47 protein-coding genes and 2 tRNA genes (2 of these 49 only partly in view) are annotated in these 57,671 nt (G+C 62.2%); 27 read left to right on the top strand and 22 right to left on the bottom strand.

Annotated features, from left to right (window positions below; all coding sequences use genetic code 11):
• Positions 1 to 426, top strand: a protein-coding gene (gene prfB, locus C7435_RS05015; protein WP_121210273.1) for a peptide chain release factor 2 (it extends 703 nt beyond the left edge of the window). Within the gene, positions 1 to 426 belong to an annotated coding region that runs on past the window's edge; the region does not span the whole gene.
• Here prfB and C7435_RS05010 read toward each other — a convergent pair.
• The 7 genes from C7435_RS05010 to C7435_RS04980 form a co-directional block, all read right to left on the bottom strand.
• On the bottom strand, positions 423 to 746 hold the full coding sequence (locus C7435_RS05010; RefSeq protein WP_075190754.1) for a winged helix-turn-helix domain-containing protein: 324 nt from the start codon (positions 744 to 746) through the stop codon (positions 423 to 425). The genes prfB and C7435_RS05010 overlap by 4 nt on opposite strands.
• A gap of 10 nt (positions 747 to 756) precedes the next feature.
• Complete coding sequence (locus C7435_RS05005) at positions 757 to 1,377, bottom strand: hypothetical protein (RefSeq protein ID WP_121210272.1); 621 nt, start codon at positions 1,375 to 1,377, stop codon at positions 757 to 759.
• Between the two features lie 60 nt (positions 1,378 to 1,437).
• A complete protein-coding gene (locus tag C7435_RS05000; RefSeq protein ID WP_121210271.1) occupies positions 1,438 to 2,655 on the bottom strand; it encodes an acyltransferase family protein in 1,218 nt (405 codons plus the stop codon).
• Positions 2,656 to 2,878: 223 nt separating this feature from the next.
• A complete protein-coding gene (locus C7435_RS04995; protein ID WP_233128319.1) occupies positions 2,879 to 3,355 on the bottom strand; it encodes a bactofilin family protein in 477 nt (158 codons plus the stop codon).
• Between the two features lie 58 nt (positions 3,356 to 3,413).
• On the bottom strand, positions 3,414 to 4,655 hold the full coding sequence (locus tag C7435_RS04990; protein WP_121210270.1) for a peptidoglycan DD-metalloendopeptidase family protein: 1,242 nt from the start codon (positions 4,653 to 4,655) through the stop codon (positions 3,414 to 3,416).
• A 101-nt stretch (positions 4,656 to 4,756) separates the two neighbouring features.
• Entirely contained in the window at positions 4,757 to 5,572 is an 816-nt protein-coding gene (locus C7435_RS04985; RefSeq protein WP_233350687.1) for a ferritin-like domain-containing protein, read from the bottom strand.
• Positions 5,565 to 6,035, bottom strand: a complete 471-nt coding sequence (locus tag C7435_RS04980; RefSeq protein WP_121210268.1) for a peroxiredoxin — start codon at positions 6,033 to 6,035, stop codon at positions 5,565 to 5,567. Before C7435_RS04980 ends, C7435_RS04985 begins: the two co-directional genes overlap by 8 nt.
• Positions 6,036 to 6,138: 103 nt before the next feature.
• On the opposite strand from C7435_RS04980, the gene C7435_RS04975 reads away from it, so the two are divergent.
• Positions 6,139 to 9,600 carry a DUF3971 domain-containing protein gene (locus C7435_RS04975; RefSeq protein WP_121210267.1) on the top strand — a complete coding sequence of 1,154 codons (3,462 nt, stop codon included), beginning with the start codon at positions 6,139 to 6,141 and terminating at the stop codon, positions 9,598 to 9,600.
• A gap of 5 nt (positions 9,601 to 9,605) precedes the next feature.
• Here the strand turns inward: C7435_RS04975 and tyrS are convergent, their stop codons facing one another.
• On the bottom strand, positions 9,606 to 10,853 hold the full coding sequence (gene tyrS / locus C7435_RS04970; protein WP_121210266.1) for a tyrosine--tRNA ligase: 1,248 nt from the start codon (positions 10,851 to 10,853) through the stop codon (positions 9,606 to 9,608).
• A gap of 63 nt (positions 10,854 to 10,916) precedes the next feature.
• Between tyrS and C7435_RS04965 the strand changes: the two genes are divergently transcribed.
• Positions 10,917 to 12,020, top strand: coding sequence for an anhydro-N-acetylmuramic acid kinase (locus C7435_RS04965; RefSeq protein WP_075190745.1), 1,104 nt, complete (start codon positions 10,917 to 10,919; stop codon positions 12,018 to 12,020).
• 62 nt (positions 12,021 to 12,082) lie between these two features.
• Here the strand turns inward: C7435_RS04965 and C7435_RS04960 are convergent, their stop codons facing one another.
• Entirely contained in the window at positions 12,083 to 12,766 is a 684-nt protein-coding gene (locus C7435_RS04960; protein WP_075190744.1) for an alpha/beta hydrolase, read from the bottom strand.
• Positions 12,767 to 12,976: 210 nt separating this feature from the next.
• Between C7435_RS04960 and C7435_RS04955 the strand changes: the two genes are divergently transcribed.
• The 12 genes from C7435_RS04955 to C7435_RS04900 are packed head-to-tail and all read left to right on the top strand — an operon-like array spanning position 12,977 to position 22,184.
• Positions 12,977 to 13,465 (top strand): Rrf2 family transcriptional regulator, encoded by a 489-nt coding sequence (locus C7435_RS04955; RefSeq protein WP_075190743.1) that lies wholly within the window; start codon positions 12,977 to 12,979, stop codon positions 13,463 to 13,465.
• 5 nt (positions 13,466 to 13,470) lie between these two features.
• Complete coding sequence (locus C7435_RS04950; RefSeq protein ID WP_121210265.1) at positions 13,471 to 14,619, top strand: cysteine desulfurase family protein; 1,149 nt, start codon at positions 13,471 to 13,473, stop codon at positions 14,617 to 14,619.
• Positions 14,620 to 14,636: 17 nt separating this feature from the next.
• Complete coding sequence (gene sufB / locus C7435_RS04945; protein ID WP_121210264.1) at positions 14,637 to 16,112, top strand: Fe-S cluster assembly protein SufB; 1,476 nt, start codon at positions 14,637 to 14,639, stop codon at positions 16,110 to 16,112.
• Positions 16,112 to 16,474 (top strand): hypothetical protein, encoded by a 363-nt coding sequence (locus tag C7435_RS04940; RefSeq protein ID WP_121210263.1) that lies wholly within the window; start codon positions 16,112 to 16,114, stop codon positions 16,472 to 16,474. Before sufB ends, C7435_RS04940 begins: the two co-directional genes overlap by 1 nt.
• Positions 16,471 to 16,965 (top strand): cupin domain-containing protein, encoded by a 495-nt coding sequence (locus C7435_RS04935; protein ID WP_121210262.1) that lies wholly within the window; start codon positions 16,471 to 16,473, stop codon positions 16,963 to 16,965. The genes C7435_RS04940 and C7435_RS04935 overlap by 4 nt, the downstream gene beginning before the upstream one ends.
• Before the next feature lie 36 nt (positions 16,966 to 17,001).
• Positions 17,002 to 17,706, top strand: a complete 705-nt coding sequence (locus C7435_RS04930) for a hypothetical protein (protein WP_121210261.1) — start codon at positions 17,002 to 17,004, stop codon at positions 17,704 to 17,706.
• A gap of 41 nt (positions 17,707 to 17,747) precedes the next feature.
• Positions 17,748 to 18,512: a Fe-S cluster assembly ATPase SufC gene (gene sufC, locus C7435_RS04925; RefSeq protein WP_121210260.1), complete on the top strand. Its 765-nt coding sequence runs from the start codon at positions 17,748 to 17,750 to the stop codon at positions 18,510 to 18,512.
• Between the two features lie 3 nt (positions 18,513 to 18,515).
• The gene (locus tag C7435_RS04920; RefSeq protein WP_121210259.1) at positions 18,516 to 19,544 is read left to right on the top strand and encodes a SufB/SufD family protein; all 1,029 of its coding nucleotides are present in this window, start codon (positions 18,516 to 18,518) and stop codon (positions 19,542 to 19,544) included.
• Complete coding sequence (locus C7435_RS04915; RefSeq protein WP_121210258.1) at positions 19,541 to 20,782, top strand: cysteine desulfurase; 1,242 nt, start codon at positions 19,541 to 19,543, stop codon at positions 20,780 to 20,782. The genes C7435_RS04920 and C7435_RS04915 overlap by 4 nt, the downstream gene beginning before the upstream one ends.
• Positions 20,783 to 20,790: 8 nt before the next feature.
• Entirely contained in the window at positions 20,791 to 21,219 is a 429-nt protein-coding gene (locus tag C7435_RS04910) for an SUF system Fe-S cluster assembly protein (protein ID WP_075190735.1), read from the top strand.
• 9 nt (positions 21,220 to 21,228) lie between these two features.
• Positions 21,229 to 21,588, top strand: a complete 360-nt coding sequence (locus C7435_RS04905) for a HesB/IscA family protein (protein ID WP_121210257.1) — start codon at positions 21,229 to 21,231, stop codon at positions 21,586 to 21,588.
• A gap of 5 nt (positions 21,589 to 21,593) precedes the next feature.
• Positions 21,594 to 22,184: a glutathione S-transferase N-terminal domain-containing protein gene (locus tag C7435_RS04900; protein ID WP_075190733.1), complete on the top strand. Its 591-nt coding sequence runs from the start codon at positions 21,594 to 21,596 to the stop codon at positions 22,182 to 22,184.
• A gap of 59 nt (positions 22,185 to 22,243) precedes the next feature.
• On the opposite strand, the gene C7435_RS04895 is transcribed toward C7435_RS04900, so the two are convergent.
• From C7435_RS04895 to C7435_RS04855, 9 genes are all read right to left on the bottom strand, one after another.
• Entirely contained in the window at positions 22,244 to 23,296 is a 1,053-nt protein-coding gene (locus C7435_RS04895; protein WP_121210256.1) for a GGDEF domain-containing protein, read from the bottom strand.
• 145 nt (positions 23,297 to 23,441) lie between these two features.
• Positions 23,442 to 24,965, bottom strand: a complete 1,524-nt coding sequence (locus C7435_RS04890) for a DEAD/DEAH box helicase (protein WP_121210255.1) — start codon at positions 24,963 to 24,965, stop codon at positions 23,442 to 23,444.
• Between the two features lie 112 nt (positions 24,966 to 25,077).
• Entirely contained in the window at positions 25,078 to 26,349 is a 1,272-nt protein-coding gene (locus C7435_RS04885; RefSeq protein ID WP_075190730.1) for an amidohydrolase family protein, read from the bottom strand.
• The gene (locus tag C7435_RS04880) at positions 26,349 to 27,776 is read right to left on the bottom strand and encodes an amidohydrolase (RefSeq protein ID WP_121210254.1); all 1,428 of its coding nucleotides are present in this window, start codon (positions 27,774 to 27,776) and stop codon (positions 26,349 to 26,351) included. The genes C7435_RS04885 and C7435_RS04880 overlap by 1 nt, the downstream gene beginning before the upstream one ends.
• 234 nt (positions 27,777 to 28,010) lie before the next feature.
• Positions 28,011 to 30,623, bottom strand: a complete 2,613-nt coding sequence (locus C7435_RS04875; RefSeq protein ID WP_121210253.1) for a M14 family zinc carboxypeptidase — start codon at positions 30,621 to 30,623, stop codon at positions 28,011 to 28,013.
• Between the two features lie 107 nt (positions 30,624 to 30,730).
• Complete coding sequence (parE, locus tag C7435_RS04870) at positions 30,731 to 32,749, bottom strand: DNA topoisomerase IV subunit B (protein WP_121210252.1); 2,019 nt, start codon at positions 32,747 to 32,749, stop codon at positions 30,731 to 30,733.
• Positions 32,750 to 32,912: 163 nt separating this feature from the next.
• Positions 32,913 to 36,092, bottom strand: coding sequence for an autotransporter family protein (locus C7435_RS04865; RefSeq protein ID WP_121210251.1), 3,180 nt, complete (start codon positions 36,090 to 36,092; stop codon positions 32,913 to 32,915).
• A 168-nt stretch (positions 36,093 to 36,260) separates the two neighbouring features.
• Entirely contained in the window at positions 36,261 to 37,664 is a 1,404-nt protein-coding gene (gene glnA, locus C7435_RS04860; protein ID WP_075190725.1) for a type I glutamate--ammonia ligase, read from the bottom strand.
• A gap of 32 nt (positions 37,665 to 37,696) precedes the next feature.
• Positions 37,697 to 38,035, bottom strand: coding sequence for a P-II family nitrogen regulator (locus C7435_RS04855; protein ID WP_075190887.1), 339 nt, complete (start codon positions 38,033 to 38,035; stop codon positions 37,697 to 37,699).
• A 130-nt stretch (positions 38,036 to 38,165) separates the two neighbouring features.
• On the opposite strand from C7435_RS04855, the gene C7435_RS04850 reads away from it, so the two are divergent.
• From C7435_RS04850 to C7435_RS04840, 3 genes are all read left to right on the top strand, one after another.
• A complete protein-coding gene (locus C7435_RS04850) occupies positions 38,166 to 39,698 on the top strand; it encodes an NAD(P)H-hydrate dehydratase (RefSeq protein WP_121210250.1) in 1,533 nt (510 codons plus the stop codon).
• Between the two features lie 71 nt (positions 39,699 to 39,769).
• Positions 39,770 to 42,046 (top strand): NADP-dependent malic enzyme, encoded by a 2,277-nt coding sequence (locus C7435_RS04845; RefSeq protein WP_075190723.1) that lies wholly within the window; start codon positions 39,770 to 39,772, stop codon positions 42,044 to 42,046.
• 164 nt (positions 42,047 to 42,210) lie between these two features.
• On the top strand, positions 42,211 to 43,659 hold the full coding sequence (locus C7435_RS04840) for an MATE family efflux transporter (protein WP_121210249.1): 1,449 nt from the start codon (positions 42,211 to 42,213) through the stop codon (positions 43,657 to 43,659).
• On the opposite strand, the gene C7435_RS04835 is transcribed toward C7435_RS04840, so the two are convergent.
• Positions 43,656 to 44,264, bottom strand: a complete 609-nt coding sequence (locus C7435_RS04835; protein WP_121210248.1) for a methyltransferase domain-containing protein — start codon at positions 44,262 to 44,264, stop codon at positions 43,656 to 43,658. The genes C7435_RS04840 and C7435_RS04835 overlap by 4 nt on opposite strands.
• Positions 44,265 to 44,296: 32 nt before the next feature.
• Positions 44,297 to 45,538 (bottom strand): hypothetical protein, encoded by a 1,242-nt coding sequence (locus tag C7435_RS04830; protein ID WP_121210247.1) that lies wholly within the window; start codon positions 45,536 to 45,538, stop codon positions 44,297 to 44,299.
• A gap of 154 nt (positions 45,539 to 45,692) precedes the next feature.
• Between C7435_RS04830 and C7435_RS04825 the strand changes: the two genes are divergently transcribed.
• From C7435_RS04825 to C7435_RS04790, 8 genes are all read left to right on the top strand, one after another.
• Positions 45,693 to 45,777: transfer RNA gene (locus C7435_RS04825), tRNA-Leu, on the top strand.
• Between the two features lie 183 nt (positions 45,778 to 45,960).
• Positions 45,961 to 47,520 carry a trigger factor gene (gene tig / locus C7435_RS04820; protein WP_121210246.1) on the top strand — a complete coding sequence of 520 codons (1,560 nt, stop codon included), beginning with the start codon at positions 45,961 to 45,963 and terminating at the stop codon, positions 47,518 to 47,520.
• Between the two features lie 189 nt (positions 47,521 to 47,709).
• Positions 47,710 to 48,345, top strand: coding sequence for an ATP-dependent Clp protease proteolytic subunit (locus C7435_RS04815; RefSeq protein ID WP_075190718.1), 636 nt, complete (start codon positions 47,710 to 47,712; stop codon positions 48,343 to 48,345).
• A gap of 162 nt (positions 48,346 to 48,507) precedes the next feature.
• On the top strand, positions 48,508 to 49,779 hold the full coding sequence (gene clpX, locus C7435_RS04810) for an ATP-dependent Clp protease ATP-binding subunit ClpX (RefSeq protein ID WP_075190717.1): 1,272 nt from the start codon (positions 48,508 to 48,510) through the stop codon (positions 49,777 to 49,779).
• 146 nt (positions 49,780 to 49,925) lie between these two features.
• On the top strand, positions 49,926 to 52,331 hold the full coding sequence (gene lon / locus C7435_RS04805) for an endopeptidase La (protein ID WP_121210245.1): 2,406 nt from the start codon (positions 49,926 to 49,928) through the stop codon (positions 52,329 to 52,331).
• Between the two features lie 280 nt (positions 52,332 to 52,611).
• Positions 52,612 to 53,766, top strand: coding sequence for a prephenate dehydratase (pheA, locus tag C7435_RS04800; protein WP_170150336.1), 1,155 nt, complete (start codon positions 52,612 to 52,614; stop codon positions 53,764 to 53,766).
• Between the two features lie 125 nt (positions 53,767 to 53,891).
• A complete protein-coding gene (locus C7435_RS04795) occupies positions 53,892 to 54,533 on the top strand; it encodes a TetR/AcrR family transcriptional regulator (protein WP_158025621.1) in 642 nt (213 codons plus the stop codon).
• A 70-nt stretch (positions 54,534 to 54,603) separates the two neighbouring features.
• Positions 54,604 to 54,679 (top strand) — tRNA-Val (locus C7435_RS04790).
• 55 nt (positions 54,680 to 54,734) lie between these two features.
• Here the strand turns inward: C7435_RS04790 and bioD are convergent.
• Both bioD and bioF read right to left on the bottom strand, forming a co-directional pair.
• The gene (gene bioD, locus C7435_RS04785) at positions 54,735 to 55,400 is read right to left on the bottom strand and encodes a dethiobiotin synthase (RefSeq protein ID WP_075190713.1); all 666 of its coding nucleotides are present in this window, start codon (positions 55,398 to 55,400) and stop codon (positions 54,735 to 54,737) included.
• Positions 55,400 to 56,578: an 8-amino-7-oxononanoate synthase gene (gene bioF, locus C7435_RS04780; protein ID WP_121210242.1), complete on the bottom strand. Its 1,179-nt coding sequence runs from the start codon at positions 56,576 to 56,578 to the stop codon at positions 55,400 to 55,402. The genes bioD and bioF overlap by 1 nt, the downstream gene beginning before the upstream one ends.
• Positions 56,579 to 56,621: 43 nt before the next feature.
• Here bioF and C7435_RS04775 point away from each other — a divergent pair, with 43 nt between their 5' ends.
• Positions 56,622 to 57,671: the 5' portion of an adenosylmethionine--8-amino-7-oxononanoate transaminase gene (locus tag C7435_RS04775; RefSeq protein ID WP_121210241.1), read on the top strand. 240 nt of this gene lie beyond the right edge of the window; 1,050 of the gene's 1,290 nt are visible here — the first part of the coding sequence; the start codon lies at positions 56,622 to 56,624; its stop codon lies off the right edge, out of view.

The raw sequence follows: 57,671 nt of genomic DNA, 5'->3' as shown, positions 1-57,671 counted from the left end.
TCGAAAGTGCGCACCGACACCTATCGTGCCTCTGGCGCCGGTGGTCAGCACATCAACAAGACCGACAGTGCCGTCCGCCTGACCTATGACATGCCAGGCGAGGAAAAAGCGGTCGTCGTGCAGTGTCAAAATGACCGCTCGCAGCACAAGAACCGGACGCAGGCCTGGGACATGTTGCGGGCGCGTGTCTACGAGATCGAGCTGCAGCGCCGCGAAGCCGCGGCCCAGGCCGAAGCCGACAGCAAGAGTGAGATTGGCTGGGGTCACCAGATCCGCTCCTACGTCCTGCAGCCCTATCAGATGGTCAAGGACCTGCGGACCAATGTGGAGACGTCGAACACCGGCGGTGTGCTCGACGGCGATCTCGACGCGTTCATGGCCGCAGCCCTGGCAGCTCGTGTTGGCGGGGACGAGGAGGAGGCCTAGCCTCCCGCCTTGTCGGTCCCGTCCAGGCGTCCGAGCAGGTTCGCCATGGCGTCGACATAGCGGCCGAATGCGGCCCGGCCGGACTTCGAAATTCGCACGCGCGTCAAGGGTTTGCGATCGAGAAAACTTTTCTCGATGGTGACATATCCGGCTTCTTCGAGCTTGCGAAGATGGACCGAGAGATTGCCCTGGGTCGCGCCCAGTGCAGTTTTCAATTCGTTGAAGTCGGCGGCTTCGGCTTGGGCGAGATAGGTCATCACGCCGAGCCTTAGCCGTCCGTGGATGATCTCGTCGATCTGGCCGATCGGGGGCGTGCTCATCGCAGACCTGTCAGTCTGCGGCGCGGGACAACCGCCACATCACGAACCCCGGTACGGCCATCAGCCCGAACAGGGCCACCGATGTGACCAGATTGAACAGGCCGGGCGAGCCCATCGTCAGGCCGAGCGCTGCGGCGGCCAGGTACCAACCGATCGCCACAACGCCATACCAAAGACGTTTCTGGACACGGGCGGCGACAAACCAGGCCGCGCCCTGCAGGGCGAAAACGACGGGTATATAGTAGAGCCAGAGCGCGAAGTTCTCGGTCTTGAATGCGTTGAATCCGAATACGAAGACCATGGCGAGATTGGCCAGCCCGGCCGCCTGGAACGCGGTCTCATAGGCCTTGCGCATTGCTGTTCCGGTCGGCTGCTTGCGATCCATCCAGAGTATGATGACAAGCGCGAGCATGAAGCCGCCGGTCGCGCCAACCGCGGCCGTCAGATGGACCCAGCCCGGCAAGGTAACAAGGTCGCTGATACCGACCCAATGGATGAGTGTTTCAAGCCCGTAAAGGAGTCCGGCCGACATCAGCAACAGGCCGGCACCTGCCGAAGGGCGCGGGTCGCCCTCGGCAAGTGTTCGCAGGAAAGCGAGATCGGCGCGGGCTGTTGCGAGTTCATCGGTCATGGGCTTCCTCGGACGAATTCCGGCGCGCCCAAAGCGGGCGCGCCGGCACTATGTCTTGATTCACGCGGATGCATCAGCGGGTATGCGCGCGTCTTCCGAGCGGACCTTGCTGGCCCGCCGCCCATTCAGCCAACCACCGATCCAGGTATGCCGGACGATCAACTGATAGGTCCCGAGCAGGATGGCAAAGCTGATCGCCAGGATCAGGGGCAGTTTGACCAGCCCCGGAAGTGCGACATCGGACAGGGCGACCTGCAGCGCCATCACCAGCGGCAAGTGCATCAGATAGACCCAGTAGGACGCGTCCGCCAGATAACGCCAGACCCTGTTCTCGCGCGAGAAGATCACCAGGGCTGCGCCGGTCAGGCCGAATGTCCATGTCCAGATCGCCAGTGTATAGGCTGCCGCGACGGGCAGCCGGTCCATGCCCGGACCGACCGGGGTGAAATTCGGCGTCATGCCAAGTTCCATGACCAGCCAGGTCGTCAGCGCGATGGCGATGCCAAGATTGATGTGCCAGGCACGCTTCCAGGCCGTCAGCACGAGATCGCTGCAGCGATGGGCGGCCCAGCCGGCGGCGAACGCCGTGCCATAGGCGATCAGCGCGCCGGTATTGGGGAGAAGACCGGTATCCGGTGTCGGAATGCCGAACCAGCTCATCCACATCGGGGTTGTGATGAACCAAATCGCCAGCGGAGCTGCGAGCAGAAGGGTGCCGAGCGGGGTTCGGGCCAGAAGACCGGTTATGGCATCAATCAGTTTGCCACTCAGGTCCGAACGGTCGATCAGGCGCACCAGCGCTGTCAGCGGCAGGGAGACGGCGTTGAAAATCACCAGCATGTAGAGGAACCACAGATGGGTCAGTGGGAAATTCTGCGCGGTCAGTGGCGGGGTTTCCTGCTGCGGCGCTTCGCCGCCATTCGCCTTGATGGCGCCCCAGATTACCACCGTCACAATCAGGGCGAAGATGGGCATCCACAAGGCCGCCAGTGGCAGGGCAATGCGTTTGGCGCGGTCGAGGGCGAGGCCGAGAATGCCGCGTCGTCCCAGCGCCATGTGGGCGAAGTAGCCGGCAATCATGAAGAACAGGACCATCCGGAAAATGTGCGGAACAAAAAAGCCAAGGCTGAACCCGGCCGTGGCTTGGCTATCCTGGACGATCCAGATCGGAATTCCGGGAATGAAGGACATGGAAGCGTGCAGCACCACGCCGAGAAAGAGGGCGAGTGCACGCACCGCGTCGAGCGCGTGAATTCGGGGTGAAGGCGAGAGGGGCATGAAGGGCTCCGGTTTGTGAGTTGCCGATCATGTACCACAGACAAGTTTATATTGCAAACTTGTCTGTGCGAAACGCGTGGGCTGTGAAGGGTATGCGCTAGCTACGGGTCAAGTTGTTGTAAAATAGTGCTAAATGTAACGGCGAGACACGGCTCGTGGTCACGCGCACAAAAAACCGGCGCTCGGATGGAGCGCCGGTTTTCATGATCGGTGTCGATTTTGGCTAGAAGCCGGACTTGCTCGCGACCGGTGGCTCCAGCGAACCGAGCGGGTCCTGGGCCTTGCTGGGTGCCGGCGGCTTGCTGTCGGCTTTGGCGGCAGGCTCAGCCTTCACGCCATTGTCCTTGGCAGCCGGTTTGGCGCCGCCGCTATCTTTCAGCGGATCGGAGGAGTGGCGGCAATGACCATCGAAGAAAGCACCGCTTTCCACGGACAGGGCAGCATGGACGATGTCGCCCTCGATCCGTGCTGTCGAGGCAAGCTGTACCTGACGGGCGCGAACACTGCCGGTGACGCGGCCACGGATGACAACGGTCTCAGCCTGGACTTCGCCGGACACGGTTGCGTCTTCGCCAATGATCAGCGAGCCCGCGCGGATATCGCCATCGACCGTGCCATCCAGTTGGATTTCACCGTCGGAAACGATCGTACCGGTCAGAACGAGATCACCGGAAAGAATGGAGGGGGCTTTCGATTTCATGGCGGTCCTTTTCGGGGGGGCGCTGTACGCACCGGTCTCGGGAGACGAAGAGTCTTTGTTACCCTTGTTGAACATATTGGCCAGCTCTCAATAAACGCTCAGGATCGATTGCCGATCCGTTATACCAGATTTCATAGTGCAGGTGCGTGGCCGTACTGCGTCCCGTGGACCCCATCCCCCCGATACGCTGACCGCGTTCGACTGTATCACCACGCCGCACGTCGATTTCGTGGAGGTGACCGTAACGGGTCACGAAGCCGTAACCATGATCAATCTCCACGCAACGACCATAGCCGCCCCGCCAGCCGGCGTAAATAACCCGGCCCGGCCCCGTTGCTTCGATCGGTGCGCGGCGATAGGCGGCGAAGTCCATGCCGCGGTGGGAGGTTGGACGACCATTGAACGGATCGATCCGGACCCCGAAATCACTGGTCTGGCGATAAGTGTCACCGACGGGTGCGCCCAGCGGGCCAGCCTCGACAAAATCTTCCAGTTCTTCCACTTCCAGAAGGCGTGACGCGATGCGCGCAATCCGGCTGGAGAAAGCTTGGTCGATATTCACCGACGATGAGGCAAAGGCACCGGATTCGGAAATCGGAATGAACGGGCCACCGGTCTCGGCGCTGTCGCGATTTTCGGCGATTACGTCTTCCAGGTTGAGGCCTGTCAGCCGCAGCACGGCGCGCAGGTTTTGCAGGCGGGCTTCGGTCGCATCCTCGGCCTGGGCCAGCACGCTGTCCTGTTCGCCCATCAGATAACTGATTTGGTCTTCTGGCTCTCCGGACACGGTCGCAGCGATTGCGATCAGTGGATCACGGGCTTCGCGCGGTGTCGGATCGGCCGGTGTGGCGGCCATCAGGACACGGCCATCGGCAAGGGCAGGGGATGGCTCCATCTCCTGACCGGTCAATTGTTCGGCAAATTCGACCAGCTGACGCAGCGTTTCGTGGCGCATCTGGAACTCGTAGGCGGTGCGGTCGAATTCCTCCATCCGCGATTCCATCAGCGAGATGGCCGTCGCCTCGGTAGCACGTGCTTCGGCGACGAGGCGGTGTGATTCGAGACGCTCACGCTCAATCTCGTCTTCCTTGGCCGCCATGGCTTGGCCATGGAAGGCAACGGAGACGGTTGAGAAGCAAAGCCAGCCGGCAAGGACGGTCGCGCCAAGCAGGGCTGAAATCTGGACTGTGGTGGAGATCGCAAAATAGCGAACCTGACCATCGGACCGATGGTAGATCTGCCGGTCCGGAAACCAGCGCTCAGCCGTTCCCCAAACAGCTTCTTTCACTCTTGTGAACATGCAGTACGCCGCTCTGTTCTGATTGCCCCGGGCCCCAAGGCGAGCATGTGACACAAAACCGGCCCCAATATCAACAAGTCCGATGCAAGAGATGCGCCGGACTATATCAGCGTCTCGTAAAATTCGGGCGGCAGATCGGCGCGCAACCGCGCCTCGGCGTTGAAGGGCGGTTTCAAACCACTACTGAAGTGTTTGCGTACAAGAGCTTGGAACCAGGTCACCGGATCCTCGCCAGCGCGCGCCGCAACGTGGCGAAACCAGCGCGCTCCGGCGGCGACATGACCGATTTCCTCGGTGTAGATCGTCCGCAGGCAGTCGGCACTGACCGTGTCCCCGGCAGAGACGAGCCGGTTGATCATGCCGGGTGTCACATCCAGCCCGCGGGCCTCCAGCACGAGCGGCGCGACGGCGAGGCGGCCGGCCAGCGAATCGCGCGTTGCCATCGCCGCGTCCCACAACCCGCTATGGGCCGGAAAATCACCGTAGCCGGCGCCGAGTTCGGCCAAGCGTCCGGTAATGAGGCGAAAATGGCGAGCCTCGTCGTCGCCGACACCGATCCAGTCATCAATAAAGGCCGTGCGGGCCTCGTCGGCCAGCGCGTCGTCGAGGGCATAGCGGGCCAGCATGTCGAAGGCGAGATCAATGGCGTTGAACTCGATATGGGCGACGGCGTGCAGCAAGGCCACCCGTCCGGCCGGGCTGTTCAACCGCCGCCGCGGGACATCGGCCGGGGCGACAAGCCGGGGGCGGTCCGGCCTGGCCGGGTGATCGGCCGGAATGACGCCCTGCATTGGCAGTGGCGCCCGGCCGGCTCGCCAAAGCGCAGCCACCTCGCGGGCCCGGTCCGCCTTGGCGTCCGGCGATGCCGTCGCCAACACGCTGCGGGCCAGGGTCAGAATGTCGCCTGCGTCAGCCAAGTTCGCGCACGGCCCCGATGACCTCATCGACATGACCTTTCACTTTGACCTTGTGCCAGATACGGGCAATCCGGCCTTCGCGATCGATCAGAAAGGTTGAGCGATCAATGCCCATATATTCGCGCCCATAGAGTTTTTTGAGCACCCAGGACCCGTAGGCTTCAATGGTCTCGCCCTCCGGGTCCGAGACCAGACGCACCTGCAACCCATGTTTGGCCTTGAAATTGTCATGTCTTTTGACGCTATCCTTGGACAGGCCGATGACGACTGCGCCGGCATTGGCAAAAGCCGCGCTTGCCGCCGTGAAATCGAGGGCTTCTGTGGTACAGCCGGGGGTGTCGTCCTTGGGATACATATAGAGGACGACGATCTGGCCGCGCAGGTTTGCGAGGTCGATCTCGTCACCGCCATCGGCGGGCAGTTTGAAAGTCGGAGCAAGGTCGCCGGTTTTGAGTTCACTCATGTCATTTCCCTGTCTGGTTTCGCCTGCATGGCTTGTCTTGCCGTGTAATGTGCGGTTCCGGGCCGCCACGTCCAGTGTGCGGACTGCGGGAAGGCCGGTCTGAATGCTGCGCAAATCCGTCAAATGGACGTTGATCTACCTGCTCGAAGCCGTGGCGGCGCTGCTGGCCCTGAGCATTTTCGCGATCGGATTCGTGCTGTGGCGCCTGTCATCAGGTCCGGTCGAATTGGAATTCCTGCGTGAGGATGCCCAGGCCATGCTGGCCAGCGCCTTTGAAGGCGAGGTCGTGGCGTTGGGAGCGCTGCAGGCGCGATTTGAACCGTCGTCGCGTACCATTGTGCTGGTCGCGACGGATGTGACCGTGGCGGAAGCGTCCGGTGAGGTGGTCAGCCGGGCGCCGCGTATCGAAGCGGGACTGGCGGCCGATGCCTTGATCTTCGGCCGGGTTGAACCGATTGAGCTGACAATTGATGGCGGGTCGGTGTCCGTCGTGCGTCGCGCCGACGGCGCGGTGGGGGCGGGACTCGGCGGTGTTGAACGGGTGGCGGCGACGGCGCGGCAACCGGCGCGCGGCGGCGATGACAGCGCCTCCCTGTTTGAAATCCTGTCCGGACCGGAAGCGCCGGCGCAACTGGGTCGCTTGCGGCGGGTCAATGTGTCGAATGCCGCAGTGCGCGTGGTTGATGACGTTGTGGGTCTGGCCTGGTTTGTCGATTCGGCCGGGGTCGTCTTCGACCGCGACGATAACCGGATACTGGCCGAGATCGACGGGCAATTGGCGACGCCATCGGGGTTTGCGCCAGTGGCGCTACGATTGCGGGCCGGCAATAATCTTGAAAGCCTGTTGCTGGAGGCCAGCTTTGAGGGATTGTCCCCGGCCGGTATCCTGCCGGACACCGGTCCCGCTTCCGCACTGCGGGCGCTGGACGCCCCGATCGATCTGAACCTGGTGATCGATGCGACCCGCGACAGCGGGATACGCACGGCCTCGTTGCAGTTGGATATTGGCGAAGGCGGGATACTGGTCGATGGCGAGATGCATGCGTTTGAAGGCGCCAATCTCTATGCCAGTTTCGATCCGGTCCTGCGCGAGCTGACGCTGCATTCCGGCCGGGTCCGCTCAGACCTTTTTGCCGCTTCGATTGAAGGGCAGCTGACCGATATCGGTGATTATGAAGGCGTGTTGCCGACTCGGGCGCGGTTTGATCTGGCTATCGGAGAGGGCTTTGTCGATATCGGGCCCGTTTTCGAACGAGTGCCGACATGGGAGCTCCTGGCCGCGTCCGGGGAAATCCGCCTTGATGAGTTTGCGGTGATGTTCGACCATCTCGATCTCGAGATCGACACCATTCGGGCCGAACTCAGCGGTGGTTTGCAGCTGGAGCAGCGCCCGGATGGCAGCTGGCTGCCCAACATGCAGCTGGAAGGGCCGATCACCGGCGATATCCAACCTCAGACTGTGCTCGCTTATTGGCCGGTCGAACTCGCGGATGGCGGTCGGACCTGGGTCAGCGAAGGCATTCTGGGCGGGCGGTTTTTCAACGCCCGCTTCTTCCTCGATCTGCCGGCCTCGGCAATTGACGAGGGGCGGCTCGACGACGACCGCATGCGTTTGAGTTTCGATTTTGAGGACGCGCATGTCCGCTACATTTCGACAATGACGCCGATCACTGAGGGGCGCGGCTCGGCGACTCTGCACGGCAATTCCTTCGAAGTGCAGATGGATCGTGGCCGGATCGGGGATCTTGTGATCAGCGAGGGCTTTGTCGACCTGCCGCGCCTCAACCCGAAAGGTGCCATGGCGCGCTATGGCGGTGTGGCACGTGGCCGGGGCTCGGACATATTGGCGCTGATTGACGAGGAGCCGCTCTACCTCGTTTCAGATTACGGGCTCGATCCGGCGCAAATCGGCGGCGATGGCGAGATGCGGTTCGAGATCAGTCGCGCCATGCTGACCGAGGTCGCGCCGGAGGACATTCCCTTTGTCATCACCGGGCATTTCTCGAATGCCTCGCTCGATATTCCCGGAACCGATTATGCGATCAGCGGCGGCGAGGTCGATATTTCCGCCGACCAGGACGGGTTGCAGGCATCCGGCACGGCCCGACTTTTCGACGCGCCCGTGCAGATCGATTGGCGTGAGACATTCGGCCTGGCTGATGGCGAGGCGTCGACCCGGATCGGACTGGAAGCGGTCATCAATGCCCGCACGCTGGACCGGTTCAACATGCCGGCGCGCCGTTATTTCGACGGCTCGATCCGGATCGCTGCCGAGGCGGTGTCGGACGGGCTCGACTTTCGCTCGGTCGCTATCGAGGCCGATCTGGTTGACGCGCTGATCGAGGCGCCGGGTGGATTGTGGGCGAAGGAGGCGGGCGCGCCGGGCAGCGCCTCGCTCAATCTCGTCCGTCGGGATGTTGGGGGTTATGAACTTGGTGCCATCCGGCTTGCTGCGGCCGGCGCGGGGTTGGAAGCATCAGCCTTGATTGGTGCGGCCGGCGGGCTGGAAAATGTCACGGTGGACCGGCTTTTCGTCGAAGGGCTGATGGACTTGACCGGACAGGTCACGCCGGCCCTCGACGCCGAGCAAGCGCTGCGGGTGCGTCTGGCGGGACAGTATGCCGATATCAGCTCGATCATGCCGCACATCACCTCGCTTGGCGGTGAAGGCGGGATCACTCTGCCGCTGTCGTTGCAGGTCGATGTCGGACGCCTCATCCTGTCCGAACAGAGCGTGCTCGATCAGTTCAACCTGATCTGGCGTAGCGAAGCCGCCGGTATCCGGGCGGTGTCCGTATCAGGCAATGCGATGGATGGGCCCTTCCAGGCCTCCTTTGGCGCGAGCGAGGCCGGCGGTCCGCGTGATTTCCGCATCGAGGCGCAATCGCTGGAACGGATATCAGCCCTGCTTGGCATTGAGGGTTATGCCCTCGGTGGTCAGGTCTCGGTGCTCGGCAGTGCGCCGCCACTGGGTACGGAAGGACCGCTGACGGCGCGCGTTGAAGTGCGTGACCTGACCCTGGTCCAGGTTCCTGTGCTCGCCCGCATTCTGGCGGCCGGCTCCTTCCAGGGCCTTGGCGCCTTGCTCAATGGCGAGGGGATCAGCTTTGACGCGGTTGATGCCGATATCGCCTATGAAGACGGGCTGCTGACCATCGGCGAGGGGCGGGCCCGCGGCAGTGCGCTGGGCGTGACCGGGGCGGGCACCATCGACTTTGCCGACAGTCATGCCGCCATCGATGGCAATCTCGCCCCGTCCTACGTGATCAATTCCCTGTTCGGTGGCTTGCCGATCATCGGCGAGGTGCTGGTGTCGCGGCCGGGCGAGGGGGTGATCGGCATCACCTATTCGGTGGAAGGCCCGTTCGACAGTCTGACCGTCTTCGCCAATCCGCTCTCGGCGCTGGCACCGGGTGTGTTGCGGCGCATGTTCGAAGGCACGGCGGCTGAGCGCGCGGCGCGTGACCGTGCCCGTGAGGACGAGGCCGCACCCGTCGAACCGGAGTCTGGATCCGAATCCGCTGACCCCGACCCTGATCCCGACACAGATTCCGGCGAGAACTGATCCCGTCAGGCTGGCTTGGCGAGGGCGTGGCGCTTTTTCCCGATCGACAGCTTGATGGCGCCATCGACCAGATCGGCAGAGCTGGCCTTGGCGAACGGGTCGGTCAGCGGCTTGTCATTGACCTTGGCCGCACCGGCCTTGATGTGGCGGCGCATTTCTCCGTTCGACGATGCCAGCTCGGCGGCGATGAACAGGCTGATCAACAAGACGTCGCCGCTGTCCAGTCCGCCGAACTCGATCGTCGGTAGTGCCGCGCCGACGCCGCCCTGGGCGAAGGTCTGGCGGGCTGTCTCCTCGGCAGCGCGCGACGCGTCCACACCGTGCAGCAGGGCCGTTGCCTCATTGGCGAGACGGACTTTGGCATCATTGATCCGGGCTCCTTCGAGCGCTTCCAGATCGGCGATTTCGTCCAGCGGCAGATCGGTGAACAGGCGCAGGAAGCGACCGACATCGGCATCTTCGGTATTGCGCCAGAACTGCCAGTACTCATAGGCGCTGAGCATATCGGCATTGAGCCAGACCGCGCCGTCTGCCGTCTTGCCCATCTTGGCGCCGGAGGCGGTGGTGATCAGCGGCGTGGTGAAGCCGTAGACCTCTTTCTGGTCGACCCGGCGGCACAGTTCGACGCCATTGATGATATTGCCCCACTGATCGCCGCCGCCGAGCTGCAGCGTACAGCCATAGCGCCGGTTCAGTTCGAGGAAATCGACCGCCTGCAGCAGCATGTAGTTGAATTCCAGAAAGGTGAGCGGCTGTTCGCGGTCGAGGCGCAGCTTGACCGAGTCAAAGGTCATCATCCGGTTGATGGTGAAATGCGGCCCGAATTTGCGCAGGAAGTCGATATAGCCGAACTCCGACAGCCATTCGTCATTATTGACCAGCACGGCATCGGTCGGGCCATCGCCGATCTGCACCAGCGGCCGGAAGGCCTGCAGGATGCCGTCGATATTGGTGTTGATGGCCTCGTCGGTGAGCATGGAGCGCGACTTGTCCTTGCCCGACGGGTCGCCGATCTTGGTGGTGCCGCCGCCCATCAGGATGATCGGCTTGTGGCCGGCCTGCTGGATGCGGCGCAACATCATGATCTGCACGAGTGAGCCGACATGCAGGCTGGTTGCCGTCGCGTCAAAGCCGATATAGCCCGTCACCACGCCTTCGCTGGCGGCCTTGTCGAGACCGTCAATGTCGGTGGCCTGGTTGAGATAGCCGCGTTCAACGAGATCGCGCACCAGCTGGGACTTGTAATCACTCATGAAGATGTCTCCTGATAGGACGCTTCTAGGTCGACTGGAGCGCCGGGAAAAGAGGGGGCTTGCATGAAACGGATCATCGGCTTGATGAGCGGGACCTCGCTCGACGGAATCGACGCCGCCCTGATCGAGACGGATGGCGACCGGATCGCCCGTTTCGGCCCCGGCGAAACCCAGGCCTATTCCGACAATGACCGGGCTATCCTGCAGGACGCGGTTGATCGCGCGTTGGCGTGGGGATTTGTTGGTCCCAGGCCGGATTTCGGTGCCGCCGAACGCGTTCTGACCCTGCGCCATAGTCTCGCCGTCCAGCGGGTATTGGATGCCGCTGGCCTGGCGGCAGCGGATATCGATCTGCTCGGCTTTCACGGCCAGACCGTGCTTCACAAGGCGCCGGCCGCCGGCGCCAACGGTCAGACGCTGCAGATCGGCGATGGTCCGGCTTTGGCGCGGGCCACCGGCATCTCGGTGATCCATGATTTCCGCTCCGCCGACATGGTCAAGGGCGGACAGGGTGCGCCTCTGGCCACGCTCTATCATGATGCACTGGCGCGCCAGTCAGGGCTGACACGGCCGCTCGCCGTGCTCAATCTGGGCGGCGTCGCCAATGTGACCTGGCTCGCGCCTGATGCGGATCCCGTCGCGTTCGACACCGGACCGGCCAACGGCCTGATCGACGCCTGGTGTCATCGCATGGTCGGACAGGCTTATGATCATGGCGGCAAGCTGGCGGCGCGGGGCCTGATCGATCAGGCAGCGCTCGACGTCCTGATGACGCATCCCTTCTTCGCGCTGAAACCGCCGAAATCGCTCGACCGCTGGGATTTTACGCTCGACCCGGTGCTTGACCTTGCTGCCGAAGACGGCGCCGCGACCCTCACTGCGTTTACGGCACGGACTGTTGCCGACGCGATTGCCGCTCTGGGCCGACCCGAACGTGTTCTGGTCACCGGGGGAGGTCGTCACAATCCGGTCTTGATGGCGGCGCTCGGTGAGGCGACCGGCCTGGTGCAGGAGCCGGTGGAAGCTGTGGGCTGGCGGGGAGACCTGCTGGAAGCCGAGGCTTTTGCCTGGCTGGCCGCGCGCGTTGATTCCGGTCTGCCGACAAGCCTGCCCTCAACGACCGGTGCCAGCGAGCCGGTCTGCGGCGGCCGGCGCGCCGACCCCTAGGGGGCAATGAAAAAGCCCCGACCGATCGGCCGGGGCTTTGTTCAATCAGGGCGCTGTCACGCTCAGCGTTTGCCGGTGATCGTGCGTTCCGAACGCTCCTTCTCGACCAGCGGCAGCCGGCTTTCGAGATAGGTTTCGATATGCTTTTCCAGCACGTCGAGATGTTCGGAGAAGAGGTGATTGGCGTCCGGCACGACCTCCGTTGTGATCTCGATACCCTTCTGGACACGGACTTTCGACATCACGCGTTCGACATCATCCGGCGGCACGATCTTGTCGGCCGCGCCGTGCACGATGATGCCGGAAGCCGGGCAGGGCGCCAGGAAGGTGAAGTCATACATGTTGGTCGGCGGGGCGACCGAGACGAAGCCGGCAATCTCCGGGCGGCGCATCAGAAGCTGCATGCCGACCCAGGCACCGAAGGAATGCCCGGCGACCCAGCAAAAGCGCGCACCTTGGTTATAGCCCTGGACCCAGTCGAGAACAGTGGCGGCGTCCGAGAGTTCGCCAAGCCCCTGGTCATAGCTGCCCTGGGAGCGCCCGACGCCGCGGAAATTGAACCGTAGGGTCGCGAAACCGCGCTTGCGGAACACGTCATACATCATGTCCACGGACGGGTTTTCCATATGCCCGCCGCCCAGCGGATGGGCATGCAAAATCAGGGCAATCGGAGCGGTAGGATCTTCGCTCGGGCTATAGCGCCCTTCAAGCCGGCCGGCCGGGCCGGGAATGATCACATCAGGCATTCAGTCTCGCCTTTTTGGGTCTCTAAGTCTGTGTCTGGTGAATATGCGGCATTTCGCCCGTTGCAAGTGCACAAAAGCGCGCCCATATTCTTGACTAATTCACTCGGATATTGGACGTGCGTCCCTCGCATCGAGGTCAGCCCCCCTTCCGGAAAGGCGGGTCTTAGCATGATCGGCCTGCCGGATGCGAGTGTTTAAGGAGGTAAACGCATGAAGCTGAGCACAAAAGGTCGCTATGCCGTCATGGCGATGGCCGACTTGGCGGATGCCGCTGACACCGGTCCGGTGACGCTGAGTGACATCGCGTCGCGCCAGTCAATCTCGCTGTCTTATCTTGAGCAATTATTCGCCAAGTTGCGCCGCGCGGACATTGTGTCCTCGGTTCGCGGACCTGGCGGTGGTTACCGGCTGAGCCGCGGCGCCGGCCAGATCCGGATTTCCGACATCATCCTCGCCGTCGACGAGCCGCTGCGTGCGACGCGCTGTTCGCAAGCCAAGGGCTGTCTCAGCGATGGCCGCCGCTGCATCACGCACGACCTGTGGGATGAGCTGGGTCGGCACATCTATCTCTACCTGTCCTCGGTCACCCTGGAAGACGTACTCGAGCGTCGCCTGTTTGGGTCGGCGTCAGGCGCCATGGGCCGGATCGAGCGTCCTGCCAGAGCGGCTGTTGCCGACGACATTCACGCGGCTGAGTAGAGTTCATGCGCACCTATCTTGATCATAACGCGACCACGACGGTCCGGCCCGGCACCGTGTCGGCGATGACCGATATCATGACCCGTGTCGGCAATCCGTCCTCGGTGCATGCTGATGGCCAAGCGGCCCTGGCGCGGGTCGAGACGGCGCGTCGTCAGGTCGGCAAGGCATTGTGTGCGCGTCCCGAAGACATTGTTTTTACCTCCGGTGGCACCGAGGCGCTCAACCTGGCAATCCATGCGACGATCAGCGGTGGCGGGATCGGACGGATTATTGTCACTGCGATTGAACACGAAGCCGTCGCGGCCACGGCCCGGGCCAGCGGCCTGCCGGTCGAGGTTTGGCCGGTCAATGCGCAAGGTGTTGTCGAGGTCGATTGGCTGGTCGAGCGCTTGTCACGCTGGACCCCGGCTGACGGCAAGCCCGTTTTGGCGATGATGCTGGCGAGCAATGAGATCGGCACCATCCAGCCGGTTGCCGCGGCAACGCCACTGATCCGCGAAGCAGGCGGGTTGAGCGTCGTTGATGCCATCCAGGCGGTGGGCAAGATCCCTGTCGATTTCGCCGGTCTGGGTTGCGACTACATGGCCATTTCGGCCCACAAGTTCGGTGGCCCCCAGGGTGTTGGCGCATTATTGGCGAGCTGTAATGCGCCGATGGCCCGTCATCATCATGGCGGTGGCCAGGAAAAGGGCCGCCGTGCCGGCACTTTGAACGTGGCCGGCATTGTCGGCCTGGCGACAGCGCTCGATGAGGCGGTCACCTCGCTCGGCGCGTTCGCGGCGCTGGCAATCCACCGTGATCGCATGGCGGCGGCGCTCAAGGCCGTGTCGCCGGATCTGATCGAGATCGGTGCCGGGGCACCGCGATTGCCCAACACGCTCGGCCTGAGCCAGCCGGGCTGGCCCGGCGCGACCCAGGTCATGGCGCTCGACCTGGCCGGTTTTGCGATCAGCGCCGGCTCGGCCTGTTCCTCGGGCACGTCAAAAGGCTCGAAGGTCGGCACCGCGCTTGGCCTGCCCGAAGCGGCGTCGCAGGGCTTTGTGCGTGTAAGCCTGGGTTGGAATTCGAAACCGGATGATGCAGACGCCTTCGTCGACGCGTGGTCGGCGGCTCTGGCGCGCATTTCCCCGACACTCAAAGCAAGTGCCTGAAGAGGCGATAGGATATCATGGCTGCGGTCAAGGAAACCATTGAAGACGTTCGCAAGCTTGAAGCCGACAAGTACAAGTACGGTTTCACGACGGACATCGAACAGGACCTCGCTCCCAAGGGGCTGAACGAGGAGACCGTGCGTCTCATCTCGGCCAAGAAAGGCGAGCCGGACTGGATGCTGCAATGGCGTCTGGAAGCCCTGGAACGCTTCAAGGCGATGAAGGAGCCGGAATGGGCCAAGGTCGATTATCCGAAGATCGACTATCAGGACATTCACTACTATGCCGAGCCCAAGGCCGGCGCGAAGTATGACAGCATTGACGATGTGCCCGAGGAAATCCTCGCCGATTTCGCCAAGCTGGGCATTTCGCTGAAGGAGCAGGAAGTCCTGCTGGGCGTCAAAGGTTCGGAGAACCGGGTCGCAGTTGATGCCGTCTTCGACAGCGTGTCGGTGGTCACGACCTTCAAGGCCGAGTTGGCCAAGGCCGGGGTGATCTTCTGCTCGATCTCCGAAGCCCTGCGCGAGCATCCCGAGCTTGTCCGCAAATATCTTGGCTCGGTCGTGCCGGCCTCGGACAATTTCTTTGCGACGCTGAACACCGCCGTCTTCTCGGACGGCTCCTTCGTCTATGTCCCGCCAGGCGTGCGCTGCCCGATGGAGCTCTCGACCTATTTCCGCATGAATGCGCAAGGCACCGGACAGTTCGAGCGCACGCTGATCATCGCCGACAAGGGCGCTTACGTGTCCTATCTGGAGGGCTGTACGGCGCCGATGCGCGACGAGAACCAACTCCATGCCGCCGTGGTCGAACTGGTCGCGCTGGACGATGCCGAGATCAAATACTCCACCGTCCAGAACTGGTGGCCGGGGGATGAGAACGGCAAGGGTGGGGTTTATAATTTCGTCACCAAGCGCGGCGATTGCCGCGGCAAGAATTCCAAGATCTCCTGGACCCAGGTCGAGACCGGCTCCGCCATCACCTGGAAATACCCGTCCTGCATCCTTCGCGGCGATAATTCGCGCGGTGAATTCTATTCGATCGCGGTGACCAATGGTCGCCAGCAGGCCGATACCGGCACCAAGATGATCCATCTCGGCAAGGGCACGACCAGCCGTATCATTTCCAAGGGCATTTCCGCCGGCCGTTCCGACCAGACCTATCGCGGGCTTGTCTCCGTGCACGGCAAGGCTGAGGGCGCGCGCAATTTCACCCAGTGTGACAGCCTGTTGATCGGTGACCAGTGTGGCGCCCACACCGTGCCTTATGTCGAGTGCAAGACGCCCAAGGCCGTGCTCGAGCACGAGGCCACGACGACCAAACTCTCCGAGGACCAGCTCTTCTACGCCCGCCAGCGCGGGCTGGGCGAAGAGGCGGCCACAGCGCTTCTGGTGAATGGCTTCGTCCGTGATGTGTTGCAGCAATTGCCGATGGAATTTGCGGTGGAAGCGCAAGCGCTGCTCAAGGTGAGCCTTGAGGGGAGTGTGGGGTGATGAGTGAAACGGTCACGCTTTACCGGCCTGTCGGCACCAAGGAACTGGCGCTGATAGAGGCTGCCGACTGGCAGGCCTTTCCGCCGCGTCTTCCCGAACAACCGATCTTCTATCCGGTGACGAATGAGGCCTATGCTCGCCAGATCGCGCGCGACTGGAATGTCCGGCACAACGCGGACAAGCTTGGCTATGTTACGCGGTTTGCCGTGCGCCGCGACGTATCAGATCAGTATGACCGCAAGATCGTCGGGGGCGGTATGCATGAGGAATTGTGGGTGCTGGCGGAAGAGCTAGATGCCTTCAACGCGGCGATTGTCGGCAAGATCGAGGTTGTCGCCCAGTATACCGAGGCTGACCTGTGACCCGCTCCCCCGTCACCCATATCGACGATGTCGCCCTGGAAAACCTGGCGCATGGCGAGACCTTTTCCGCCGACTTGGCGCGGCTTGGTCCGTTGATCGGATTGCAACAGCTGGGCTGTTGCCTGACCATCGTGCCGCCCGGCAAGACGGCTTTCCCCTATCACAATCACCACGCCATCGAGGAAGCCATCATCATCCTGGAAGGTGAGGGCACCTATCGCTTCGGCGAGGAACGTCACACCGTGCGCGCCGGACATGTCCTGGCCGCGCCGACCGGCGGTCGCGAGGTGGCGCACCAGCTGGTCAATACCGGTACCGGCGATCTCAAATATATCTGCGTCTCGACAATGCAGCCGGTTGATGTCGTCGAATATCCGGACAGCAACAAGGTCGGCGCCGTGCGCTGGTCCGAGGCCGATGGTGATGAACCGGCCTTCCGGCATCGCGCGTTTGCCGCCGAACCGGTCGACTACTGGGAGGGCGAGGGCTGACGCGTGCGCCAGCCTCTCCATGACGCGGGAAAGATGATGATGACGATGATCACCACAATGGCCACCAGGATGACCCCGATGATGACCCGGCTCGCCGCGGTGCTTGTCGCAGGTCTCGTCGCGACGGCCGCCCATGGCCAGGACTTCACCCATGCAGACGACGGCATGCCCTGGTGCGACACGCTGGAAATCGGCTCCGCCGGGGCCGTCGACTGCGCCCTGATGCCGGCAGACGTCCTGCTAAATTTCGCTTATGAAACAGGTGAATGGGAGTCGATTCTCAGCTTCACCCAGCACGATCCGATGACCGGCGAACTGCTCGACGCCTCCGATCCGCTGACCATTGAAAGCGTCGTTTCGGCGCCGGCCCTGCGCGATATCAACGAGGATGGCGCGCCGGAACTCTTCATCCCCTACATCACCGGCAATGTGAACACCTACTACTATGTCTGGCAGGCCGATGAGGCGGGCATCTACTACCCGTCCGGCGAGCTAGGCGGATTTGGTGTCGATGCCTTCGAACTGCGCGACGGCCTGGTCATCACGACAACGCGCGACAGCGCCGCCACCTATTACGAAACCGCACAACTGCTTGATGTTGATGGATTTGTTCCCATCTACGAGATGTTGATCAACGCCGCTGACGGCAGCTGCACCATCACCGACGGATCGGGGGTCATGGCCCGCGGCCTTGATGCTGCGACGATCACCGCCGACTGCGAGGCGGGTCTCGCCAACTGACCCGCATCCCGCTGCACCGACGACAAGAGACGGACATGACAATGCTGAAAATCCAAGACCTTCGCTGCAAAGTTGAGACCCAGGACGGGGAAGAAAAGCCGATCCTGAAAGGCTTGTCGCTCGACGTGCCGGCGGGCGAGGTGCATGCCATCATGGGGCCGAACGGTTCGGGCAAATCGACGCTTTCCTATGTGCTGACAGGCCGTGATGGTTATGAGGTCACGGGTGGGTCGATGGAATTTGCCGGCGAGGATCTGGCCGCGCTGGCGCCGGAAGAACGCGCCGCTTTGGGTCTCTACCTGTCCTTCCAATATCCCGTTGAAATTCCGGGGGTTCCGACTATCACCTTCCTTAAGGAAGCGCTCAACGCCCAGCGTGCGACGCGCGGCGAGGAGGAGGTTTCGGCGCCTCAATTCATGAAGCTGATCCGGGAAAAGGCCAAACAGCTGAATGTCTCGATGGACATGCTCAAACGCCCGGTCAATGTCGGCTTTTCCGGGGGTGAGAAAAAGCGCATGGAAATCCTCCAAGCGCTTGTCCTGGAACCGAAATTCCTCATCCTCGACGAGACCGACAGTGGCCTCGATATCGACGCGCTGAAAATCGTCTCCGACGGCGTCAACGCGCTGCGGGCGCCCGATCGCGGCATGCTGGTGATCACCCATTATCAGCGCCTCTTGGACCACATCACGCCGGATGTCGTCCATGTCATGGCCGATGGCCGGATCGTCAAATCGGGCGGCCCGGAACTGGCCCGCGAGCTGGAAGCCGAAGGCTATGACAAATATCTCGGCGAGGCGGCCTGAGGCATGAGCTTGACCCTGTCCCATATTCCGGCCGAGCAGGCCCTGATCGATGCATTGGATGGTGCAACCGGATGGCGTGCGCAATTGCGCGAAACTACCCGCAAGGACGGGCTGCCGACACGTCGTCACGAGCTGTGGAAATGGTCCGACCTGCGCCGCGCCGCCAATGACGTGACAGGCGTTGGTGCGTTGACTGTCTCCGGCCTCGATGCGCTGGCTCAATTGGCCGATGGTGACCGGATCGAGCTGGCTGTGCGCGCTTCGGCAGGCGCCAGCGCCGGCGATGCCGAACTGGTCGTTCCGGGCGGTACCAGCGTGACGCTTGTCGAACGCTTGCACGGTGAGGCCGGCGCGCTCGGAAATTGGCACCTGAATGTCCGGATTGAAGCCGGTGGCCGTCTCGACCGTATTGTCGTCGCCGACCATCATGAGAGCGCCGTCTTCATCGGTTCGGCCGAGATCACGCTGGACGAAGGTGCCACGCTGAACCAGACGCTGATCGACAGCGGTGCCAAGTTGTCGCGCAACGAGACGCATATTGCACATCCGGGGCAGGGCGCTTCGGTCGAGCTTGGTGGGGCCTACATTCTCGCTGCCGGCCGCCACGCCGATACGACGACGGTCGTTCACCACACCGGCCCGGGCGGCATCACGACGCAGCTCGTAAAGGGCGCCGTCGCCTCCGGCGGACAGGGGGTTTTCCAGGGCAAATTCATCGTCGATCGCGCGGCACAGCAGACCGATGCGCGCATGACGCACCGGGCCTTGATGCTTGGGGAGAAAGCCGAGATCGACGCCAAGCCGGAGCTGGAAATCTACGCCGATGATGTCCAGTGCGCGCATGGCAATGCGCTCGGCACGCTGGATGAAACGGCGCTCTTTTACATGCGCCAACGCGGCCTGCCGGAAGCCAAGGCGCGGGCGCTTCTGATCGAGAGCTATCTGGCCGAACCGCTCGACATGGTCCGCGACGAAGCGCTGCGTGATGAGTTGAAGGTCTGGCTGCGAACCCGCTTGGGGGCGCTGACATGACGGCGCAGAGCACAATCGAGGCACCGTTGAACATCGACGCGATCCGCGCCGAATTCCCGATCCTGCAACGCGAGATCAATGGCTATCCGCTGCGCTATCTCGACAATGCGGCGTCGGCCCAAAAGCCCGAATTCGTGATCGAGAGTGTCGCCGGCGTTTATCGCGCCTCGTACGCCAATGTGCATCGCGGCCTGCATACGCTGGCGAATGAGACGACGGAAGAGTTCGAAAAATCGCGCGAGGATGTCCGCCGTTTCCTCAATGCGGCGAGCACGGAAGAGATCGTCTTCACCCGCGGTTCGACCGAAGCGATCAATCTGGTGACCAACAGTTTCGGCCAGCTGCTGAGTGCTGGCGACGAGATCATCATCTCCCAGATGGAGCATCACTCCAATATCGTTCCTTGGCGCTTATTGTCTGATTCCAAAGGCCTAAGCTTGCATTGGGCACCGGTCACCGATGCCGGAGAGCTGGACTATTCACAGCTGGCAGACATGGTGAATGAGAAGACCAAGCTGATCGCCATCACCCATATGTCGAACGTGCTCGGTACGGTGAATGATGCTGCCCGGATCGTCGAAATCGCCAAGACGCATGACGTTCCGGTGCTGCTGGACGGCTCGCAATCGGCGGTCCACCTGCCGGTCGACGTCCAGGCCCTGGATTGTGATTTCTTCGTCTTCACCGGTCACAAGCTCTATGGCCCGTCGGGCATCGGCGCGCTCTATGCCAAGGGCGACTGGCTTGACCGTCTGCCCCCCTATATGGGCGGCGGCGAGATGATTGCCGATGTGTTCGAGGATCGGGTGACCTTCGCCGATGTGCCGCACAAGTTCGAGGCCGGCACGCCGGCGATTGCCGATGCGATCGGTCTGGGCGCCGCCATTCGCTGGCTGGAACGTCATAATCGCCTGGCGGTGCTCGAGCATGAGCGCGCCCTGATGGACCGGGCCATGACCGGTCTGGCAGAAATCGATGGCTTGCGGCTTGTCGGCACCGCCCAGGACAAGGGGGCGATCATCTCCTTCACGCTGGAGGGTGCCCACCCGCATGATGTGGCGCAGATACTCGACAAATACGGTGTCGCGGTGCGCGCGGGCCATCATTGCGCTCAGCCGCTGATGCGGCGCATGGGCGTGACATCGACCGCCCGTGCCAGTTTTGCCATCTACAACACGATCGAAGAGGCCGATGCGTTCGTCGACGCATTGAAAAAGGCCCGCGACTTCCTCATCTAGGACTTATCATGACCGAACGAACCGACCGCGATGTGATTGACCTGTCCGCTCCCACCGAAGCGGAGATCATCCATGCAGCTGTCTCAGACAGCCACCCCGCCGACGGCACCGGGGCAATTCCCGCTGATGAGTTGGCGCGGATCACGGATGACGTCGTTGAAGCGCTCAAGACGGTCTATGATCCGGAAATCCCGGTCGACATCTATGAGCTGGGTTTGATCTACAAGGTCGACCTCGAAGACGACCGGACCTTGAAGGTCCAGATGTCGCTGACAGCGCCGGGCTGTCCTGTGGCCGGCGAGATGCCGGGCTGGGTCCAGGACGCGGTCGAAAAGGTCGACGGGGTGGGCAAGGCGTTGGTCGATCTGACCTTCGAGCCGCCCTGGACGCCCGACCGCATGTCTGATGAAGCGCGACTCGCGCTCAACATGTTTTAGGAGACTGATGTGACCGTGCGTGAACGTCCCAAGGCCGTTACCCTGAGTGAAGCGGCGGCCCAGCGCGTCAAGGCGCTGATGGTCCAACGTGGCGCCGGATTCCTGCGTGTCGGCGTCAAGAATGGCGGCTGTGCCGGCATGGAATACGAGATGGCGTATGTTGAGGCCCCGGGCCCCCTCGACGAGCGTGTCGAGGACCAGGGTGTTGAGATCGTGTTGGAGTCGAAGGCGCTCCTGTTTTTGCTCGGCACACAGATCGACTATGAAATCACGCCGCTTCATGCGAAATTCGTGTTCAACAACCCCAATCAGACCGACGCTTGTGGCTGTGGGGAAAGCGTGACGATTGTTCCTGTCAAGGAGATCTGACCGGCATGAAACTCATTATCTCGACGACATCGCCATACTCCCGCAAATGCCGTGTCATGGTGCGCGAGCTGGGGTTGGACGGCCAGGTCGAGGAAATTGAGTCACATCCGTTCGATGATGACCCGGAACTCTTGGCCGCAAATCCGCTCGGCCGGGTGCCGTGCCTGGTCCTGGATGACGGCCAAGCCTATACCGAGAGCGCGTTGATCGCCGACTATCTGTGTGAACAGGCGGGTGATCCGTGGCCGCGAGACTGGAATGATCGACGGCTTGAGGCGCTGGGCAATGGCCTGCTTGATCTGACCGTGGCCCGTCGGGTCGAGATGGTTCGCGATGAGGGCATTCAATCGGATTATTGGATCGGCCGGCGCGAGCGCGGCATCATGCGGGCAATCGACGAATTGGAAATGGCCGTCGGGGCGCTTGATACGCCCTTGGCGCAGGGACCGCTGACCATGGCGGTCGCGCTGTCCTACATGGATTTCCGCTATCCCGAGAGCCAGTGGCGTGCCGGGCGGCCACACCTGAAGAGCCTGCTCGAAGCCTGGGAGGCGCGGCCCAGTTTCAAGGCGACGCCACCACCTGTCGGTGCCTGATATGAAAAGACCGCCGGCGAGGGCGGTCTGACCATTCAATCCCTTCCTGCAAGCCGCTGTCAGGCAGCGCTGCGCGAATTCGTGCGCCCGTCATCGACCGTGGTGCGATTTCGACCCTCGGTCTTGGACCGGTAGAGATTGGTGTCGGAACGCTCGATAAGCTCTTCGATGGACTCGCCATCCTGATAGGTCGCAATGCCCAGCGAGACGGTGATATTGCCAAGGTCTTCGTTGGTCGATTTGCGCAGGAGCTTCTTGGACTCAACCGTCTTGCGAATTTTCTCGGCCACTTGTTCGGCGACATTTGGCGCCGTGTTTGGCATCACGATGCCGAATTCCTCGCCGCCATAACGGGCGACCAGATGGCCTTCTCCGGCATGACGCGTGAGGCAGCCCGCGACGAAACGGATGATCTGGTCGCCAGTCTGATGGCCCCAAGTGTCGTTGAAGCGTTTGAAGAAGTCGATATCGCACAGGATCAGGCTGAGCGGCTGTTTCTTGGTTTCGGCGTCGCGGCGGGCGCGGCGCAGGCTTTCATCGAACCGCTTGCGATTGGCGATGCCGGTGAGGGCATCAGTCATCGCTTCTTCGCGAACTTTCTCCAGATGCGAGCGCAACTGGGTCACTTCATTCGAGGTCGCTTGCAGGCGATCTTCCAACGCCTGGCTGCGCCGTTGCATGCGCGCGGTCGCCGAGACGAGGCCCTCGACCAGACGTTTCATGCCTTGGGCATCAGGGCTGGCGATCAGTTCATGGCTGGCGCCTTCAAGGGCCTTGCCATAGGCAAGCGTATCACGTTCGGCGGCTTCGAGCGTTTCCTGGACTGCGCCCAATTCGCGGCACATGACTCCACCGCTCTCCAGAATCGCGTCCTGGATAGCCTTCCACTGGAAATACTGCTCGAACAATTCGGCGTTCAGGGTCTCGCTGAAGGCATCGCCGGCTTCAACATGACCGCGCAGGGTTTCGCAAAGCTCCGGATTGGTGTCACTGGCGAAGCAGACCCACACCGCGTAATTCTCGGGGGTCGGCGCGATGCCGAATTGATCCATGAGATCAAGCGCTTTGAGCGCGAACTCACGTCCTTCTTTTCCAAGCAGTCGACCGTTCACCAGAAAGTCCTTTCCTGCGGAGGCGAATGACTTCGCCCAGCGGTTAAGGGGGACGCTACCCCGCAAAGGGAAAGAAGTGGTAAAAATCGCTCATGGAATATGAGCAACTGCACGTCGGTCGGGGACTGACTTCGAACCGACGCCCCTAACGGTCAGCGTTCATGAAGCTGGGAACATGGTCACCGAAGCCGACCACGGACCGGTCCGAATCCGAGCCGCGTTCTCGTTTTTGACCCGGCTTGCGCGACGATCTGCGATGGCCTTCGCTTGCATCGTCCGTGTTGCGTTTGGCGCGGGGCGGGCGGTTGTCGGTTGCGGATGCCGGCTTGGTTTCTTTAGTAGACTCAACCGGTTCGCTTGGCGTGGCGGCCGACGCCGGTTGCGCGTCCGCGGGAGGCTGTTCGGCTGTTTCGGACTTGCCTGATCGCGAACGTCGTGATCGCCCGGAGCTCTCGGGACCTTTGCGCGTGCTACCACGACCGGACGAAGACCGTCCGCCGGACGAGCCGGCGCCGACGTCGGAAGACGCGTCGTTGAGACCATCAAGCGTGAGCTCGGGAATCTCCTGCTTGATGAGCTTTACCACCGCCGACAGCGACTTTTCGTCGCCGGGCGCAAAAATCGTGATCGATTCGCCGGATTTGCCGGCGCGGCCGGTGCGACCGATGCGGTGGACATAGTCGTCGGCGTGATGCGGCATGTCGTAATTGAACACATGGCTGACATCGGGAATGTCGAGGCCGCGTGCGGCCACATCCGAGGCGACGAGGAAGCGCAGGGTGCCGGCCTTGAAATCGGCCAGGGTCGCGGTGCGTGCCGACTGGTCGAGGTCACCATGGATCGGGGCGGCGGAGAAACCGTGGCGCTGCAGCGAGCGGGCAACCACGTCAACATCGCGCTTGCGGTTCGAGAAAATGATGCCGTTGCGGACGCCTTCACGCGCCATGGCGAGCCGCAGGGCGGCGCGCTTGGCCTTGGCCGAGCTGTCGGTCAAGCGAACCATCAATTGGGTGATATTGGCGCCGGTCTGGGCCGGTCGCGACACTTCGACACGCTCAGGATCGCGCAGGAAACGGTCGACCAGGCTCTGGATCTCCTTCGGCATGGTGGCCGAGAAGAACAGTGTCTGGCGGCGCGGCGGCGGCGGGACCAGCGAGAAGATTTTTTCGAGGTCGGGAATGAATCCCATGTCCAGCATGCGGTCGGCTTCATCGACCACCAGCATCTGTACGCCGGTCATCAAGAGCTTGCCGCGACCGAAATGGTCAAGCAGGCGGCCCGGCGTCGCAATCAGGACGTCGGCACCCTTGTTGAGGATTTCCTCTTGCGGGCCAAAGGCGACGCCGCCGATCAGCAGCGCCATCGAAAGCCGCTGCCCCTTGGAATAGGTCTCGAAATTCTCGGCGCACTGGGCGGCGAGTTCGCGGGTCGGCGCAATGATCAGTGAGCGGGGCATGCGCGCCTTGGCGCGGCCGCGCGACAGGCGCTCGATCAGGGGCAGGGTGAAGGACGCAGTCTTGCCGGTACCGGTCTGGGCAATGCCAAGCACATCTTTCCCGGCAAGCGCCGCAGGAATGGCGCCGGCCTGGATCGGGGTCGGTTCGCTATAGCCAGCTTGTTCGATGGCTTCGAGTAGTTTCGGGCTCAGACCCAGTTCTGCGAACGTCATGGCGTCCTTTTGTTTGACCAGAAAACGTACGGCCGCGCCGTAGTGGCGCGGCCGCTTGGTGAGCGCAAAATAAGGAGGCCCCGCTGCAAGTCAACGCAACAAGGCTGATCCCCTATCGCCGATAGGCGAATGGCGTCTCGTCCGTGATATTGATGTAACGGTCCCGCAGGCGCGATTGCCGCGAATCCATCGCGGTCGCCTCGCCGTCAATCAATACCGCTAGCGGCGAACTCATCACTTCTAGCGGGTCACCGTCCCACACAACAACGTCACCGGCATAACCCGTGGCCAGAGCACCATAACGGTCCCCCATTCCATAGATTTCGGCCGGGGTGAGGGTGATGGAGCGGAAGGCCTGGTCCCAGGCAACGCCATTGGCAACGGCATTGCCGGCATGCTGGGTGATCAGGCGGGCATTGTAATACCCGTCCGAAGTCTGCGTCGTGTAGGCCACGACAACACCGGCATCGTGCAGGCGTTGGGCACCGCTCAGGGTCGCGGCGATCTCGTCGAAGGAGGCCGGGAGATTACGCAGCGGGTCGAGCAGGACCGGAATGCCGGCTGCTGCCAATTCATCGGCGACCAGCCAGGCCTCGGCGCCACCATCAATGATGATCTGGACCGGGGCATTGTCCGCCTGGAAGCGGATGGCCCGGCGCAGGTCAGCGGCGCGGTCGATATTCAGCACCAGCGGCACCCGGCCACGAACGACCGGCAGCAAGGCCTGTGCGTCATAACGGTTGAGGGCGTCGCCTTCATGGTCGGCCGAGAAACGACCGGGATAGCCGCGGGCATCATTGAAGGCGGCTTCCAGATAGGCCCAGGCTGCGGGGCGCGACCCACCCGCTGTCGATGCGCCGGACTGGCTGAGATCGGCGTAGACGAAGCTGCCGCTGTTGAAGATCGAATCGGCGGCGCCGCTCGTTTCGACCAAGGCGCCGTGCCCGGCAAAGATATTGTGGCCGGTCGAGGGATAGATCGCTGCCCGGGTCACCCCGCGAACGCGGGTGGCTGCGATGTGGGTGCCGGCCGGGTTGAAACCATCGCTGACATCAAGCGCAACCGAATAGGGCGAGTCATTGGCGCCGGCATCGGTCGTGGAGCCTTCCAGCGCGACTTCGATCAGGCCGATCTGGGTGACCGGTGCAAACAGGCCCGGCGTGATCCAGCCGCCATTGGCGTCGATCACATCGGTGTCGGCGGGAATGGTCACGTCTGTTCCGACCGCAACGATATTGCCGTCACGGATCAGAACCGTGCCATTGGCGATGATGCCCTGGTCGGTATTGGTGACAACGCGGCCATTGGTGACGGCATAGCTCTGTGCCAAGCCGGGAGCGGCGCTGGCGAGTGCCAGGGCGAGTGCGGGAATCAGGGTTTTCATCAGTCTTCTCCCTCGCCGGGCTGGCCGAGCATGAAGTCACGAACCGGCTGCTGGCTTTCGTCACGACGATCAAAGCTCATCGCGCCGTCGATCCAGACCTGGTCGGCCCGTGTATAGGTGGAGTAGGGATTGCCGGACCACAGCACGACATCGGCCCGCAGACCCGGCTGAAGGCTGCCGGTCTGATCGGCAATACCAAGCGCGTGGGCCGGGTTCGAGGACAGCCAAGCCCAAGCCTCGCCATCGCTGATGTCGAGACCGGCCCGACGGCCATCGCCGAGTGCCTTTGCGACTTCCTGGTTGAGGCGTTGGATACCCATATCGCTGTCCGAATGGATCATCGCACAGGCGCCGTTGGCGTGGGTCATGGCGAGGTTTTCGCGCACCGCGTCATAGGCTTCCATCTTGAAGCCGCCCCAGTCAGCCCACACAGCGGCACAGGTGCCGTTCTCGGCGAGGAGGTCCGGAATTTTATAAGCTTCCACCGCGTGGTGGAAAGTGGTGACCTGATAGCCAAACTCCTGAGACAAATCCATGATTTGCGCCATCTGGTCGGCGCGGTAGCAATGCATCTGGATCAGGATTTCGCCGTCGAGCACACCCATCAGGGTTTCCAGTTCGAGATCGCGGGTGGGCGCGTCGCCATCCTCGCCATTCTCGGCCGCTTCCCAGTATTCGTGCCAGCTGTCGCGATAGTCTGCGGCGCGGATCCAGGCCGCCCGGTAGCCGGCCATATTGCCCATGTCCGTCGCTGGCGACTGGCCGCGATTGCCATAGACGCGGGACGGGTTCTCGCCGCACGCCATTTTCAGCGTGTAGGGCGCGTCGGGGAATTTCATCTCTTGGACAGTGCGACCGGAAACATTGCGCAGTGTGACACCGCGTCCGCCAAACAGGTTGGCCGAGCCGGGCAAGACATGCAGCGTGGTCACGCCGCCCGCCAGGGCGGCCTCAAAACCGGGGTCTTGCGGCCAGACACTGTGTTCGACCCACACTTCGGACGTCACGGGCTGGGTCGCCTCATTGCCATCGCTGTGGGCACCGACACTCGGCGAGGGGTAGGCGCCGAGATGGGAGTGGATGTCGATCACGCCGGGCGTGACATAGCGCCCGGTGGCATCGATCACCGTCGCGCCCTCGGGGGCTTCCAGACCGGTTCCGACCGCGGCGATGCGACCATTCTCGATCAGTACATCGCCGTTTTCGATTTCGCCACCGATCCCATCCAGCACCGTCGCACCCTGGATCAGGGTGACGCCGCTGGGCCGCGGTGCATAGGTCGACGGATAAGGATCGAGGCTGTGCCGGACAATGTCCGTTTCCGACGCGTCAGTACCCGAATCATTCGATCCGCTTCCGGCACTGCACGCTGCCAGGCCGATCACGGCGGTGGCCGCAAGCGCTGGCATCCATGCCTTGAGTGTCATTCGCTATTCCCCACATTGCGCCCAGGCTGACAGGGCCGGGCGAGATGTCGGGATTGAACGCCTTCAGCATGCCGTCGTCAAACCCCGATCATACCGATTAAGCAAAGATTTGTGGATTTTCAGGGAGATGGTCCGCGCGCGGTTGCGGAACACTCCAATTTCTTTTGGTAATTTCCGGTATCAATACAGTTTTAGATAGCAGGCGCCTGCCCGCGGGCAGGCGCCTGCTTGTTTTCAGTCTTCGTAGTCGCCGTAGGGTCGGTCGATCAGGGTGCCGAAGAAAATGGCATTCATGAAGGCCCGTTCGGTGCCGCGGAAAGTGGCCCGGAAGGTCGGATTGTCGGCAAACATCACCACGGTCCCGCGCCCCAGGCGCTGGGCAATGATGGCAGGTGTGCCGGCGATCTCGTCACGCCGACGCGGGGAGGCATAGCCCGACAGAAGCGGCTCGTCGGCATATTGGGCGACCACCGCAAACGGGTTGTCGTCCGGTCGCTGCAGCGTGAACGTCGTGTTGCGATGGACTGGCAACACGCGGTCCGAATATCCGAATCCGATCGGGTTGGACGGGTCGAGATCGGTCTGGAATATGGCACCGCCGATGACATGCTCGGCGTCATCGACACCCAGTTCGGAATAATTGCGCCGGTCCGGAGTCCTGTTGTCGGAGGCGTCTTCGTCGTCTTCCTCGGCTTCCATGTCGAAGAAGACCGACTGTGCCATGCGGGAGGCCTGTCGCATGGTAATCAACACGCCGCCATCCTCGCGGATCCACTGACCGACCCGGTCCGCGGACCGGGCTGACAAGTCGGTATTGCCGCCGCCGACGATCACCAGATGCGTATAGCGGGACCAGTCCAGCCCGCCGAGATCATTCTTGCGCCGCAAGGTGACCGGGATGTGCATCCGATGGTCAAGCTGGTGCCAGACTTCGCCAACATCATAGCTGGTGAGCCCGTCATCAAACAGGACCAGGACTTCGGGACGCCGTACGGCCCGAAATCCGTTGCCATCGCCAAGGTCGGGCGACCCACCGGCGGTTGATCCCGAGGTCACGGCATGGACGGCGACGCCGTCTTCCCGGGCGATCGAGGCGACCAGTTCGTGGATGGTGTCGCGATCCGTGTCCTGACCGACCAGTGGCACGAAGACCGCTCCGGGGCCGAATTCGGTAGCGCCGAGATGGGTTGCGATAGTGGCGGACTCGGTGGCAACGCGGACCCGGATGTCAGCGTCCAGCAGGCGGTAGAGGCCTCGCGGAGCATAATAGTCGGACCAGCGCAGGACATAGCCATAATTCGAGCGCGGCGGCGCAGGTTGCGCCAGCTCGGCCGCACTGGCCTCGGTGCCAACAATATCGTCTGACCAGTCGCGACCCAGCGGCGCGTAGTCGAGGTCATAGGCGAGGGGCAGCGTCCAGCCTGACACATCGTAGAAGATGTTTTCCTCGAACTCGGTGACGCGGTCGAAGAGCGATCGGATCATCGTGTATTGCGGCTGGTTCAGCGAGATCACATAGCTTTCGTCGGCGCGCCAGGTTCGGCCATTGCTGCGCACATCCCGAGCCAGGCGATTGACGCGGATATCGTGCCGGTTGAGCAAATCGACAAACATGTTGGCCCGGGCCGGATCGCCCTCCGCGGTGAAGATGAAACCGCGATCCCGGTCGCGTCCTGCGGCTTCCATCGAATTGGCGAAGAATTCGCGTTGATAGGCCGCGATTTCGTCATGGGCCGCCAAACCGCCCTCAATCGTCGTCAAGGAGGTGCGGAAATGGGTGCGCACATTGTCACCATGGCTGACCAGTCCGCGTTCCGCCTCGATCAGGCCGCCCCGTGCGGCGCCGATCTCGAACAGGATGCCGAGCGAGCCATTGACCTGCGGGTAGGTCGATCCCTTTCCGACATAGAAATTGTCGAACCCTTCCTCGGATGTATAGAGGCGGGCCTCGCTGTCGAGAAAGCCGATGTGATGCTGGGCGATTCCGAGCGTCAGTTCGCGGGCCTGTTCCGGGATCAGCGGATTGCGACGGCGCGGCTCACCCGGGTGGAAATAGAAGGTGCTTTCAGTGCCCATCTCGTGGAAGTCGGCCGAGACTTGGGGCTTCCAGGCATGCCATTGCTCCAGCCAGGCGCGGGATTCCGGTTGCGTCTGCAACAGCCATTGCCGGTTGAGGTCGAACCAATAGTGGTTGGTGCGCGCGGTGGTCCACAGATTGTGCTGTTCATGCGCGGGATCGGTGGTCCGCACTTCGCCGCCGAAGGTCTCGACATGATTGACCCGGCGCGAATGGCCATCCGGATTGAAGATGGCCGTGATCAGGACGACGCTGTTGTCCAGGGTTGCCTCGATCTCGGGACCCTGCGCGGCGGCGAGGTGATAAAGTGTCGGGATCGACGCATCCATGCCGGCGGATTCGGCCCCGTGCACGCCGTAGTTCAACCACAGGATGGCGGGGCCGTCGCTCGTCGGTGCGCCCGGTTCGAGCGAGGCCAGGTGATTGGCGCGGATTTCGTCGATACGGGCGTGGTTGTCCGGTGAGGTGACGACGAAAAAGAGAATGGGGCGGCGTTCATGGGTATAGCCGATGGTCTCGACGGAAATCCGGTCGGAGCCGTTCGCGACTTCCGTCAGATAGGCAACCATTTGCTCATGCCGCACCGGTCGTTCGCCAACACCCCAACCAATGACGTCTTCCGGAGCCGGAACATCTGCATCATAGCTGACGCCGTCTACCTGGAAGAATTCGATGGGTTCAGCCTGTGCCGAGGCAAAAAGTCCGCTGGCGGCCGCTGCAGCGATGCAGCCTCCCGCCAATACCTGCCGGATTGCGCGTCGATGCGTCATGAGCGTCCCCTCGTGATTCTGGCCAACTTGTTGACCGAGAGGCTAGCGCGCCGGTCGCACTTGTCCACTGGCCGCTCAGTGTTGTCATGCGACCATGACCTGTTCGGCTAGAGGTCCAACTCTTCCGTTACAAAGCTGGCATTGTCCTGGATGAACTTGAAACGCGCTTCCGGCTTCTTGCCCATCAGGGTTTCAACGAGGGCTTCAAGCGTCGGCAGGTTGTCTTCATCAATCACCACGCGAGCCAGGGTGCGAACCGCTGGATCCATGGTGGTCTGTTTGAGCTGCGATGGCGTCATCTCACCAAGACCCTTGAAGCGGCCGATATCTATCTTGCCGTTGGGTTTGAACTCGTCGCGGATCAATTGTTCGCGATGGGCGTCATCACGGGCATAGAGCGTGTGGGTGCCTTGCGTCAGGCGGTAGAGTGGGGGCTGCGCCAGGAAGAGCCGCCCTGAATGGATCAGTTCCGGCATCGACCGGTAGAAGAAGGTGATCAACAGGGCGGCGATATGAGCGCCATCGACATCGGCGTCGGTCATGATCACGACCCGCTCATAGCGCAGGTCTTCGAGCTTGAACCGGCTGCCGGTCTGACAACCAAGCGCCAGAAGCAGATCGCTGATTTCCTGGTTGGCGGAGATCTTGTCGGCCGTCGCCGAGGCGACATTCAGGATTTTGCCGCGCAGCGGAAGGATGGCCTGGGTCTGGCGCGAGCGTGCCTGTTTGGCCGAGCCGCCGGCGGAATCGCCCTCGACCAGAAAAAGCTCGGTCCCGTCTGCGTCAGCCCGGGAGCAATCTGCCAGCTTGCCAGGCAGGCGCAGGCGCCGCGAAGCGGTCTGGCGTTTGACGTTTTTTTCCTTGCGTCGGCGCATCCGGTCATCGGCGCGCTCGATCGCAAATTCGACCAGTTTGGCAGCCTCCTTGGGCGAGGCGGCGAGCCAGTGATCAAACTGGTCGCGGACGGCCGTTTCCACCAGCTTGGTGGCTTCCGGCGTGGCCAGGCGTTCCTTGGTCTGCCCCTGGAATTCCGGATCGCCGATGAAAACCGAGACCAGAGCGCCGGCGCCACCCATCACATCTTCGGCGGTGATCTGGGCCGCTTTCTTGGCATGTGTGTGCTCGGCATAGGCGCGCAAACCCTTGGAGAGCGCACCCCGCAGGCCTTGCTCATGCGTGCCGCCTTGTGGTGTCGGGACCGTGTTGCAGTAGGACTGGCAAAAGCCGTCGGCATCGCCGCCATAGCCATTGGCCGACCAGGTGACCGCCCATTCAACGCCACCACCACCGTCTTCGCGTTCCACGCGCCCGGTAAAGCCTTCTGCGGTGACGAGGGCGCGCTTGGCGGCCATCTCGGCCATGCGGTCCGCCAAGCCGCCCGGGAAGCAGAGGATGTCATCGGCCGGTATGTCGGTGCCTTCGACCAGGCTTGGCGCGCAACGCCACTGAATCTTGACGCCGCGGCGCAGGAACGCCTTTGACCTGGCCATGGCGTAGATACGGGCCGGTTTGACCGACATCTTGTCGCCGAAAATCTGGGTATCTGGCAGGAAGCGCAGCTTTGTTCCGCGCCGGTTCGGTGCCGGTCCCACCTTGACCAACGGTCCCAGTGGAAGGCCACGCGAATAGGACTGGGTCCACAGGGTTTTCTCGCGCGCAACCTCGACTTCAAGCACTTCGGAGAGGGCGTTCACGACGGAAATGCCGACGCCGTGCAGGCCGCCGGATGTCTTGTAGGCGCTGTCGGAAAACTTGCCGCCGGCGTGCAGCACGGTCAGCACGACTTCGAGGGCTGATTTGTCGGGATATTTCGGGTGCGGGTCGACCGGGATGCCGCGGCCATTGTCGGTGACGGTGATATGGCCGTCTTCATCGACCGCGACCTCGATGCGGTCGGCCCAGCCGGCGACGGCCTCGTCCATCGAGTTGTCGAGAATTTCCGCGAACAGGTGGTGATAGGCGCGCTCATCCGTGCCGCCGATATACATGCCGGGCCGCCGCCGGACGGCTTCCAGGCCTTCAAGCACCTCGATATGCGCCGCGGAATAGCCGGGCGCCGGTGCTTTGGACGGGGTCGGCGCGGGGGCGCCGGAAAACAGGTCGGAATCGGAGCTTTGGTTCGGCATGATTTCACTTTGCACGAGTCGGGCGTCAGACGGGAAATTCTACGCAGCGGATCGCGGGCGGGCAGCCAGTGTATGCAGTCATCGAGGCGGGGTTTCAGGGTGTTCCACAAAAAAGCCCGGCTGATGACAGCCGGGCTTTTCAATTGCGACGCGACGCCCGGGGTCAGAAGACCATGCGCATGACCAGACGTGCTGTATGGCGAATGAAGTCCTCACGGACATCGGCGTCATAGTCGAAGGAGAAGGTCGAATACCCGGATCCGGCGGCGATACCGAAGCCGAAAATGGCACCGGTGCCCGGCATCGATTGCGAGCGCAGGGTGAAGGTATCGTCGAAATCGGCAAAGCTCGCCGTGGTTTCGGAGTCGGAGTCGGCGAACTCGTTGCGGAAGCCGACCCGAACGGTTGGCGACCACCAGCTGTTGGTGCTTGAGAAGCGGGCGCCGAGCGTCAACAGGCCAGTACCTGAAAAACTGGTTGTTTCCCGGTCACCGACTGACAGGTCAACGCCGACACCGCCGCCTGTTTCGACATAGGAGCTTTCGCTGAGGCGAAGATAGTCGACCGAGAAGGCCGGGCGAACATACCAACGTTCAGTGACCGCGATGTCCCGTGCAATGCGGGCAGAGGCCGATGTGTGCCAGCCGGTCCAGTCGGCACTGGGTGACGCGTCGAAGGCGCCGATCAAAACCCGGCGATTATGTTCAAAACTGTCGTATCCGACCGATGCGTAGAGATCGACATCGAACATGTCCATGCGCGCGCCGGCATAGGTGCCGATCTGTGCCGTCATCGCGCTCATCGGGTCATCGACGCCGTCAACCTCGGAGACTTCGCTGGCGGCGCCGACGACATTGACGCCAACCGCGTAGAAAGGACCGAACGGACGGTCGAAACCGGCGGCGATACCGATTCCGTGACCGCGATAACCCGGACCGAATGCGCTGCCGGCCCGGTCCGCGAAATAGCCGAATTCCTGGACCCAAAGGCCGCCGCTTTCTTCCGGGCTGCGGCGGACGGCCTCAAGTCTGTTGGCCAAGGCACCGACGGCACTGTCATTGGCGGCCAGGGCAAACTGGATGGCACTGGCGGAATACTCCGGCAGAAGCTGGTCATAGGCCGAGAAAAACTCGTCCTGCGTCATCAGCGAGGCAATGGCCTGGCCGAGCTCTGCATTGGACTGCCAGCCTTCAAGTGCGGCCGAGTAGGCGGCGCCCTGGTTGGCATTCATTCCCAGCTCTTCAGCGGTTCGGCGGCGCAATGTCAGGATAAGGGCATTGTCGTCTGTCGGATCGAATTGCAGGCTGGATTCATACAGCCATGGTGCATCCGTATCCTGCAGCGACGCCAGTGTTTCCTCGATCACGAGGTTATCTGCGGTCAGAACCACGAAAGTCGCCCCGTCGCCGATCAGGTTCGACAAGGTCGCGGAAACACGCGATCCGGATTCGAAGGTCACCGTGCCGCTGCCATGAATGCTGGCGGCAGTGCTGGTCGCATCGTCGATCTGGAACCGCAGCACCGAACCATCCCCGAAGCGGGCTGTCGTAAACGACAGGTTCGTGTCGGCGGTGAGTTGCAGCTCTGCGTCGTCGATTTCTATCGCGAGCGCACCATCACTGTCGGTGACGGCACCGGCGACAACCGAATCGCCGGACAGGATCAGCTGGTCAGCGCCGTCGCCGAAGCTGATATCGCCCGTGACCGTACCGGTTTCCACGCGCAGCTCATCGGCACCCGAACCGAGACGAATATCACCCAGGATGCTGACGACGGCATCCTCTTCGGCCTCAGCGTGCAGGTATTGGCGCACGACGGCACCGAGTGAACCCGCGCTCAGGTCGATGGCCACTGTTTCATACGGGACCGGGTCGGTTCCTTCAGGGGGGGCGGTGTAGGTCGTGCGGATAAGGCCGGTGTTCTCGACCGAGGTCAAAGTTCCGGATTGATCCAACAGCGCGTAGGCACTGCCGCCGGAAACGGCGTTGACGCTCAGTGTGCCGGTGTTGATGAAGCTCGGAACCGAAGCCCCGGTATCAATGTAGACGCCGCGGGCAACCCCGCCGACGCCGTTAACGCCGACAAGGAAGGTGCCTGAGTTGGCAAATGTTGGAACAATCGCGCCATTGCCGAGGAAGACGCCCGTCCCGGTTGCTTCGTATGCGGTGAGGTTCAGCCGGTCGGCGTTCTCAATTCCGCCTTCGAAGGTAACCGTATTGCCGTCGAGCCCCTCGACGCGCATGCCGTAAGCATCCACGCCGTCAAGATCGCCCTGGGCGTTGATCGTGCCGCGATTGACGAATGCGTAGCCGAGACTTTGGGCGGGAATGCTCTCGTCGACATCAGGGGTGTCGGGATCATCCTCAACGGCTTCAAGAACGATTTCGCCGAGCACAATGTCGCCGGAGCTAGCGTCGGCGAAAATATGGGCGGCCGGGGCCGACGTGCGAACGGAGATCGTTCCTGCAACTTCGTTCGGAAAGGTTTCACTCGGACCGGCGATGTAAACGCCACCTGCAACAGAGCCGTTCAGCACCAATGCGGACCCGCTCAGCCCCGTGTCATATTCGTCAAGGAGGGGGGTTAACTCGTCGCTTGGGTGTCCCAAGAACCGATAGGAGGTGGTTGAAATGCTCGCGCCGATGCGGACGGCGCCACCGACGTCACCCATCAAGGCGAGGCCGTGACTGCCGACGCCAGTCGCGCTCACCGTCCCGTCAACGAGCACATTGCCCGAGACATCGCCGCTGACATCAACCGCATGGCCATTGTCGCCGGTCAGACGGATCAGGCCGTTGAGGTCAAGATTGCCGTCGATTCCCGTGAGAATGCGCAGGCCGGCACTGTCATTGCCGATGACAGTGATGCCGCTGCTGCTGGCTGTGATGATATCGCCGGTGAAAACCGCAGCCCCGTCGACGAGAATGGCAACCCGGTTGGAGCCATAGGCATTTGGGCCATCGACGCGGCCGTCAATCGGATCGTCAGTGTCCGTCGCACGTGTTTCGGGCACGACCTGGATCGTGCCGTTGTGGACAAGATCGCCTGTTGAGCCGCCAACAATATGGACGCCGACACCGTCATCGCCGTCGCCGTCGATCAGGATAGACCCATTATTGGTGATCGAGTGGTCACTATCCATCGTGACTGCGGTGGAACCAGGTGAAACGGTGACGCGACCGCTGGCACTGATCACGATGTTGTCGGCGACACCGCCATCGCCCGCGGTTGATGTCGCAACCGGTGTCGTCACTTCATCGGTAATCTCGCGGTCTGCGAAAGCGGCAGGAGCTGTAACGGTCAGCGATACAAGGGCGCTGGCGAACAAAAAACGGCGACGCATACGAACTCCTGACAGGACTTCCCAAAACGATTGGGTCGAATGAGATACGATTTGTAGCGAAAGCCTGCGCGCTCGTCGACCGTGTCAGGTGCGCTGGCCACAAAAGAAAGCGACCGGGCAGATGCCCGGTCGCCGTCTTTGATCACAACTCGGTCGAAACTCCTTGAATTAGCAGGAGTAATACATGTCGAACTCGACCGGATGCGGGTGCATCTCGTAGCGCAGCACCTCTTCCATCTTGAGGTCGATATAGGCGTCGATCTGGTCGTCATCCATGACGCCGCCCTTCTTGAGGAAGCCGCGGTCGGCGTCCAGCGATTCCAAGGCTTCGCGCAGTGACCGGCAAACCGTCGGGATGTCCTTGAGTTCTTCCGGCGGCAGGTCGTAGAGGTCCTTGTCCATCGGATCGCCCGGATCAATGCGGTTCTCGATCCCGTCGAGGCCGGCCATCAGGAGGGCGGCGAAGGTCAGGTAGGGATTGCCGGCCGGGTCCGGGAAACGGGTTTCCAGACGCTTGGCGTTCGGCGAGCCGACCCAGGGGATGCGGATTGATGCCGACCGGTTGCGGGCCGAGTAGGCCAGCAGGACCGGCGCCTCAAAGCCCGGCACCAGGCGCTTGTAGGAATTGGTCGATGCGTTGGCGAAGGCGTTGATCGCACGGGCGTGTTTGATGACGCCACCGATATAGTGCAGGCAGGTCTCCGACAGATCGGCATAGCGGTCGCCGGCGAACATCGGTTTGCCGTCTTTCCAGATCGACTGGTGGACGTGCATGCCCGTGCCATTGTCGTTCCAGACCGGCTTGGGCATGAAGGTCGCGGTCTTGCCATAGGCGTGGGCGACCATGTGCACGGTGTATTTATACAGCTGCATGCGGTCGGCCATGGTTGTCAGCGACGAAAACTTCATGCCGAGCTCGTGCTGGGCCGGTGCCACTTCATGGTGATGCTTTTCCGGATGCAGGCCGAGTTCTTCGAGCACGGTCAGCATCTCGGTGCGCATGTCCTGACCGCTATCGATCGGATTGACCGGGAAATAGCCGCCCTTAGGACCCGGGCGGTGCCCCATATTGCCGCCTTCGAACTTCGAACCGGTGTTGTGCGGCATTTCTTCGCTGTCGAGCTTGTAGCCGGTGTCCTGCTGACTCGTGGAGTAGCGGACATCGTCGAACACGAAGAATTCGGCTTCGGGACCGAAATAGGCGGTGTCGCCGACGCCGGACGCTTTCAGGAAGGCCTCGGCCTTCTTGGCTGTTGTGCGCGGGTCGCGATTATAGGCTTCGCCGGTTCCGGGCTCCAGAATGTCGGCGATGATGACCGCGGTTGGTTGCTGATAGAAGGGGTCGACTTCGCAATAGCTGGCGTCCGGCTTGAGAACCATGTCGGACTCGTTGATGGCCTTCCAGCCGGCGATCGAAGAGCCGTCAAACATGATGCCGTCTTCGAAGAAGTCCTCATTGACCTCCGAGCGGTCGAACGTGACGTGCTGCAGCTTGCCGCGCGGGTCGGTGAAGCGCAGATCGACATATTTGATGTCTTCGTCTTTGAGCTTTTTGAGAATTGCGTCTGACATGGGCCAGGCTCCGGATTACTGGTCGAATTGGATTAGAGGGCATCCCGGCCGGTCTCGCCGGTGCGGATGCGAATGACACTTTCGATCGGGCTTACGAAGATCTTGCCGTCGCCGATGCGTCCGGTCTGGGCCGCATTCTGGATGGCTTCGACAGCCGCTTCCACACGGTCCGCAGGCAGCACGAGTTCGATCTTGATCTTGGGCAGGAAGTCGACGACGTATTCGGCGCCGCGATAGAGTTCGGTATGCCCTTTTTGCCGACCAAACCCCTTGGCCTCTATGACAGTCAGGCCTTGCACACCGATCTCCTGCAGGGCCTCCTTCACGTCATCGAGCTTGAAGGGTTTTATGATGGCTTCAATTTTTTTCATCACGGACTCCATGATCTCGCAGTGACGCTAGCCGCGGGCGTCGGGGTGACAAGACAGAAACGGGACTCGTTCGCAGCGGGTCGAGTATATGCCACACAATCGGGCAGGGCTGCCTCACAATGGTGCGTCGATGACGACTGATATCCTTGCTGCCGCTGACTGCGCCGCGTGCGACCGGTATGCGGTTGAAAACGGTGTGATGTCCCAAAGCCTTATGCGCAAGGCGGGGGAGGCCGTTGCGACCGCGATTCGCACACGTTGGGCGCCTCGTCCGGTCTTGGTGCTGGCCGGTCCAGGCAATAATGGCGGCGATGGTTTGATCGCGGCAGCGTCTTTGAGAGAATCGGGTTGGCCGGTCCGGGTCGTCTTGTTCGCAGAACCTGCCAGTCTGACCGATGATGCAGCTTGGGCATTTGGCGTTTGGGGTGAGGCGGTCGAGCGGGCTCACGGTGTCGATATCGACAAGACGGGCCTGGTGGTCGACGCCCTGTTTGGTGCCGGCCTGTCGCGGGCGATCTCGGGCGATGCCGCGCGCTGGATTGAGCAATTGCAGCGAGCGCGAACCCCGCAACGGGGGAGGGCAGTGCCCGTCATTGCGGTCGATCTGCCTAGCGGCGTCGCCGGTGATGCACACATGTCGGAAGGGTCCGTTCTGACCGCCGATCTGACGGTCACATTCCATGCCCGCAAGCTGGCGCATCTCATCGAACCCTTCGCCGGGCTTTGCGGCGAGGTCGTGTGTGCCGACATCGGAATTCCCGATGGTTGGCAGCAGTTGGTGGCACCCATCGCGCAGGAAGTTGTCGCACCGGACTGGCCGGCGGCCCGCTCAACAGGCGGTGGTGACCACAAACACCAGCGTGGCCGCGTGGCTGTGTTTTCCGGCGGGGCGAGCGCGACCGGAGCGGCACGACTGGCAGCCCGGGCTGCGTTGCGGGCCGGGTCCGGTCTGGTCACGGTATGCTCGCCACCCTCCGCGCACCTCGTCAATGCGGGTCATCTGACGGCGGCGATGCTTACGCGCTGGGACGGTGCGGCCGACACTGCGCGCGTATTGGCGGATCTGCGAGCGCAATCGGCGGTTCTCGGACCAGCCATGGGAGTCGGAGACGGGAGCCGGGAAAGCGTGCTTTCGGCGCTCTCAACCGGATTGCCGTTGGTGCTTGATGCCGATGCGCTCACCAGTTTCGCAGACACCCCCGATATCCTGTTCGACGCGCTTCACCCGGCCTGCGTCCTGACCCCGCACCAAGGCGAGTTCGACCGCCTTTTCGCGCACCGATTGCGACGTGGCAGCAAGTTTGACCGTGCCGTCGGTGCGGCGGGACTGGCGGGATGCACCGTCCTGCTCAAGGGACCCGCCACCGTGATTGCGTCGCCGGGCCGGGTGCCGTTTATCAACCGGCATGCCAGTGCGTGGCTCGCCACGGCCGGCAGCGGGGATGTCCTCGCGGGCATGATTGCTTCGGGTCTCGCATCCGGCTTGTCGCCACATGACGCTGCCGCGGGGGCGGCGTGGCTGCACGGCGCTGCCGGGCGGCGCCTCGGTGCCGGACTGATTGCGGAGGACCTGCCGGAGGAACTTCCTGTCGTGCTGCAGGCGCTTCGCCGCCGTCGCCAGCGCGAGGCGGTTCACAGCCATCTGCTGTCGCATGGAAGCTAAGCGTTTGCGGGGCTTGGCACTTGTCGCGGAGCGGTGCAGGGTCTGGCGACGACCTTCCCCCGGGGTAAATCATGTCTGACACTACCTATCGCGCCGACAATCAACTCGATGCGGATGCGCTCGCCTTTCACATGAAACCGACGCCCGGCAAGCTTGCCGTGACCTCGACCAAACCGATGGCGACACAGCGCGATCTTGCGCTCGCTTACAGCCCGGGGGTGGCCGCGCCGGTACGGGCGATCGCCGAAGATCCGGACACGGTCTACGACTATACCTCCAAGGGCAATATGGTCGCTGTGGTGTCGAACGGAACGGCCATTCTGGGCCTGGGCAATCTCGGGCCGGCCGCGTCGAAGCCGGTGATGGAAGGCAAGGCGGTCCTGTTCAAACGCTTTGCCGATATTGATGCGGTCGATATCGAAGTCGATTATACCGATCCGGACAAGTTTATTGAGTGTGTGCGCGGCTTTGGTGACACGTTCGGCGGGATCAATCTGGAAGATATCAAGTCGCCGGAATGTTTCGAGATCGAAACGAGACTGCGCGAAGAGCTCAACATCCCGGTCTTCCACGATGATCAGCACGGCACTGCGATCATCGCTGCGGCGGGTCTGATCAATGCCTGCGATCTGACCGGTCGCAAGATGGACGAGCTGAAAGTCGTCCTGTGCGGTGCCGGAGCCGCCGGCCTGACCGTGCTCGAACTGATCGAGTCGATGGGCGTGAAGTCGCAAAACACGATTGTCGTTGATATCGATGGCGTCGTTTACGAAGGCCGTCCGGGCGGGCATGAGCGGCTGAACAAGCACGCGATCAAGACCGACAAGCGCACGCTCGCCGACGCTGCCAAGGGCGCTGATGTGCTGTTGGGCCTGTCGGCAGCGGGTGTGTTCACCAAGGAGATTGTGGCGTCGCTGGCACCCAATCCGATCATTTTCGCGATGGCCAATCCGACCCCGGAAATCACGCCGGAAGAGGTCAAGGCGGTCCGTGACGATGTCATCATGGCGACCGGGCGGTCCGATTATCCCAACCAGGTCAATAATGTCCTCGGGTTTCCCTATATTTTCCGCGGCGCCCTCGATGTCCGTGCCCGCACCATCAATGAAGAGATGAAGATTGCGGCGGCCCAGGCGCTTGCCGCCCTGGCCCGTGAAGATGTGCCCGACGAGGTGGCGCAAGCCTACAAGGTCGAACGTCTGCAATACGGGCCGGACTATATCATCCCGACGCCCTTCGATCCGCGTCTGATTTCCTGGGTTCCGCCCTTCGTGGCGCAGGCTGCGATCGACAGCGGCGTTGCCCGCCGCCCCCTCGAGGACAGCGAGGCCTACAAACAGGTCCTGGCCCGGCGCCTCGACCCCACGGCGGCCGTCCAGCAGCGCATCACCGCCTCAATCCGCGCCCAACAAAAGCGCATTGTTTTTGCTGAAGGCGAAGAGCCAGCCGTGATCCGTGCTGCGCACGCTTTCCAGACCCAAGGTCTGGGCAAGGCGATCCTGGTGGCGCGGGAGGACGTGGTTGCGGCCAACATGAAAGAGTTGGGGATTCCGGCGGGGACGCTCGAAGTCTGCAATGCGCGACTGTCCGAGTATAATGCCGACTATTCCGACTATCTCTACGAGCGCCTTCAACGGAAGGGCTATCTGCGTCGTGACGTTCAGCGGCGGGTCAATAATGACCGGAATGTCTTCTCCGCCTGCATGTTGAAAATGGGGCATGCCGATGGCATGGTCACAGGCGTCACGCGCCACTCTAACGTGGTCATGAATGACGTCGAGCTGGTGCTGGAACCGATCGCGGGCAGTCGGCCTGTCGGCGTAACAATCGCTGTCACCCGCGGTCGCAGCCTGGTCATCGGTGACACTTCGGTCACCGAGTTTCCGGACGCCGAGGCGCTGGCTGAAATCGCTGTCGTCACGGCCAACGCTGCCCGTCGTTTCGGGATGACGCCGCACCTAGCCTTCCTGTCCTATTCCAGTTTCGGCAACCCGCCGGGCGAACGGACGACCAAGATCCAGCAGGCGGTCGAAATTCTCGACGCCCAGGGGGCTGATTTCGAGTATGAGGGCGAGCTGGCGGCCGATGTCGCCCTCGACCCGGACCATCACAAGCTTTACCCGTTCTCGCGCCTGACCCAGCCGGCCAATGTGCTGATCATGCCGGCCATTCATTCCGCCTCGATTGCCGTGCGCCTGCTCAAGGCGGCCGGCGGCGCGACCGTGATCGGTCCGATGCTGGTTGGGTTGGAAAAACCGGTTCAGATCGCACGCCTTGGCGCCAATGTGACGGATATCGTCAATCTGGCGGGCATTGCCGCTTATGACCTCAATCAGCCGGCGCTTTGAGATCGTGATCGCGGCCGGTGCGCCGGAGTACTCGTCAAGCGTTTCGGCCGAGGCCGGAAGCAGTAACCAATCGCAGTGATCTCACGGCGAATTGACGGCGTTGCGATGCAGACAGGCACCGCCATGCCTATCTATGCTCGTGTTCGAGTGAAGAGGGGATGCGAATGGCGGGACGGGCAGCACATGACATGACGGAAGGGCCGGTCTTCGGCCATATCCTCCGCATGATCATGCCGATGAGTTTCGGCATCCTGGCGATGATGCTGGTCGGGATTGTCGACACATATTGGGTCGGCACGCTCGGCACCGCCGAACAGGCCGCCGTCCAGATGAGTTTCCCGGTCACCATGCTGGTGATGAGTGTGGCGATCGGATTGGGCGCGGGTGCGGTCTCGGCCGTGTCGCGCGCCGCCGGTCGCAAGGACGGCACGTCGACCATCGCCCGGATCGCGACCGATGCCATGACCCTGGCGTTGATATCGGTCGGCTCGGTCTCGATGCTCGGCGTGATCTTCGTCGAGCCAATCTTCCGGCAACTCGGCGCCAGTGAGACCATGTTGCCGCATGTCGTCGATTACATGTCGGTGTGGTTCGCCGGCATCGTGTTGATCGTCGGTCCCATGGTCGCCAGCAACATACTCCGCGCACTCGGCAATGCCGTTATCCCCAGCCTGATGATGATTGCGGCCGCTTTCGTGAACCTGATTCTCGACCCGATTTTCATCCTTGATGACGTGTTCGGCATCATTCCCGGCCTCGGCTGGGGCGTGTCCGGTGCAGCGCTGGCAACGGTTGCCGCCAATGCGGTGACGTTCGCAATGGTCGCCTGGTATCTGGCGGTTAAGGAAAAGCTGATCGATGTCAAACTGGAAGGGTTTGGCGAGGTCTGGCATCACTGGCTGGACATTGCCCGGGTTGGCCTGCCCGCCTGCTTGTCGAATGTGTTCAATCCGTTGGCGATGACGATCGCAATGTCGGGTCTCGCCATGGCTCGTTTCGGGGATTCTGCGGTTGGTGGCCTGGGGGTGGCCGGCCGTATCGAAGCCTTTGCCATCGTACCGCTGTTTGCGCTGTCGGCCTGCATTGGCGCCGTGACCGGACAGAATGGTGGTGCTGACCGCCTCGACCGGGTCCGCGAGGCCTTCCGGTCGAGTTTTATCTTCTGCATCGGGTGGAGCCTTGGCATCGCTGCGATCCTGTGGGTAACCGCGCCCTGGCTGGCAGCCGCCTTCCTCCCCAGTGAGGCCGGGCAATCCACCGCCATCGCCTATTGGCGCATCGTGCCGCTGACGATCGCCGGCTATGGCATCACCATCGCGGCATCCGCTGGTTTCAACGGCCTTGGCCGACCGGCGCATGGCATGGTGATCACGGCATCGCGCGCACTTGGCATGATGATTCCCGCCGTCATCATCGGGGCGTACTGGTTGGATGCGCCGGTCGGCGTTATCTGGGGCGTGGCCTTTGCCAACATCGTGGCCGGTCTGGCAACGGCGCTGTTCGTTCTCACCAGGGCGCCGATGACGGCCAAGCACGGGCGGCAGCGCAAGCGCAGCGCTCCGCCCGCGGCCGAGCCGGTCACCGACCCGGTCGCGGCGCAGGATACGCCCTAGCGCTTGACCAGAACGGCGCTGAGTTCGGGTTTGCCGTTCAGCTGTGGATGCGGCCAAGTGGAGATCGTCTCCGGCTCGGGCCATCGCCAACGCATATCGGAAAACAGGTCCCGCATCACATCCAGCGGGCAGCCATAAGGTGGACCGCCGCGCTCATCCTTCTGCATGAACAACGCAAGCATCCGGCCGCCGGGCTTGAGCCAACGCAGGAGCGTTGTCTCATAGTCGCTTCGCAGGCGCGGATGGATGGCACACAGGAATGTCTGGTCATAGACAAGGTCGACCGGCTCCGGTGGTGTCCAGGCGAGGACATCGCCAGCGATCAGCCGGGCGCTCTGTTTCGCCGTGGCAAACTGGTCCGTCTGCCAGTCGATCGCGGTCGGTGAGAGATCAATCCCTGCTGCTGTCAGGCCGGCTTTGGCAAAGGCGAGGACCTCCGGCGACCGGCCACAGCCCGGCACCACGACCCGCTCATCGGCGATGAAGGCACCGCTTGCTTCCCACGCGGCAAAGGCGGGGTGCACAGTGGCGCGTTCCCACGGTGTGTCATTGTCGCGAAACCGGGTCTCCCAATCGATTGGGCTGCGATCTTCATCAGGCGTCATGGCGACAGTATCTGATGCGCCTCGTGCCGGGTCTAGGCTGCCTTGTGCATGCGATAGAGATCAATCATCGACAGGGCTTGGCCCGGCGCAGGTGCGGCGCGATCTGCGACCACGGTCTGACCGGAGAAAAAGCGAACGCCGCTGGCCATTGCGGCCTTGAGGACATGCAGGTCGCGGACATCGTGCAGATAGGTGGCGGCCTTCAGTGCTGCCGCCGCCTTCACCATCTGGTTCAGGGCACGTGCGTCGTGGTCCATCAGACCTTCCGAGTTCGCATTCATCGGCGGCGGCGAGGCGCAAGAGAACAGGCTGACGCCGCTTTGGGCGAACGCGCCCAGCTCTGTCTCACCGAACGGTATCTCGGCCATCAAACCCACACCGTGTTTGCCTAGCTCGGCCAGCGCGGCGGCCTGCTTGGCCGGCTGATCGCTCAACCCGTCGATGCGAACCAGCAGCGACTTGCGAAGCGGCGCCGGTAATCCGTTGATGGTATCAAGGAGCGTCGCGCGGTGCGTGTCATTGGCCCAACAGCTGGCGTGTATGGCAACCCGCAGCGTCATCCGCTTTTGTTTGCGGGCAAGGGCCAGGAGCATTGCGGTCGCGGCGTCGATCGCGCAGCTGTCGAGATCCATCTGGCTGACCCGGCTCATCCGGGTCGCGATGGCGCGACGCCCTTCCAGGGCCCGTCCGCCGATAACGACCTTGGCGAGACAGGCATTGGCCGCCAGCAATTGTTTTTGGGCATCCCAGAGCGGTCGGTATTGCGCAATGACGCTGTCTTCCTCGCACTCGGTCACAGGGCAGCTGCGGGGCAGGCGGGCTTCCGGTTCCATCGGTGGCTGGGTGCGGGATCGCCGGGCGTCGGCATCCATGTCCGGCGCTGTTGCCACGCGCGTTGCAGCGAGTTGCGTGATATCGCTGGCATCGACGCGACTGGCTTCCGTCTCGATCGACAGGTCGGCCGTATCGGGTGATCCTAGGAAGAAGCGCATCAGCGCCTCGGAGAGGGCCGCAAGCATGTCCGCGGGATTGTCCGGTGCGCTGGCAAACAGGACGAGAAAGCCTTCCTCGCACGGAATGACGGCGTCATCTTCGTCGAGGCGTTTGGCGAGAAACTGCGTTCCGGCGACGAGCGCCTTCTTCTTGACGCTGGGCCAGTTCTCGCCGGCCTGTTCGCGGACGGCATTGAGGTTGAGCAAGCGGAATTGCCCGACATCAATGCGCTCGCCCCGGGCCATGGCCCGGCGTATGAAGGTCTTGAGATCGGCAGTCATGAAGGCCCGTCGCACAGTCGTTTGAGGGATGATGTACCGACAATGCTTAAGGCCACATTGACCCTGCAGGTTCCGGCAGCAGCCATCGACGTGTGACGGCGCAGGACGGCTCTTGCCTGCCGCGACAAGCCGCGCCATAACGCCGGCCCGACCTGCGGATGTGGCGGAACTGGTAGACGCGCCAGATTTAGGTTCTGGTGCCGCGAGGCGTGGGGGTTCGAGTCCCTCCATCCGCACCATCCATCGCCCTGCGGGCTTCGGGTGGCAGGCCGCCTTGGCGGTCGCAATCAGCACGAACAGTGTGCGGTGATGCGGCCCAACCGCTGCACAGCGTTGCACGCGCCGAATCCGCGTGACATAACGCGCGCTCGATTTTGCACGCGGTTCGCGCCGCCCGTTTACCTGAACATCAAGGCTAACCCATGAACGTCATCGAGAAAGCTACCGAAGGCTTGAGCCGCACCTATGAGATCGTCATCCCGGCCGACGATCTGCAAGCTCGCCTGGCTGCGAAGATCGAAGAGATCCGTCCTGAAGTCCGTCTGAAGGGCTTCCGCCCGGGCAAGGTGCCGACCAGCCACATCCGCAAGATGTTCGGCGAAAGCATCATGGGTGACCTGCTCAACGAGCTGGTTCCGGAAACCACCCAGAAAACGCTCGACGAGAAGAAGCTCCGTCCGGCCTCGCAGCCGGACATCTCGGTGACCAGCGAAGCCAAGGATGTGCTCGGCGGCAAGGCTGACTTCGTCTTCGAGATCGCCCTGGAAATCATGCCTGATTTCGAGCCGGCTGATCCGTCCAAGCTGTCGGTGACCCGTCCGGTTGCTGAAGTCGAGGACGCTGAAGTCAACGAGGCGCTCGAGCGTCTGGCCGGTGAAAGCCGTGAGTTCGCGGCCAAGAAGGGCGGCAAGAACGCCAAGGCCGAAGACGGCGATGTCGTCGTGGTCGACTTTGTCGGCAAGCTGGATGGTGAAGTCTTCGAGGGCGGTTCCGCCGAGGACGCGCGCGTTGCCATTGGCGATGGCGCCTTCATTCCTGGCTTTGAAGAGCAGCTGCTTGGCGCCAAGGTCGGCGAAGAGCGCGTGCTCAATGTGACCTTCCCGGACGACTATCAAGCCGCTCAGCTGGCCGGCAAGGCTGCCACTTTTGACGTCACCGTGAAGGGCCTCGAGGCCCCGCAGGAGGCCAAGGTCGATGACGAGTTGGCCAAACGTCTCGGCCTGGAAAACCTCGACAGCCTGAAGGATGCGCTGAAAAAGCGTTTCGCCGGCGAGCACGCCCAGCAATCGCGCATGAAGGTCAAGCGTGACCTGCTCGACAAGCTGGATGCCGAGCACAAATTCGACCTGCCGCCGAAAATGGTGGAAGCCGAGTTCGAGAATATCTGGCGTGAAGTGGCGCACGCCATCGAGCACGATCATCTCGAGGAAGAAGACAAGAACAAGTCGGAAGACGAACTCAAGTCGGAATACCGCGAGATCGCCGAGCGCCGCGTGCGCCTGGGTCTGGTGCTGGCCGAGATCGGCCGCCGCAACAATATCGATGTGACCCAGGAAGAACTGTCCCGCGCCATCAACCAGGAAGCGGTGAAGTATCCGGGCCAGGAGCGCCAAGTCGTCGAGTTCTACCAGAAGAACCCGAACGCCGTCGCCCAGATGCGCGCGCCGATCTATGAGGAAAAAGTCGTCGATTATATCCTCGAGCTTGCCGAAGTGACCGAAACCACGGTCTCCAAGGAAGCGCTCTACGCGGACGAGGACGAAGCGCCTGCCAAGCCGGCCAAGAAGGCCGCCGCAAAGAAGGCTCCGGCCAAGAAAGCACCGGCCAAGAAGACCGCTGCCAAGGCTGATGACGACAAGCCGGCCGCCAAGAAGAAGGCGCCGGCCAAGAAAACCGCTGACAAGGACGAGGCTGCGGCCAAGAAGCCGGCTGCCAAGAAGAAGGCCCCGGCCAAGAAGGCGGCTGCCAAGAAAGACGCTTGATCCTGACAGCGTTTCGCAATGACACAGCGCCGGCGCTATCCAAGCGTCGGCGCTTTTCGTTTCGGCACGATTTGGCAGATGTCGCTGCAGCGTGCGCCTTGCCTACAACTTCGACGCCCGCGATAGTCCCATTATCCCGTCTGATGAGAATCGGCCCGATCCCGGTGCCGTCACCCCAAGGAGCGCGATATGCATGATCCCCAGGATGTAATGATGAATCTGGTTCCGATCGTCGTCGAACAGACGAGCCGTGGCGAGCGCTCTTTCGATATCTATTCGCGCCTCCTCAAGGAGCGCATCATTTTCGTCACCGGTCCGATCGAGGACCATATGGCGAGCCTGATCATTGCCCAACTTCTCTTCCTCGAGTCCGAGAACCCGAAAAAAGAGATCTCGATGTATATCAACTCACCGGGCGGTGTGGTGTCGGCCGGTCTCGGCATCTATGACACAATGCAATATATCCGCTCGCCGGTGTCGACGATGTGCCTGGGCATGGCCGCTTCGATGGGATCTCTGCTGCTGACGGCGGGCGAGAAGGACATGCGCTTTGCAGCGCCCAATGCGCGCATCATGGTGCACCAGCCGTCCGGTGGTTTCCGCGGCCAGGCGTCCGACATTGAGCGCCACGCGGCTGACATCCAGAAGATCAAACGGCGCCTGAACGAGATTTATGTGAGCCACACCGGTCGCACATATGAAGAGATTGAAAATGCCCTCGATCGCGACAATTTCATGTCGGCGGAAGAGGGGCTGGAATTCGGCCTGATCGACAAGGTCATCGAACGCCGCGCGGAAGACGAGAAGGAAGGTTCTGACAGCTAGCACCGAACCGGGATGCAGGCATGATGCTTGATCGGTACTGCATCCATGTGATCGAATGCGCAGCGACGGAAACCTTTCGCTAAAGTTCGGCCTTGATTTTGCACGAGGCTGAAAGCGAAAGCAGGTATCATCGCGATGCCTGCGGGTTGAAATGGAGCGGTCATGAGTAAGACGACGGGCGGAGACAGCGAGTCGAAGAACACTCTCTACTGCTCTTTTTGCGGAAAGAGTCAGCATGAGGTCCGCAAACTGATCGCCGGACCTACGGTGTTCATCTGTGATGAATGCGTCGAACTCTGCATGGATATTATCCGCGAGGAGAACAAATCCTCGCTGGTGAAATCCAAGGAAGGCGTCCCGTCTCCGCAGGAAATCTTCAATGTGCTCAATGATTATGTGATCGGCCAAGCGCATGCCAAACGCGTGCTCGCCGTGGCGGTCCACAATCACTACAAGCGCCTCAATCACGCTTCGCAGAACTCCGACGTTGAACTCGCCAAATCGAACATCCTGCTGATCGGACCGACCGGTTGCGGCAAGACGCTGCTCGCGCAGACGCTGGCCCGTATCCTCGATGTGCCCTTCACCATGGCCGATGCAACGACGCTTACTGAAGCCGGTTATGTCGGTGAGGATGTCGAGAATATCGTCCTGAAATTGCTCCAGGCTGCCGACTATAATGTCGAACGGGCCCAGCGCGGCATTGTCTATATCGATGAGATCGACAAGATTTCGCGCAAGTCTGACAACCCTTCCATCACCCGTGACGTGTCGGGTGAGGGTGTGCAGCAAGCGCTCCTGAAAATCATGGAAGGCACGGTCGCGTCGGTGCCGCCGCAGGGCGGTCGCAAGCATCCGCAGCAGGAATTCCTGCAGGTCGACACCACCAATATCCTGTTCGTCGTCGGCGGCGCCTTCGCCGGTCTCGACAAGGTGATCTCGCAGCGCGGGCAGGGTTCCTCGATTGGCTTTGGCGCTGATGTGCGTGAGCCGGACGCCCGTCGTACGGGTGAAATCCTGCGCGAAGTGGAGCCCGATGACCTGCTGCGCTTCGGCCTGATCCCGGAATTCGTGGGTCGCCTGCCCGTCATCGCGACGTTGGAGGACCTTGATGTCGGTGCGCTGGTGCAGATCCTGACCGAGCCGAAGAACGCGCTCGTGAAGCAGTATCAGCGCTTGTTCGAGATGGAAGGCGTAGGCCTGACCTTCACCGAAGACGCCCTCAAAGGCATTGCCAACCGGGCCATTGCCCGCAAGACCGGTGCCCGTGGCCTGCGTTCGATCATGGAAGGCATCCTCCTGGAAACCATGTTCGATCTTCCAAGTCTGGAAGGCGTGGAAGAGATCGTCGTCAACGGCGAAGTGGTCGAGGGCAATGCCAAGCCGCTGTCCATCTATGCCGAGCGCAAGGACGACAAGCGGGAGGGTGCTTGACCTTTCACGGTCTCGTCGCCACCTCTTGAGGTAAGCTGGAACACCGGAGACCGCGCTCGGCGCGTGCATCCGGTGGTTCCGAATAGAGTCACGATCTGTATCAAGGTCTGCACGCGCTCCTCCGGTTGAGCGCGCATGGAGCAAGCATGTCCACCACGAAGACACTCCCCCTTCTACCCCTGCGCGACATTGTCGTTTTCCCGCACATGATTGTGCCGCTCTTTGTCGGGCGCGAGAAATCGGTCAAGGCGCTCGAAGAGGTGATGAAGGCCGACAAGCAAATCCTGCTGGCCACCCAGCGCACCGCGTCCGACGATGAGCCGAGCGCTGACGCGATCCACACCACCGGCGTGATCGCTTCGGTATTGCAATTGCTGAAATTGCCGGATGGCACGGTCAAGGTGCTGGTCGAAGGCGGTGTTCGCGTCGAAATCGGCGGCTATACGGCCCGGACCGATTTCTACGAGGCCGAATGCACGCCGATCGACGAGGATCCGGGTGATGTCTCCGAACTGGAAGCGCTGATGCGTACGGTGTCGGCCAAGTTCGATGACTACGTGAAGCTGAACAAGAAAGTGCCGCCGGAAGCCCTGGCGTCGCTGTCGCAGATCCGCGAGCCGGGCAAGCTGTCGGACTCCATTGCCGCCCATCTCGCCGTCAAGATCGACGAGAAACAGTCGCTGCTCGAAGAGCCGGACGTGACCCGCCGCCTGGAGCGCATTCTCGGCATGATGGAGGGCGAGATCGGTGTCCTTCAGGTCGAGAAGAAAATCCGTTCGCGCGTGAAGCGCCAGATGGAAAAGACCCAGCGCGAATATTATCTCAACGAGCAGATGAAGGCGATCCAGCGTGAGCTGGGCGAGACCGATGACAGCCGTGAAGAGCTGGCCGAGCTGGAAGAGAAACTGGCCGAGGCCAAGCTTTCCAAGGAAGCCCGCACCAAGGCGGATGCCGAATTCAAGAAGCTACGCAATATGAGCCCGATGTCGGCCGAGGCCACCGTCGTGCGCAATTATCTCGACTGGATCCTTTCGGTTCCGTGGGGCAAGCGCAAGCGTCTGAAGAATGACCTGGAACGCGCTGAAAACATTCTGGAAACGGACCATTACGGCCTCGAGAAGGTCAAGGAGCGCATCCTTGAGCATCTCGCAGTTCAGGCTCGCACCAAGAAGCTGAAAGGCCCGATCCTGTGCCTCGTCGGCCCGCCCGGCGTCGGCAAGACCTCGCTTGGTCGCTCGATTGCCAAGGCGACCGGCCGCGACTTCGTGCGCATGTCGCTCGGCGGCGTTCGCGACGAAGCCGAGATCCGCGGTCACCGCCGGACCTATATCGGTTCCATGCCCGGCCGCATCATCCAGTCGATGAAAAAGGTCAATTCGTCCAATCCGCTCTTCCTGCTCGATGAGATCGACAAGCTCGGCGCCGATTACCGCGGTGACCCGGCTTCGGCCCTCCTGGAAGTGCTCGATCCGGAACAGAATGCCAATTTCAACGATCACTATCTGGAGGTCGATTACGACCTGTCGGACATCATGTTCGTGACCACGGCCAACACGCTCAACCTGCCGCAGCCGCTTCTCGACCGGATGGAGATCATCCGTATCGCTGGCTATACAGAGGACGAGAAGGTCGAGATCGCCAAGCGCCACCTCATCCCCAAGCAGATGAAAAATCATGCGCTCAAGGACAGTGAGTGGTCGCTGAGCGAGGAAGGTCTTCGTGATCTGATCCGTTATTACACGCGTGAAGCGGGTGTTCGCAGTCTCGAACGTGAAATCGCCAATCTTGCCCGCAAGTCCGTCGTTCGCATTGAGCGCGGCACGGCCAGCGCGATCACGATCACGTCGGCCAATCTCGGTGATTTCGCGGGGGTCCGGAAGCACCGCTTTGGCGAAACCGAGGATCATGACCAGATCGGTATTGTCACCGGCCTGGCCTGGACGGAAGTTGGTGGTGACCTGTTGACGATCGAAGCTGTCCGCATGCCGGGGCGCGGCAAGATGATGGTCACGGGCAATCTGCGCGATGTGATGAAGGAGTCGATCTCGGCGGCCAATTCCTTTGTCCAGTCGCGCGCGCCATCGCTGGGCATCAAGCCGACGATTTTCCGTGCCGCAGACATTCACGTCCACATGCCCGAGGGCGCCACGCCGAAAGACGGCCCGTCGGCGGGCGTCGGCATGATGACCGCGATTGTCTCGGTGCTGACCGGTATTCCGGTGCGCAAGGATATCGCCATGACGGGTGAGATCACCCTGCGCGGCCGTGTCCTGCCGATTGGCGGCCTCAAGGAGAAACTGCTTGCGGCCCTGCGCGGTGGCGTGAAGACCGTCCTCATCCCGAAAGACAATGAAAAGGACCTCGCCGAGATCCCGGACAATGTCAAAGAGGGCATGGAAATCATCGCGGTCGAGACCGCCGATGAAGTGCTGATGCGAGCCCTGGTCGAGCCGGTTGAACCGGTCGAGTGGACGGAGGCAGACGAGGCCGCCCTGGCCGCAATGGCCGCCCAGCAGGGTGGTGACCCGGCCGGGCAGCCGATTGCGCACTAGGCGCTGAAAATCGTTTCATTTGAAACAATCTTGGCCGGAGGCGATGTCTCCGGCCATTTTTGTGCAGAAATCATCTGATTTCGCGCAGAAAGTGGATTGACCGTGCGCACCGGGGCGGCCACTGTCGCCGTCATGAACAGCGCGACGTATTTCTTTGCGGCCTATTTTACCAACGCGACCCATCTGGGGGCGGTGGCCGGCTAGCATGTGCATCAGCGCAGCGTAACCAGGGCCTCCCCCACGGGGAGGCCCTTTTCTTTTGTCTGAAGGGATGACGAGCATGACAACGGAAATGACGCGGGACGAGATCCGCACCGCCATCAGCGAGATCGATCAACAATTGATCGATGCCATCGCCCGCCGCTCGGACCTTGTCGAGGACATGCTCAAGGCCAAGGCGAAAACCGGCAGCCCGGTGCGCGACCGTGAACGCGAGCGCGAAGTGTTGCGGTCGGCCGTCCAGCAGGGCGCAGAGCGCGGTCTGTCGAGCGAACTTGTCGAAACGGTGTTTCATGCCCTCTTCGAAAGCTCGATCCGGCGTCAGCGCGAAAATTTTGACTCACTGCGCAATGACGAGCTCAACGAAGCCAGTGTCGCTTATCTTGGCGGACCGGGCAGTTACAGTCATATCGCGGCCCAGAAAGTCTTCCAGCGCCGCAACGCGACCGTCATCCCGTCGCCGAAACGTGACTTCGTGTCGATCTTCCGGGCCGTCGAGAATGCCGAGGTCGATTACGGTGTCATCCCGATCGAGAACACGACCACCGGCTCGATCAATGAGGTCTATGACATCCTGATCAACTCCCACACCCAGATCATCGGTGAGTTCCTGCTGCGGGTGGATCATTGCCTGGTGGGGCGGGCGAGCGGGCAGGGGCGTGTGCGCCGGGTCTTCGGGCATCCCCAGGCACTGGCGCAATGTCGCCGTTACATCGCGTCCCATCCGGAGTTGGAGACCCACATGGCCGCCTCCACGACGCGCGCCCTGGAGCGGTTGCTCGAGGACGACGACACGGCCGTTGCTGTCGCCGGCGAGGATGCAGCCCGCCTGTTCGGCATGGACATCCTTGAACGGAATGTCGGTGACCATGAGCAGAACATCACCCGTTTCATCGTCATTGGGCGCAAGTCAAAGCTCCCGACCCGTGAGGTCGAGTGCAAGACCTCGATGATGTTCACCACGCGCGATACGCCGGGCTCGCTGGTCGATGCCCTGCTGGGTTTCCGCGACAATGGCATCAATCTGGTGAAGCTGGAATCGCGGCCGATTGCCGGCAATCCCTGGGAAGAAATGTTCATCATGGATGTCGAGGGCCATCTGGAGGACCGCAAGATCAAGGATTCCATGGCGGTGCTCGAGGAGCACACACGCGAGATCAAACTGCTCGGCTGTTATGCCATGGACGCGATCGACAAGGTGACATCCGCCGAGTAGGTGGAATGGCGAGGCGGGAAGGGTTTGACCGGGCGCTTCCGGTTCGGCCGCTCCGTGACATGACTGTTCGTTGGAACGACAAAATGAACGTTGTTCGACGGCGCGGTCGGGAGTATCAGAACCGCATGACAGATGTTCAGGATCAGTCCCGGCCGCGCGGTCGTCCCGCACTCGCTCCGGAAGCCCGAGGGGAGGCGTTGGCGGCTGCCGGCGCACTGCTCGCCGAGCAGGGACTGAAGGGCATGAAGGCCCGAACGATTGCGGAGCGGGCCGGCCTGAGCGTGGGCTCGATCTACAAGCTGTTCGGCGACATTGATGACCTGGTGCGCGAGCTGAATGTGCTGACCTATCGTGATGTCGCCCTGCATCATCAGGCCGCGCTGGCCAATGCAGGACTGGACGCTGGCGATGTGCACGGGCGTCTGATGGTTCTGGCCCGCGCCTATCTTGATTTCATCATCAACAATGATGCCCGCTGGAGAGCCCTGCTGACCTTCAATCGCCGCAATTCGGGCGAGGCGCCGCGCTATTACACGCAGCATGAAGACGAGCTTTTCCATATCATCACCGATGTGCTGGAACCGGCGCCGGGACTGGACGGGTTGGAGGCTCGGGAGACCGCTGCCCGGGCCATCTGGGCTGCCGTGCACGGCATCATCGTTATCGTCCTGCCCAATGCCCGCTATGCCGACCCGGTGGCGACGGCGATGGCACAGATCGAAATGATCGTGGGCGCATTTATCCGGGATGCTGCAGCGCGTCGTTGAGACGGGCTTGCGTCTTTGGGGCGGTAGGCATTACAAGCGCCACCTGCCCGCCAGCCGGGCACCGATATCCGGGCGGTTAGCTCAGCTGGGAGAGCATCTCGTTTACACCGAGAGGGTCGGGGGTTCGAGCCCCTCACCGCCCACCATATCCGTAGGTACACGACCAATCGTGTTTTTCGGTTTGGAGCCACCCGGCTTGTCTTAATCGAGAACGGTGTCCGTCGCGCTTTCGAACAGGTCGAGCAGACCGCCGGGCGCGTCCGGATTAAAGACACGGACATCGGCGCGCGAGGCGAAGCGGGTGATGGTGCGGGCGGTTTCCGTGACCGGTGTGTCGCTGTGCGGGTGGTCATTGAGGATCACCGTGCAATGCCCGTCGAGCACTCTGAGGGCGCTCAGAGTGTGCGAAATCGTGCCGAGATACGTTCCGGCGACCAGGACCGGGCGGGCATCAAGTTCGCGGATCAGGTCGAGATTGAGGCCGTCTGACGCGATCGGCGACATCACCCCGCCGGCCCCCTCGATCACTGTCGGCATCTCGCGGTCGATATGGTCGAGGCACCAGCTGACAATCCTGTCGAGCGGGAGTTCTCGGCGTTCCTTGCGGGCGGCCAGGTCCGGTGATAGCGGGGCCTTGAAACGCCAGGGCGAGACTGCTTGAACGCCGTCTCCGGTCAATGCGTCGCCATTGGCCCGCATCAGCCGGATCGTGTCGGTCTCGTTGAGTGCGGATTGGTCGAACCCGGAAATGACCGGTTTGAGGACGCGCATTGTCCGCCCCTGATCGCGCCAGGCGCGGATGAGGGAGCACAGCACATGCGTCTTGCCGATATCGGTGCCGGTGCCGGTGAAGAAAAGTGGTCGCATTACTCGGCAGCTTGGGTTGTTTCCAGGATCGCTGCAAGGGCTTGTGCAAGCTGGTCGATATCTGTGTCGGTATGGGCAGCATTGAAGGTGATGCGCAGCCGCGCCGTGCCGCGGGGCACAGTCGGCGGCCGGATCGCGGTGACCAGGAAGCTACTCGCCTCCAGGGATTTCGACGCGGCCAGCGCTGCGCCTTCGCTGCCCATCACAATCGGGACGATGGGGGAGTGGGGTTCTGGCAGGCCGAGCCGTCGGCAAAACCGCCGGGCCAGTGTCATCGGACGGTCTCGTAGACCCGCATCGGATTCGATCCGGTCTAGCGCCGCGAGAGCCGCGGCGGCGCAGGCCGGCGGCAGGGCGGTTGTGAAAACCAGTGGTCGGGCCCGGGTGCGCAGCAGGTCACAAACCGCCCGCGAGGCACACAGATAGCCGCCATAACTGCCCAGCGCCTTCGACAGCGTCCCCATCTGCAGTGGCGGCGTGACCGGCGGAGTGAAGCAATGCGAGCTGCCACGACCATCGCCGATCACGCCGATCCCGTGCGCGTCATCGACCAGCGTCCAGGCGTCGTGCTGATCGGCCAGGGAGAGTAGTTCGGGCAGGGGCGCCAGGTCGCCGTCCATCGAGAACACGCCATCAGTGAGGATCATGGCGTGGCGGTGATCGCCACGCAGGGCGGTGAGGCGGGCGTCCAGATCATCCATGTCATTGTGCGCGAAAATCTCGACCCGGGCACCGGACAGACGGGCACCGGCATGCAGGCAGGCATGGGCCAGGGCATCGACCAGGACGAGATCGCCCGCGCCGGCCAGCGCCGGGGTGATGGCCAGATTGGCGAGATAGCCGGAACCGAACAGGAGGCAGTCCTCGCTGCCCTTGAAAGCCGCCAGCCGCCGTTCCAGCTCGAACAATAGCGGATGACCACCGGTCACCAGACGTGATGCCCCGGCACCGGCCCCGAAGGTTCGGGTGGCCGCGGCGGCGGCTTCGATGACAGCCGGGTCCTGGCTGAGGCCGAGATAGTCGTTGGAGCAGGCATTGACGATGCGCCGCCCGTCGCGCTCGACGATGGCGCCGCCCATCGGCCGGGTCTCATGCGTGACGCGGCGCAGATTGTGGCGGTCCAGTCCGGCGAGTTTGTGGTCGGCAAAACGCTGCAGGGAAGCGGTCGAGGTGGTCATGCAAAGCCTGTCGCACAGAATTGTAGCCTGCTAAAGCCTCCACATGACCCAGGATGCAGACAAGCGCGGCTTTGACCCCGGCGACCATGCCGTGTGGCGGCCCTATGCCCAGATGAAGACCACAGCGCCGGCCCTTCCGGTTGTTGGAGCGAGCGGCGTGCGGCTGGAGCTTGCGGATGGCCGGACCCTGATTGATGGCGTTTCGTCCTGGTGGACGGTGTGTCACGGCTATTGTCATCCGCACATTATCGATGCGGTCAAACGTCAACTCGACGCGGTGCCCCATGTGATGCTGGGCGGGCTGACCCATGAACCGGCCGAGCGTTTGGCGCGCCGTCTGGCGGCGCTGGCGCCGGGTGATCTCAATCACGTCTTCTTTTGCGAATCAGGTTCGGTCTCGGTCGAGATCGCGATGAAGATTGCGGTGCAATCGTTCATAAATCGCGGTCAGCGCGGGCGAACGAAATTCCTGGCCTTTCGCGGCGGCTATCATGGCGACACGCTGGCGACGATGTCGGTCTGTGATCCGGAAGAGGGCATGCACAGCCTGTTTGCCGGCGCGATTGCGCGTCAGGTGATCGCCGATCTGCCAACCGATCCGGATCGGCTCGACAGCCTGTCGGTCATTCTCGACCAACAGGGCGCGACACTGGCGGGTGTGATCGTCGAACCCTTGGTGCAAGGCGCGGGCGGTATGCGTTTCCATGACGCGGCAACGCTGCAGGCCTTGCGTGCCCTGTGCGACCAGCATGGCCTGCCGCTGATCTTCGACGAGATCATGACCGGTTTTGGCCGACTCGGGACGATGTTTGCCGCCGAGAAGGCCGGGGTCACGCCGGACATCATGACCGTGTCCAAGGCCTTGACGGGCGGGACCCTGCCGCTGGCTGCAGCGATTGCTTCGACGCGGCTGTTCGAAACCTTCTGGGATGACGATGCTGGCAAGGCCTTGATGCACGGGCCGACCTATATGGGTAATCCCGCCGCATGCGCCGCGGCCAATGCCTCGCTCGACCTGTTTGAGCGAGAGCCGCGACTGGCCCAGGTGCACGCCATTGAGGCCATGTTCGCCGCGCTGCTGCCACAGGCGCGC

The organism is Maricaulis maris, assembly GCF_003634045.1.
GTDB lineage: Bacteria > Pseudomonadota > Alphaproteobacteria > Caulobacterales > Maricaulaceae > Maricaulis > Maricaulis maris.
This window is presented reverse-complemented; position numbering and strand designations above follow the sequence as displayed.

Excerpts from the sequence above, each read along its gene's own strand:
- C7435_RS05010 (WP_075190754.1), bottom strand. The coding sequence starts at position 746 with ATGAGCACGCCCCCGATCGGCCAGATCGACGAGATCATCCACGGACGG.
- C7435_RS05005 (WP_121210272.1), bottom strand. The coding sequence starts at position 1,377 with ATGACCGATGAACTCGCAACAGCCCGCGCCGATCTCGCTTTCCTGCGA.
- C7435_RS05000 (WP_121210271.1), bottom strand. The coding sequence starts at position 2,655 with ATGCCCCTCTCGCCTTCACCCCGAATTCACGCGCTCGACGCGGTGCGT.
- C7435_RS04995 (WP_233128319.1), bottom strand. The coding sequence starts at position 3,355 with ATGAAATCGAAAGCCCCCTCCATTCTTTCCGGTGATCTCGTTCTGACC.
- C7435_RS04990 (WP_121210270.1), bottom strand. The coding sequence starts at position 4,655 with ATGTTCACAAGAGTGAAAGAAGCTGTTTGGGGAACGGCTGAGCGCTGG.
- C7435_RS04980 (WP_121210268.1), bottom strand. The coding sequence starts at position 6,035 with ATGAGTGAACTCAAAACCGGCGACCTTGCTCCGACTTTCAAACTGCCC.
- C7435_RS04975 (WP_121210267.1), top strand. The coding sequence starts at position 6,139 with ATGCTGCGCAAATCCGTCAAATGGACGTTGATCTACCTGCTCGAAGCC.
- tyrS (WP_121210266.1), bottom strand. The coding sequence starts at position 10,853 with ATGAGTGATTACAAGTCCCAGCTGGTGCGCGATCTCGTTGAACGCGGC.
- C7435_RS04965 (WP_075190745.1), top strand. The coding sequence starts at position 10,917 with ATGAAACGGATCATCGGCTTGATGAGCGGGACCTCGCTCGACGGAATC.
- C7435_RS04960 (WP_075190744.1), bottom strand. The coding sequence starts at position 12,766 with ATGCCTGATGTGATCATTCCCGGCCCGGCCGGCCGGCTTGAAGGGCGC.
- C7435_RS04955 (WP_075190743.1), top strand. The coding sequence starts at position 12,977 with ATGAAGCTGAGCACAAAAGGTCGCTATGCCGTCATGGCGATGGCCGAC.
- C7435_RS04950 (WP_121210265.1), top strand. The coding sequence starts at position 13,471 with ATGCGCACCTATCTTGATCATAACGCGACCACGACGGTCCGGCCCGGC.
- sufB (WP_121210264.1), top strand. The coding sequence starts at position 14,637 with ATGGCTGCGGTCAAGGAAACCATTGAAGACGTTCGCAAGCTTGAAGCC.
- C7435_RS04940 (WP_121210263.1), top strand. The coding sequence starts at position 16,112 with ATGAGTGAAACGGTCACGCTTTACCGGCCTGTCGGCACCAAGGAACTG.
- C7435_RS04930 (WP_121210261.1), top strand. The coding sequence starts at position 17,002 with ATGATGACGATGATCACCACAATGGCCACCAGGATGACCCCGATGATG.
- sufC (WP_121210260.1), top strand. The coding sequence starts at position 17,748 with ATGCTGAAAATCCAAGACCTTCGCTGCAAAGTTGAGACCCAGGACGGG.
- C7435_RS04920 (WP_121210259.1), top strand. The coding sequence starts at position 18,516 with ATGAGCTTGACCCTGTCCCATATTCCGGCCGAGCAGGCCCTGATCGAT.
- C7435_RS04915 (WP_121210258.1), top strand. The coding sequence starts at position 19,541 with ATGACGGCGCAGAGCACAATCGAGGCACCGTTGAACATCGACGCGATC.
- C7435_RS04910 (WP_075190735.1), top strand. The coding sequence starts at position 20,791 with ATGACCGAACGAACCGACCGCGATGTGATTGACCTGTCCGCTCCCACC.
- C7435_RS04900 (WP_075190733.1), top strand. The coding sequence starts at position 21,594 with ATGAAACTCATTATCTCGACGACATCGCCATACTCCCGCAAATGCCGT.
- C7435_RS04890 (WP_121210255.1), bottom strand. The coding sequence starts at position 24,965 with ATGACGTTCGCAGAACTGGGTCTGAGCCCGAAACTACTCGAAGCCATC.
- C7435_RS04885 (WP_075190730.1), bottom strand. The coding sequence starts at position 26,349 with ATGAAAACCCTGATTCCCGCACTCGCCCTGGCACTCGCCAGCGCCGCT.
- C7435_RS04880 (WP_121210254.1), bottom strand. The coding sequence starts at position 27,776 with ATGACACTCAAGGCATGGATGCCAGCGCTTGCGGCCACCGCCGTGATC.
- C7435_RS04875 (WP_121210253.1), bottom strand. The coding sequence starts at position 30,623 with ATGACGCATCGACGCGCAATCCGGCAGGTATTGGCGGGAGGCTGCATC.
- parE (WP_121210252.1), bottom strand. The coding sequence starts at position 32,749 with ATGCCGAACCAAAGCTCCGATTCCGACCTGTTTTCCGGCGCCCCCGCG.
- C7435_RS04865 (WP_121210251.1), bottom strand. The coding sequence starts at position 36,092 with ATGCGTCGCCGTTTTTTGTTCGCCAGCGCCCTTGTATCGCTGACCGTT.
- glnA (WP_075190725.1), bottom strand. The coding sequence starts at position 37,664 with ATGTCAGACGCAATTCTCAAAAAGCTCAAAGACGAAGACATCAAATAT.
- C7435_RS04855 (WP_075190887.1), bottom strand. The coding sequence starts at position 38,035 with ATGAAAAAAATTGAAGCCATCATAAAACCCTTCAAGCTCGATGACGTG.
- C7435_RS04850 (WP_121210250.1), top strand. The coding sequence starts at position 38,166 with ATGACGACTGATATCCTTGCTGCCGCTGACTGCGCCGCGTGCGACCGG.
- C7435_RS04845 (WP_075190723.1), top strand. The coding sequence starts at position 39,770 with ATGTCTGACACTACCTATCGCGCCGACAATCAACTCGATGCGGATGCG.
- C7435_RS04840 (WP_121210249.1), top strand. The coding sequence starts at position 42,211 with ATGGCGGGACGGGCAGCACATGACATGACGGAAGGGCCGGTCTTCGGC.
- C7435_RS04835 (WP_121210248.1), bottom strand. The coding sequence starts at position 44,264 with ATGACGCCTGATGAAGATCGCAGCCCAATCGATTGGGAGACCCGGTTT.
- C7435_RS04830 (WP_121210247.1), bottom strand. The coding sequence starts at position 45,538 with ATGACTGCCGATCTCAAGACCTTCATACGCCGGGCCATGGCCCGGGGC.
- tig (WP_121210246.1), top strand. The coding sequence starts at position 45,961 with ATGAACGTCATCGAGAAAGCTACCGAAGGCTTGAGCCGCACCTATGAG.
- C7435_RS04815 (WP_075190718.1), top strand. The coding sequence starts at position 47,710 with ATGCATGATCCCCAGGATGTAATGATGAATCTGGTTCCGATCGTCGTC.
- clpX (WP_075190717.1), top strand. The coding sequence starts at position 48,508 with ATGAGTAAGACGACGGGCGGAGACAGCGAGTCGAAGAACACTCTCTAC.
- lon (WP_121210245.1), top strand. The coding sequence starts at position 49,926 with ATGTCCACCACGAAGACACTCCCCCTTCTACCCCTGCGCGACATTGTC.
- pheA (WP_170150336.1), top strand. The coding sequence starts at position 52,612 with ATGACAACGGAAATGACGCGGGACGAGATCCGCACCGCCATCAGCGAG.
- C7435_RS04795 (WP_158025621.1), top strand. The coding sequence starts at position 53,892 with ATGACAGATGTTCAGGATCAGTCCCGGCCGCGCGGTCGTCCCGCACTC.
- bioD (WP_075190713.1), bottom strand. The coding sequence starts at position 55,400 with ATGCGACCACTTTTCTTCACCGGCACCGGCACCGATATCGGCAAGACG.
- bioF (WP_121210242.1), bottom strand. The coding sequence starts at position 56,578 with ATGACCACCTCGACCGCTTCCCTGCAGCGTTTTGCCGACCACAAACTC.